Below are 57,671 nucleotides of genomic sequence, written 5' to 3'. Positions count from 1 at the left end.
GCTGCCATGTAATCTCTACCCAGCTGCTGAGTAGCCAGTAAACGCTGTTCAAATGTCAGGGAGGCACTTTCCATAAGAGATTGGTGAATACGGATGGCTCTTTCAACTTCACCACGGGAGCGGAACAGATTCCCCAGCGTTAAATGTGCTTCAAACGCGGAGCTGTCCTCTTTTAACATATCAAGAAACAGATCGACTGCCTTGTCCTGTTGATTCGAAAGTAAAAAATTAACCCCATCAACATATTCACGTGACAGACGGTCTGCCGATTGTTGTTTATCTTGTTGAGCACTTCTGCGTCCCATATACCAACCATACGCGGCAGCAATAGGAAGCAACAGAAACAACAGCTCTAACATGGAGTATTATTCCTTGTCCAGAATCACTGGGGCTTGAGAGACAGTTTTTGTCGATAGTTCAACGGGCTGTTCCAACTGAGTCTCCAAGCGCTTAATTTTACGTTTCGCGCGTCTTAGCGACATGCTGGTGCGCAGATAAAACCCGCCACAAATTCCCCATCCAAGAGCAAAACCGATAGCAAACAGAAACGCCAGCAAAGTAGATATCGAATAATCACCTTTGGCAATCAAATAATTGAAGGTTACCACTTGATTATTATTTGCTCCCAGTGTCACTGAGATAACAAAAACAACCAGTGCCAGTAATAAGATCAGAAAATATTTCACATTGTTTCCTGTTATCAATTGTTGCTGATTGATATGCCAAATAACAGACATAGTGGCTTGCTAAATTAGCATTTCTCATCTACGCAAAGGAAGTATTTTATTGCACTAAACCAATATTTCACCCTTTTTGTGACAATATTCTGCTTCGCAGCCTGTAATTCCATCACTGTTTTCCGTTAAACAAGCATATCCAAATAAAACAAGTAACTAGATGTATCATCTCTATATGGATTTTTACCGGCATCAAGACATTGGATATGTACAAAAATATGTTTACAGTTTAGCATGTTAATATTACTGCAAACTGCAATAGTCTCTTCTGTGTTTTATCCGAAAATCCGGCATATCTTTCTCTACGAACATAAGCATAATTTCTGTTATACTCGCGATGCGTACATGCGCTGTAATCAGAGAAAATTTTTGCGTAGTTTTAGCTGATTTCCAAACTGGTATTGTTCTGAGTATCACAATATTGTCATTGTAACGAGCTAAATCAACATATGAATACAAACATACAGCTAACACGAGTAGCTGAAGCCAAACTGCCGACTCCCTGGGGCGAATTTCTGATGATTGGGTTTGAAGAGATAGAAACAGGCCGCGATCATGTTGCCCTTGTGTATGGTGACATTTCCGGTGATGAGCCGGTTTTATCCCGTATCCATTCGGAGTGCCTGACCGGAGATGCTTTATTTAGCTTAAGGTGTGATTGTGGTTTTCAGCTCGAAGCTGCTCTGTCACAAATCAGTCAGGAAGGCCGGGGGATTCTGCTGTATCACCGCCAGGAAGGCCGCAATATTGGTCTGCTGAATAAAATCCGGGCCTATGCATTGCAGGATAAAGGTGTTGATACTGTCGAAGCGAACCATCAGTTAGGTTTCGCTGCCGATGAGCGAGATTTCACTCTGTGTTCAGACATGTATAAATTACTGGGTGTTCATGCTATCCGTCTTCTGACGAATAATCCGCAAAAAATGGAGATTATGGTCGGAGCAGGCATTAATATAGTCGAGCGAGTGCCACTGATTGTAGGGCGTAACCCTAATAATGCTTACTACCTTGATACAAAAGCACGCCTGATGGGGCATCTGCTGCCCAAATCCAGTTAATTTCTTTCTATAAATTCTTTCTACAAAAAAGAAAATAAAAACTGCGTCGGTGTGGGCGCAGTTTTTCATCTCAGCAATGCTTATTTTTAATCGTTTTTACTTCAACATATTGCGGATAACATAATGCAGTATGCCACCATGATAGAAATAGGCGAGTTCGGTATTGGTATCAATACGGCAATGAGCATTAACCTGAGTTTTATCCCCATTAGGATAAGTAATTTTTACAACAATAATCTGCCCGGGTTTGATATCACTCAATCCGCCAATATCAATGAATTCATCCCCAATCAAGTTAAGGGTTTTACGAGAGATGCCCTGTGGAAACTCCAGTGGTAATACCCCCATGCCAATCAGGTTAGAACGGTGAATTCGCTCAAAAGATTCAGCAATAACCACTCTGACCCCCAATAAGCGGGTTCCTTTCGCCGCCCAGTCACGACTGGAGCCCGAACCATATTCTTTACCAGCAATAATGGCCAACGGTTTTTTCTCTTCCTGATAACGCATCGCCGCATCGTAAATAGCCAGTTGGCTTTGTGACGGGATGTGACGCGTATATCCCCCTTCAATACCGGGCACCATTTCATTGCGAATACGAATATTAGCAAATGTCCCACGCATCATAACTTCGTGATTTCCGCGCCTCGAACCATACGAGTTAAAATCTTTCGGAGCTACTCCGTGTTCTTGTAAATATCGCCCTGCCGGACTGTCTGCTTTGATATTCCCTGCGGGAGAAATGTGGTCGGTTGTGACTGAATCACCCAGAATGGCCAGAATATTAGCCTGATGGATATCTGTTACCGGCTCAGGTTCGTGTGTCATATGGCTAAAGAAAGGTGGGAGACGAATATAGGTTGAATCCGGCTGCCAGGAATAAGTGGCTGAGCTTTCGACTTCCAGCGCCTGCCAGTTTTCATCACCGTCAAACACCGCACTATATTCTTTGTGGAACATATCAGTTCTGACTTTTTCCACCGCTTCAGCAACTTCCTTACTGCTCGGCCAGATATCTTTCAGATAGACATCACGCCCTTGCTGATCCTGCCCTATCGGCTCACTGGTCAGATCGCGCTTCATACTACCGGAAAGAGCATAGGCCACGACCAGTGGCGGAGAAGCCAGCCAGTTAGTTTTGACCAGTGGATGAATACGTCCTTCAAAATTTCGGTTACCGGAAAGTACAGCTCCGACTGTCAAGTCATATTGTTTAATCGCTGCCTCAATCTCATCCCGCAACGGCCCTGAGTTACCAATGCAGGTAGTACAGCCGTATCCCACTAAATTAAAACCTAACTTTTCAAGATAAGGCATAAATCCGGCCAGATTCAGATATTCTGTTACCACTTTAGAACCCGGTGCCAGTGACGTTTTAACCCACGGTTGCCGTTGTAACCCCTTCTCAACCGCTTTTTTCGCAAGTAAACCAGCTGTCATCAATACGCTGGGGTTGGAAGTATTAGTACAGGAAGTAATAGCTGCAATCACTACAGCCCCTTCCTGCAAAGAAAACGTCTGGTTATCTACTGTCACAGGGATAGATGATTGCAGCCCCTGTTTTCTGTTGATATCCAGATCCATTGCAGACTGGAAAGCGTGTGGAACATGACCTAATGCAACTCTGTCCTGAGGACGTTTTGGCCCCGCCAGACTGGCTTCTACCGTGGACATATCCAGCTCAAGACTGCTGGAAAAAATGGGCTCATCTCCTGCATGACGCCATAATCCCTGCTGTTTGCTATAAGCCTCAACCAGCGCAATTTCATCTTCACTGCGTCCGGTTAACCGCATATAACTCAGAGTAATATCATCAACAGGGAAAAAACCACAAGTCGCGCCATATTCCGGCGACATATTGGCAATCGTCGCCCGATCTGCCAATGGCAAATCAGCCAGACCATCGCCGTAAAATTCAACAAATTTGCCGACGACACCATGTTTACGCAACATCTGTGTAACAGTCAGCACCAAGTCAGTCGCGGTGATCCCTTCGCGTAATTTCCCTGTCAGCTTAAAACCCACCACATCCGGGATCAGCATAGAAATTGGCTGCCCTAGCATCGCAGCTTCGGCTTCAATGCCGCCGACCCCCCACCCAAGCACACCGAGACCGTTAATCATTGTGGTATGAGAATCGGTACCAACCAATGTATCTGGGTAGGCAAAATCCCTTCCGTCGCGGTTTTCATACCAAACCGCCTTGCCTAAATATTCAAGGTTAACCTGATGGCAAATACCTGTTCCGGGAGGAACAACCCGGAAGCGATTGAAGGCTTTTTGCCCCCAGCGTAAAAATAAATAGCGTTCATAGTTACGCTCCATCTCAATCTGAACGTTCTCTTCAAACGCCTGCTCAGTACCGAATTTATCCACCATGACAGAGTGGTCAATGACCAGATCAACCGGTGATAACGGATTCACTTGATCTACATTGCCACCAAGCCTTAAAACTGCCTCTCTCATTGCAGCAAGATCGACTACGGCAGGTACACCGGTAAAATCCTGCATTAATACACGGGCAGGACGATAAGCAATTTCACGCTCAGCATGACCGCTTTTTTGCCATGCCACCAGCGCTTTCAGATCATCTTCAACAACAGAATCACCATCAATATTACGCAGAAGGTTTTCAAGCAGAACTTTTAGGGATTTCGGAAGGCGGGATATTTCACCCAGTTGCTCAGATAGCAGAGGTAAACTGTAATAATGGTAGGTCTTACTGCCAGAAGCTTCACTACTAATGGAAAGTGTTGAGGCACAGCCCGTTTTCAATTTAGACGACATAACTCCTCCATTTTTATATTTATGACCAGCTATATCCTATGAATTTCAATTTGAAAAACGACGGATATATATGATTAAACATAACATACTAGTCGATAATTGTTATTCAGCTTTCACATATTTTGCCAACCCGCTGTAATTCCTCACTTATTGACAAACTTTAGTGATGACACCCACAAAATAGATATGTTCTATTGATGGCCGGAACTGATATTCAGTGCCCCGAAAATTATCATCGCCCATATTATTATTTATTAACTATCGGAAGGTGAATTATGGATAACGAAATTATTATTAAGCGTGAAAATTATCTAAATCAGATAAAACAGGCTGAACAATTTTTTTGTCATAATATCGAAGATCATTTCACTCTCTCTGACCATCGATTCAGCGATACTGACGGCTTAGTTCAATTTGTCATTGCATCACAACTCAATGATAAATCGAGTGTTATGAAGAAGATGGACGATATAAAAAAAACTCAGATAGCCCTTTCTTCTATTGCGACCGATTATATTATCAGATACTCGGATACCCGTGGCCGACAGTACAGAACAGATGTTCAGTTCTGGGGTGATATTATGGGAAAGCTGCCATTAATGAGTGTCAGAAATATTGAAAAGCAAACATATCAACATGTTATGAAGGGATTTTCTATCGCAACTAATTTATTACAGCTGATCATGGATATCGTTGTGAATACAAACTCTCCGGGTATGAAGAGTTTTTCACAATTTCTGCAAAAACAGGGAGATGCGATCAGGCTCGGGCTTAAAAAAAATGATGACCGTTATTCAACAATCACGCTGGCGAGCATCATTGAGGCAGTCGGGAACGACAATCAGGTCATATATATTCCAAAAATAAAGCTCTATAAACTGGATTTTGATAGAACAAATTCAGAAGTCACTTCAAATTGCGCTTCCAATGAAACAATCAATGTTGAATTTAATTATTCTTCCTGCGTGTCATTATTTGATTATCAAGCATTGGAAGATCCAGAAATAAAATCAGCGTTTGAGGGTTTTCTCCTTAAAAACAAACGAGCATCAATAGAAAAATCAGACAACTTTTTTAGCGGCGAGTTTTAAAGGCAGAAAATTATAAGATTTGGGTTAAATAATATATTTATATACGATTGTTATATTGTTATTTCAGCGTTATTCTGAAACCAGCTAAATTCATTGTTATCGGAGTGATAAACATGTATACACCTCACAAAATGAAAATGAAGGACAGAGAAGATATTGCTAAGTTTATTTCTAATTATAGCTTTGGATTGCTGGTTTCTCCCTCTTTGGCCGGAACACATCTTCCCTTAGTATTGAGTCCCGATGAAGGAGAATATGGTACGCTATACGGCCATATATCTAAGGCCAACCCGCACTGGAAAGAATTAGAGAATCAGCCTGTTCTAGCCGTTTTTACCGGCCCTCATGCCTATATATCACCTACGTGGTATGAATCTGAACACGCTGTACCCACCTGGAATTACACTGCTGTTCATTGTTACGGTGTCACAAAATTTTTAAATAGTAATGAAACTCAATCAACTTTAGAAGAGTTAGTGAATAAATATGAACCAGGGCTAATGAACAATACAGAGTTAATGCCAGAGGAATATCTCAATAAACAACGTCAGGCAATTGTCGGATTTAAAATCATCATCACTGAAATACATGCAAAAGAAAAATTAGGTCAGCATAAAAATCAGGGTGATCAAAGAGGCGTTTTTACCGCTTTGAAGGAAAGTAAAATGCCAGACAGTAAAGAACTTGCTAACTATATGAAAAAACGAAATATCGGCACAGGGGAATAGCCTACATTCTTCTATATAAAAAATAACCTGTTGATGATAGACGTCTCTCTTAAAATAATGTTTTGGAATAATAAATACATATATCATTATATTATATAATAAGCATCCATTAATATAAGCCTCTCTTATTTAATATATTGGTAACTATTGACAATGGTAATTACTTTGAGTATTTATACCTAAATAGTTTTTCAAAATGATAGGAGTATCCCTTACCCCGCGTGACACGTGAGGCAAGAGATACCGCATGCGGATACCCTCACTATTATAAAAAGGTATATAGTGGGTTTTGAGTTGTATCACTGAAGTAACGTATTGTCCTCCAGCCAATTAAAGAATGTGTGATTGAAATAAGTAAATGCAACTGACCTAAAAGACAAAAGGTTATGGAGAGATGCATGAGTTTATTAACCGAATACTTTCAATTTTTAAATAAAAATCAATTTATCAAAGAATATAACAGGTTTGAAAACAGGACAAAATCATTACAGATAACATATAGAAATATCAACCAACTATCTCCTCCCAACTTATCAATGTCAGAGGAGATGATTAATCAAATATTGACAAGCATGGGGTTCATACGTGATAGAAATAGATATATTTTATGGAAAAATCATCAATACGGTATAGACCTGACCTTATACATGACTGAGATTTTACCCAGTCTAGTATATGACCCAAATGATTATAACGAAGTTAGAGCACAAGAACATTTTCAATCGGTATACAAACAGGTTGTTATGCGGTTTTGTGCTTCCGCTTTTCCCCCTCCTACTACATCAATGTTAGATTATGAACAATATATGAGTGGAAACATTGCGGGACCGTCGAATTTACAGCAACCATCCGTTCCGCATCGGGTAGGAGCTGGAGGATCCAGCAGAAGCGTTTTTCCTTCATTTAGACCCACACATAGTCCTCCTCCCTATGATTCACTACCAGCCTACGATGCACCACCAGCCTATGAATCACCGCCTGGTTATAGCCCTGCGGAGCATTCTGTGCCTTCAAATACAGGAGGAAGGGGAAAAGGTAGCAAACATCGTAAGAGTCGGGGAAGAAAGTAAAGGATTCATTCTCTAAATACAAAAAGTAAAGGAAAATAGCAACTGCTATTTTCCTTTACTTTTCTCTTACTGCGTACTGAATTACTCTCAATTTTATATAATCGGTAATTCAATATCCTTGAACATTTCTTCAATTTCTTCATTAGATCGCAAGGCAATCGCTTGATCCACAACATTACGGGTTAAATGGGGAGCAAAGCGCCAGATGAAATCGTACATGTAACTACGCAAGAAACTGCTGCGCCGAAAACCAATCTTAGTTGTGCTGTAACTGAACTTATCACGCATGTCTATGCGAACCAGATCACTGTCCTGAACCGGCTCTACCGCCATACTAGCAATAACCCCGATTCCCAGCCCCAGACGAACATAGGTCTTAATCACATCTGCATCTGTCGCGGTGAACACAATTTTAGGTTTAAGCCCTGCACGATCAAAAGCAACATCCAGCTCAGAACGCCCGGTGAAACCAAAGGTGTAGGTCACAATCGGATATTCTGCCAGCTCTTCAATGGTTACATTCTGCCTTGCCGCCAATGGATGATCTTTGGTGACAACAACCGAACGGTTCCAGTGATAGCAAGGTAGCATGATGAGATCACTATAAAGGTGAAGCGCTTCAGTTGCGATTGCAAAATCACTGTTCCCTTTACAGACCTCTTCTGCAATTTGGGTTGGTGACCCCTGATGCATATGAAGGGAAACATTAGGATAACGTTCAATAAAACCTTTAATCACAGGCGGTAATGCATACCTTGCCTGTGTGTGTGTAGTCGCAATATATAAAGACCCTCGATCAGGGTAAGTGTGTTCACTGGCAACTGAGCGAATCGAATCAATTTTTGACAGAACTTCACGTGAAATACGGACGATTTCCTCACCAGCCGGTGTAACGTGTGTCAGATGTTTTCCACTGCGCGCAAATATTTGAATACCCAGCTCATCTTCAAGCATCCTTACCTGTTTGCTGATCCCGGGTTGAGAGGTATACAATCCTTCCGCCGTAGAAGAGACATTCAGGTTGTGATTAACCACTTCAACGATATAACGTAATTGCTGTAGTTTCATATCAGCACTGTCCCTAAATTGTAATTTATATACGAATGTTTTTTGTAGTTTATATCAGCTCTATATTGCTAACAGTTATTCACTTATAACCATATAGAATATATTTATATAGATATATAACCACTATAACACTTGCTGTATATATATATAACAAATAATTAGAGTCAATAACGATTATTAATTACGTATTATAAAAATATTATGTTTAAATTCTTCATAAAAACAAAAAAAAGCCAGTCCTGAGAACTGGCTTTACAGAAAAAAAAGTCATATTTTAAGTCAAAGATAAAATATCTGTCTGATTATATTTCAAGGGGTTGGTTGGCAACCCATTATAATAATCATCATTTTTCTTTGACCAACCATGTACCATCAACAAAAAATGCGGTCCACCCCGTCGCTTTGCCATTTTTCTCTGAAGAGACATATTGTTGTTTTGTCTTACGACTAAAACGCACAACCGTTTTATTCCCTTCAGGGTCTTCAACCGGAGCTTCTGCCAGATAACGCAATTTCTCAGGTAAACGGTCTTTAAACTGAGCAAGTTCTTCAACTAAAGGTGCACGTGTTTCCCGTGATTTCGGGAATGTGCTGGCAGCCAAAAATACACCGGCAGCACCATCACGCAGAACGAAATAAGCATCTGACTTTTCACACGGCAGCTCAGGCAATGGCACAGGATCTTCCTTCGGTGGTGCAACTTCCCCACTACGCAGGATCTTGCGGGTATTTTTACACCCTTCGTTTGTACATCCCATATATTTGCCGAAACGCCCCATTTTCAGGTGCATTTCCGAGCCACATTTATCACATTCTACGATAGGGCCGTCATAGCCTTTGATACGGAATTCGCCATTCTCTACTTCGTAGCCATCACAAGCAGGATTATTACCGCAGACATGCAATTTACGCTGGGTATCAATCAAATAACTGTCCATTGCTGTACCGCATTTAGAACAGCGACGACGGGCACGCAACGCATTTGTTTCCGCATCATCTCCTTCAAGAATGTTCAGTATTTCATTTTCCGGGATCAGGTTAATGGTTTGCTTGCAACGCTCTTTCGGAGACAATGCATAACCTGAACAACCTAAAAATACACCCGTCGTTGCCGTACGAATGCCCATCGGGCGGCTACAAGTCGGGCATTCAATAGAAGTAATGACCATCGGATTCGGGCGCATTCCGCCTTCTTCCGGATCTTTGTTGGCGGTATCCAATTGCTCACTGAAATTGACGAAAAATTCATCCAATACGCCTTTCCAGTTTGCTTCATTGTTTGCAACGTGATCGAGCTGATCTTCCATTCTTGCCGTAAAATCGTAGCTCATCAGCTCGTTAAAGTTTTCTTCTAAACGATCGTTGACAATTTCACCCATTTTTTCCGCATAGAAGCGACGATTCTCAACCCGCACATAACCACGATCCTGAATGGTGGAAATGATTGAAGCATAAGTCGATGGGCGGCCAATACCCCGTTTTTCCAGTTCCTTAACCAGTGACGCCTCACTAAAACGCGCCGGTGGCTTAGTAAAATGCTGGCTTGGGAGCAGTTTTTGTAAAGCAAGCCCCTTTCCTACTTCCACTACAGGCAAAGTACGGTCATCATCCCCTTTGCGTAAAGCAGGCATAACTTTTGTCCAGCCATCAAAACGCAAAGTACGGCCTTTTGCCCGCAGTTCAAAATCACCGGCCTGAACAGTCAGCGTGGTTGAATCGTATTTTGCCGGGGTCATCTGACAGGCAATAAACTGACGCCAGATAAGCTGATATAATTTCTGGGCATCAGCTTCCATATCCTTCAGTGCTTCAGCCATAATCTCAACATTAGACGGCCGGATAGCTTCATGAGCTTCCTGCGAATTATCTTTGCTGCTGTAAATATTGGCTGCTTTAGGCAGGTATTTATCACCAAAATTATCACTGATGTAACCGCGAACCATGTTCAAAGCATCCTGACTCAGATTGGTAGAGTCAGTACGCATATAAGTAATGTGGCCTGCTTCATATAATTTCTGCGCCATCATCATGGTTTTCTTGACGCCAAAGCCCAACCGGGTACTGGCAGCCTGTTGCAGCGTAGAAGTAATAAACGGCGCACTCGGTTTACTTGACGTTGGGCGATCTTCACGGTCGGTGATCTTATAATTGGCTTTTTCAAGTAAAGAGACAGCCGCCTGAGTTTGTTGAGCGTTAACTGGCTTAAATGGTTTTCCCTCTTTATGGGTAACTTCCATATGAAGCTCAACGCCCCCTTCAACCATGAGATCCGCATATATCTGCCAGTATTCTTCCGGAACGAATGCTTTAATTTCCCGTTCACGATCAACAACAAGACGAACAGCCACGGACTGAACACGGCCAGCAGACAACCCTCTGGCAACCTTTTTCCACAATAATGGTGAAACCATGTAACCAACCACGCGATCCATAAAACGACGCGCCTGTTGTGCATTAACACGGTCAAGGTTTAACTCACCCGGCTTATCAAAAGCCTGAGTAATAGCGTTTTTGGTAATTTCATTAAAAACAACGCGGCTGAAACGAGTATCGTCTCCGCCAATGACTTCCCGCAAATGCCAGGCAATGGCTTCCCCTTCGCGATCAAGGTCCGTTGCCAGATAAATATGCTGTGCTTTTTCAGCCAGTGTTTTCAGCTCTGCTACCACTTTTTCTTTGCCGGGCAAGATCTGATAATTCGCTTCCCAGCCATGGTAAGGGTCAACTCCCATTCGGTTAACCAGCGCTGTTTTCTCATCTTTTTTAGTTTTCTTTTTATTCTTATCGGTAGATGAGCTCGAACTCTTTTGACTCGTTGTACCACTGGTCGGCAAATCACGGATATGACCAACGCTGGATTTCACCACGTAGTCATTTCCCAGATATTTATTGATTGTTTTGGCTTTTGCCGGGGACTCCACTATAACAAGAGCTTTACCCATAGTTACCTTTACCTAATTATCTTCTTTTCAGATGGCGAAAATGACGAAGTTATGTTGCGGTATATAAAATAGATCTCTTTTTATATTGCGATAGATTCGCAAGATATCAACTAATTTTTATCCCAGACTTTCGCTCAAACACCAAACCCTTTGAAATATATGAGATATTTTATACATAAACGCATGCCATGCAATAACATGGCCTAACAGTTGTAAACAAAATCTTCCATCTGCATGACGAAAAGCCCACACTGTACCTGATAAAAAACGATGCGCAACAACTTATTTTTCTGGAAAGCAGAATAGGTGCAAACTAGAACATTTCTTGTCAAGCGACAATTGCTGCGACAAAAACCAAATGAAATGATTAGGAAAACTGTGATTTTTGTACAAGGTAAGCTATCGTTCAAGACAGTTCTGATAATATAAGGCAGGAAGAAACTTTCTTAATTTATGGAGCGGATAATATAACTGCCATTCTGACCGTGTCATACTATCCGCCTTAATGCAGCGATATCACCTTGTTTAATCTAGCGTTTACTGCATGTATCGTCAGATTTACTGTCAGAGCAGTGGCTTCTGACCTCTTTGCCACCAGCGCATCAGCAATTTGTCAGCACTTTCCATTGCACTTCCCATGAAACGTTCCACGACACGCTTACGGCGGGAATAGCCAACGCCAATCACTTCACGGTGTTCAATTTGTGAAATCAGAAAATCATCGCTGACACCAATTTCATCAATCAACCCAAGCTCTTTTGCCTGTGTGCCATACCAATACTCACCTGTCGCTACTTTATCGACTTCCAGTGCAGGACGATGATCATGAATGAACGATTTGAATAAGTTATGTGTTTCATTCAATTCTTCCCGGAATTTCTGTCGTCCCTGTTCGGTATTTTCGCCCAACATGGTCAGAGTACGTTTATATTCGCCTGCTGTATGCAATTCAATATCAACATCATTTTTCTTCAGTAACCGATGAATATTGGGTAATTGCGCGACGACACCAATTGAACCGATAATGGCAAAAGGTGCAGCAATAATACGATCAGCCACACATGCCATCATATAACCACCACTTGCCGCCACTTTATCGACCGCGATGGTCAGCCGGATGCCTTTGTTTTTCAGACGAGCCAGTTGAGATGCAGCAAGCCCATAACCATGCACTACGCCACCGGGGCTTTCCAGACGTACCAGAACTTCATCATTTTTATCAGCAACAGCCAGAACAGCGCTGATCTCTTCACGCAGAGAGTCCACTTCATGGGCATCCATACTGCCCTTAAAATCAAGAACATAAAGACTGGTTTTCGCTTCGCTCTTCAGGCCACTTTTTGCCTCAGCCTTTTTCTGCTTGGCTTCACTTTTTTGCTGTTTTTTCTGCTCCTTCTGCCAGATTTTCAGCTCTGCCTCGCTCATCCGAGCCTGCTGCATCTGACGTTGTTTTTCCTTATAAGTTTCACCAAGATTGGTCAGGCGCAATTCGCCTTTGTGCATGGTCTTACGCACACCAACGCCAATACAAAATACCACCAGAACGACGACTGCCAGGACGATAGTCACTACTTTTGCCAAGAACAGTCCGTATAGAGAAACATACTCCACAGATCCACCTTTCTTCATTTATGATGAACAATATATATTTCATTTTAACCAAAAACCTGAAACAGTGCTCTAACAGTTTATCTTGCTTCTGTTGCGTCAAATCTACTTCAGAAAAATTAATTAATATAATTTATCTATTTCCACCAAAAAGAAAGCAGATAAACTTTTGCCCATTTGACGAAAACACGAAGTTTTGTTCTGATAAGACGTTATGTACTACACCTATCTATCCGCCAGATTTAAAAACCGTTTATAGAAGAGAGTCAGATGTTAGATTACCAACCAAAGAATGACCTGCTGCAACAAAAAATCATTTTAGTCACTGGTGCCGGTGATGGTATTGGGCGTGAAGCTGCATTAACTTATGCCCGGCATGGTGCACAGGTTATTTTACTTGGACGCACAACAGCAAAACTGGAAGCGGTTAAACAGCAAATCGAAAATGAAGGCGGCTTACCTGCGGCTATTTATACGATGGATCTGTTAACTGTCACGGCTCATGAATGCCAGACTTTTGCTGACGAGCTGGCTCAGCATTATCCCCGTCTGGATGGCGTATTACATAACGCAGGTTTATTGGGGGTTGTCGCGCCCATCACAGAACAACCCGTCCAACTTTGGCATGATGTGATGCAGGTGAATGTTAATGCCACATTTATGCTGACTCAGGTACTGATCCCACTGCTACTGAAATCCCCCCGGGGCTCTTTGGTATTTACCAGTTCCAGTGTGGGTCGTGAAGGCAGAAGTGGCTGGGGAGTCTACGCTGTTTCCAAGTTCGCCACAGAAGGTCTGATGCAGGTTTTAGCACAGGAATATCAGGGAACGTCCCTGCGGGTTAATTGCATTAATCCGGGTGGAACCCGTACCAATATGCGCGCCAGTGCATTCCCTGATGAAAATTCCGCCAAATTAAAAACACCTGCCGATATTATGCCGGTTTATCTTTATTTGATGGGAGATGACAGCCAGCATGATTCAGGTATCAGTTTTGACGCACAACCGGGCCGCAAAGCGGGACCAGCCGAATAATGACAAGAGATAACAACCAGTACCAAAAAAGGCAGCAACGCCTGAAAGAAAAAGTCGATGCCCGCATTGCGGCCGCACAACAAGAACGCGGTATTGTTATGGTTTTCACTGGCAATGGGAAAGGGAAAACAACGGCTGCATTCGGGACTGTCACCCGTGCCGTTGGTCATGGTCAACGTGCTTGTGTCATCCAGTTCATCAAAGGGACATGGGAAAACGGAGAGAAAAATCTGCTGGAAAAAAACGGGGTTGAGTTTCATGTTATGGGAACCGGATTTACCTGGGAAACCCAAAACCGGGAAACAGATACTCACGCCTGCCAGTCAGTATGGCAACATGCTCTAAGATTGTTATCCGACCCTTCAATCCAGCTTATTGTGCTTGATGAACTCACATATATGGTCAGTTATGGATATTTGGAACTTACCGATGTTCTGACCGCACTGAAACAGCGTCCTGCCAGTCAATCAGTTATTATTACCGGACGAGGTTGTCACCGTGAGTTGCTTGAATATGCCGATACCGTGACAGAGATGCGGCCGGTCAAACATGCCTTTGATGCGGGAATCAAAGCCCAGAGAGGCATCGATTGGTAAACAATATAGCGGGTAAATATCATTGAGTAGTGAGAGCCGCTGTTTGAAAGCGCAGTAAGCACTAAACAGCGGCCTAAGAAGATTAACGGCCTTTAGATGTCGTTTTTCTTCCTGTGTTCTGGCGGGAACTGCTTGCAGAACGTTTTCCTGCCGGACGAGAAGCTACCTGAGCATGTCGCCTTACTGCACGGCGGATCTGGTTGGCTTTAAGACGGCGTTGGTCGCGTTCAACCGCGACTTTGGATACAGTCTCTTCATTCAGCTCAACCAGTTGGCGCAAATAGTTCGTCTGTTCCAGACCTAATTCAGTCCAGCCACCACGAGGTAAACCTTTTGGCAGGTCAATATCACCATAACGAACACGGATCAAACGGCTGACCTGCACACCAACGGCTTCCCATAAACGTCTGACTTCGCGGTTACGCCCTTCCGTCAGAGTGACGTTATACCATTGGTTAATACCTTCCCCACCTTTAAACGAAATCGTCTTAAATGAAGCCGGGCCGTCTTCCAACTGTACACCTTGTGTCAATTGGCGCAATTTTGCGTTATCTACTTCACCAAAAACACGAACCGCATATTCACGTTCAACTTCACGGCTTGGGTGCATCAGACGGTTTGCCAGTTCACCATCTGTTGTAAACAGTAACAGGCCACAAGTATTGATATCCAGACGCCCAACGGCAATCCAGCGCGCATCCTGCATTTTCGGCAAACGGTCAAAGACTGTCGGACGACCTTCCGGATCATGACGGGTACACAACTCACCTTCTGGTTTATAGTAAGCCAGAACACGGCAAACTGTTTTTTGTGACTCTTTGATATTTAAGATCCGACCGTCAAAGCGGATTTTTGTGCCGGGTTTGACTTCAATACGATCACCCAACGTTGCAATCTTGCCATCAATACTAATGCGCCCCTGTTGAATGTATCCTTCAATTTCACGGCGGGAGCCATGACCAGAACGCGCAAGAATTTTTTGTAACTTTTCTGTTTTATCGCTCATTGAGCAACCTCTGCTGTCGCCTTCACAGGCGTCGTATAATAAAAAATAATTAAATGGTTATCTTATAAAAAAGGCGTTGCATCGCCTTCGCCTTCACGAAGAACCACTGGTGAATCCTCGGTTAAATCCACGACCGTTGTCGGTTGCTGCCCAAGATAGCCACCGTGAATGATTAAATCAACCTGTTTACCCAGCGTATCTTTAATCTCTTCCGGATCAGATTCCGCAAAATCATTTCCGGGTAAAATCAGACTACATGACATCAAAGGCTCACGCATTGCCTCCAGCAACGCTAATGCTATAGGGTTCGATGGAACACGCAGCCCTATAGTCTTACGCTTCTCGTTCATTAAACGGCGTGGTACTTCTTTTGTTGCCTGTAAAATAAATGTGTAATTACCGGGCGTATTATTCTTAATTAGCCGGAATGCCTGATTACTTACATGGGCATAAGTCGCAATTTCTGATAAATCACGACATACCAGCGTAAAATTGTGCCGTCCATCCAGTTGACGAATACGGCATATACGGTTCATTGCTTCCTTGTTTTCGAGGCAGCAGCCAATGGCATAACCTGAATCAGTAGGATAGATAACAACTCCGCCCTTTTTTAATACTTCCACACTCTGGTCAATAAGACGCGTCTGTGGATTATCAGGATGGATATAAAAAAACTGGCTCATAACAATAACCTCTACTTCGATGCAGCCCCGTCCTGTGACCAATCGTGCCATATCGGTACAACATCACCGGGTAACCACAAATTACGACCGAGTTCTATCCATGAACAAGGCTGGTGAAAATCAGACCCTAATGATACTTTCAGCCCATATTCTCTTGCCAGTTGACCAAGTTGTTGCCTTTCATTAGGTGCTTGTTGGCATTGTGCAACTTCCATTGCATCACCACCATGTTGTTTAAACCAGATAATTAAGCGTTTCAGCCATTTCATTGACAAACCATATCTACCGGGATGAGCAATCACTGCCTGTCCTCCGGCCTGATGAATGGTTTCAACTGCCTGCTCGATTGTACACCATTGAGGCGGAACATAACCGATTTTTCCTTTCGCCAGATATTTTTTGAAAACCCGCTGAATTGTCGGCTCGATCCCCGCTTCAATCAAATAACGGGCGAAGTGCCCACGAGTGACCTGTCCACCATTAGCTAGCCGGGATGCACCTTCCCAAGCATCGGGAATGCCCGCTTTAGCTAACCGATGCCCGATTTCAATGCCTCGCTCTTTTCTTAAATGAACCTGATCAGACAGGAATGTTTTTAAGGCAACAGAGTTAATATCAACATTTAACCCGACAATATGAATTTCCATATTTTGCCATAACGTCGAAATTTCAACGCCGGAGATCAACGCCAGAGGCAGCTGATTCTGCCTAATATGGTTCAAAGCCGTTGGAATACCTGCCGTTGTATCGTGATCCGTCATTGCCAGTACATGAATGCCCATGGAAATCGCTCTGTCCACGAGCTGTTCAGGTGATAAAACGCCGTCTGAAGCAGTCGTATGACTATGTAGATCATAGCGTTTTGTCATTTCACTAATGGCTTCAGTCATTGTTCTTTACCTGTGTGTTGGATGAAAAGCAGGCGCACTGTCTATCAGCTATCAGGCGATATGACGTACAAAGCGGGAATGATAACACAGTGATGGCGGTTGCAGGGGCTAAATGCCGAATAGACTTCGTTATTTAGATGAAAAAGAGAAACCCTATCAAACGATGATAATCATATCAGGTTCGATAGGGTCAAAATAACATGGCTATCCATTGTTTCTATTTTTTATCGAATCGTAGTAATAAGTAGCAATAAGTAGCAATAAAAAGATAAGGCATTTATTTCATATATCGATGATAACAAAACTTACTTTCAGCCTGAATGGGTTTCCCACAAAATGTTCCCGAACTAGAAACTGTTAATTTGTACCAGCCGAAATGTTTAAGGTTTACATCAAAACTCCAGTACCCCTTATCATCAGCACTTGTGCTACCTGTACTAACATTTCCTGATATCATTGTCTCGCTAGCTCTATGACACATATGACTCTCTCCATAACTCAGGATATCATATGACACTTCCATTTTCGGTTGTGAATACCCCCCTATAGGCGTATCTATTGGAGCACTATATGCAGAAAGAATCCCCTCATTTACTGGTTGGGAGATATTCAAAATAGCCGCATTCACATCATCTACTTTCTTATTTTCATAGGTATGACCATTCACTGTAATAGTCTGCTTCGCTTTTACCTGATACATTCCCGGCGCTACATTCTCCAGAGTACAGCTCCATGATCCATCTGTTATTGAAACTTGTACAGGGCCGCATTTATGGGCATTTCCACCTACTGATAAAGAAATATCAGCACCTTTTGTTGCTGTACCTGTAATTGGAATAGAAATAGTTTCATTTGAGGCTGTACAGATAGGATCAGCCACAGGATTAATCGTAATATCGCGCATATAGATCACATCAAAATTGCGTATAACAGGCTTCCCTGATGCCACATTATCTACCCATTGCTGGGCCTTGAGCTTATATGTGCCCGGAATTGATTCCATTACCGGACAAGACCAATTCTGATATTCATCAACATAAACACTACAACTCAGCGTGTCTGCAACCAGTGTGTCTGAAATATGTACGGTGATAAGAGCACCAACTTGTCCTTTACCGGTGATGGTATAGGTTGGAGTTTTGATTTGCGCCCCTTCTTCGGGTGTCAGTATGCGCATTTGCAAATTATTCCCATAGCGCACTTTAAAACTCCGATTAACATGGGAGCCGATATCATCCACAACCGTCACATGATAATCTCCCGGCACAGAACTATAAGGCCCGCATGTCCATGTATAATTATGTTTATTGAGCTTCGCGGAGCACTCATCATGATCAGCGAATGCTTTGACTGTCACTGAGTTAACATTCTCCTGCATCGTGCCACTAAAAGTATATGAAGGGGTTTTTATCACTTCGTCTTCTTTAGGGAACTGTACTGTTAGTGCATCTTCTCCCACATAAAATGCTACTTTTGCGGTGGATTGCTTCGCCTTATCCAAAAAGGCGGTTGCTACCAATTTCTGTTCTCCCTTGGCGGAGGTATCTAAACCGCTGATTCCTTGCCAATGCCCTTTATCATCTACAGTGATGCCATTCTGACAAACCTGCGCCAATTCTTTTATATCCAGACATATTACCGTTCCCGGTACTCCGGTACCCGTTGGCAAGATATTTGCGCGATACTGATATAAGCCACCGTTATGTGGTTGCGTGATAGCCACTGATTGAGTGGTTTTAGTCTGGACTTCAAAAGAAACGGATGAATGTGAATTTTGTGTATCATCAATAAACTGCTCTGCGGATACGGTATATTTCCCCTCTTCCGGGTGATAAGGCCCACAAGACCATTTCCCTGATGCCTCAACAGTGGTAATACAATCTTTAGCATTACCAAACCCTTTGATGTATACGTTTGCATTTTCTTCCCCCGTGCCTTCAATTGTAAAAGGGAGAGTCGTTATTTTTGCGCCATGAGTAGGATAAGTAATATCTATTTTTGTTTTGGCGACGACATATCTGCGCGTAACCTGAGACGTTCTTTCATAATTCCCCCCAAATGCCGTCGATTCTGTTTCTTTATACTGAGCCGCATAAATATAAAACGTCCCTTCATTTAATGCCAATAATACAGGTTGATTAGGGCAGGCCCATTTCCCTTTTGAATCCACAGTAGCAGAACAGATTATTCCCTCATTAGATCTCGGGAGTGTCATATTTTTTGGCGGTAAAAATTCTTTTGCCCCTGTAACGATAATTAATTGATTAGGGCTTCCCTGACCTTCAATGGATATCCCATCATCTAGCCTATATTGAGCACCCTTGGCAGGAGAGGTAATACGTATAGGGACAGTAAAATGCCAAGTGATAGGATCTCCGACATGTGCTTTATTATGTGTTTCCTGTAATTTGATCGTATAAGTATCTCCACCTGAAATAGCATCAGGCTGAATAACCAAATTCCAAAAGTAACCAAGGCCAGTACTGAATAGAGAGTTAGCTAATGAAGAAACGCTGCCGAAAATCGCTCCAGATATTTCACTGAGAAAGCCACCAAAACCTCCTCCACCTCCACTGCCTCCTGAGCCACTTAATGAGCCAGAAATGCGAATGGGATTATCCGGATCAACCGTTGACTTATCTTTAGGATTCTCTACTTCAAATTTTTCCTTGTCCGGATCATCCGGGTCATCCGGATCATCATCTTCAATAGTCAGACGTGTAGTATCCTTGGCAACAACTTTACCTTTTTTCATTAATTCGGCAGTTATTTCATAAGTTCCCACAGGAAAAATGATTGGATCTTCACACTCCCAATTACCATTGTCACTGACAACCGCTCCGGTACAAATAGTCGTCTCTTTAGCCAGATTTTGGTTATTCTCCTCCGATTTAAATAAAGAATGATCTATTTTACGCCTTTTAACATCAACTTCATCGCCGGGAACATTAGAACTACCAGTTACATAACTTGGCGTTCCTTCAGTAATCGTCTCTCCTTTGGAAGGTGTTTTAGTCTCAATTTCAGGTGTTTTTATCAGAAAATAACTTCTGTCAAAAGGTGAACTTCCCCAATATTTTTTAAATTCCCTCAGTCCCAATGGATGATATTTATCCGCCACTTCGATATAGTAAAGCCCGTCTTTTAATTGAATATCTGGTAATTTAATCTTCCAAGTAGGAGGACTATTTTCTAGTGAAATAGGCAAAAAATCTTGAGTTCCATCTAATTTTATCGGAGAGAAAGTTTCTTTACCCTCATCTTTCATGTAGATAGAATATTCGGATGGTAAAATCACATCACCATTTGGTGAAGTATATGTGTTTTTATCACCTCCATGGCCTTCAAATTTTTTAATATTTTCATTTGACGGATTATTAATATCATTTTTTTTATCAAATCTTGGACTTAAATACCCTCCCACTCTTAATTTTTGGTTCCATAATACTGAGTCAAGCGGATCAACATTATCAATATTCTGTATTGCAAAGATATTTACCATCGAATCTTCGCTATTTTTCTCACTACGTAATTTATTAAGAATAAATTTTTTATCCTTATTATTATCATTACCACAATTCAAATCCACCTGATTAAAAAAACAAAAAAATATTGACCCATTATCTAAATTTAAGTTAAAAGATAACTCCTTGTTATATTTTTCATTACTAGTATTAATATTTGCAATCTCTGGTTTTTTATTTTTTTTTGGCTGAAAAAGTATATCAACTTGATCATAAACATTTAAATTATTACTCCTTTGAGCGGCTGTTATTTTATAATTCCATGGCCTTTCCTCACTCGGACTATCAATTTTTTTAATAACTGAATGATTTATAGTACACGACCAAAATCCATAGTCTGTTGTTTTTATTAGGTTATTATCTCTAATGCCTTTACATATTTTGTCTTGAGTGAATTCAACATCTTCTTCTATATTAGATTTCAGAACAAGTTCAACCATTGACTCAGGATCAGCATATCCACGTATTGTAAAATCTTCAGTAGACACAATTGATTTATTTGCTGGATAAACTATACCAAACTCATTCGAAATGGAGGGGATTTTTGCCTGTACAATGTCCTCTCTCCATAGTAACCCTCTACCGGATAATTCTCTTGCTTTAATAATTACATAATATTCATCTTCTTTATTTACATCTTCTGTAAAAACATCATTATGTGGAATAGAGCATTCCCATTTGCCATCAACACCAACAGGATTCTTACATTCTACTGTCTTGTCTTCCTTTTTATCAATAGAATAAATTAATTCAATTCTACTTCCTTTCTTACCCCATCCCTTAACAAGAATATCCTGACCTCGTTTTCTTAAATGAGCATTCCAATCTGGATTATCAATCCATATTTGTTTCATGATTTGAGAAAACCATTCACCCGGATAAATTTTTTTTACAAAACCAGTATCATTATGCTTCCCGGTGACATCTGATATTGCTGAAAAAGGATAATTACGTCTATTATCACTTTCCTGATTTACATTAAAAGCATCAAACCCAAAGGAAGAAACACCAATAATTGTATCGTTCCATATAATAGGACCTCCAGAATCACCTTGTTGAATTATTCCTGGTTTTAGTCCCTCTTTTTGATTTGCTTTTATAATCAATCCATTTTTATTCTGTGTATCACGAGCTGGAGAAATAATAACAACATCAGCACGGTATTGTGAGTTATCACTATTAAGTTGCTGCTTTCCGGTTGTTTTATCAATTCCTCTAACACCATATCCATAGACAGAAGCTTGATAATAAGTGCTATTTAATTTTTCATAAGCTGCATCATAATTGAAAAACCGACGAACACGACCATATTTTTCATCTAATTTCAATGGGTTATTCAACTCTAGAATCGCGAAATCATGTTTATCATCTATAGCAACGCCTATATGAAAATTAGTGGCGGATGCAGAAACTTTTTTTGCTTTATCATATGCACTAACCACATAATAACTTTTGGCTTTTTCTTGTTTACAATGTGCTGCGGTTAAAACATAGTTTGGTGCAATCAATGACCCAGTACATAAAGGATGTTCTTTATTATTATTATCAATGTAATAAATATTCACAACCCAAGATTTGCATTTATCACTACCAGTATCCTTACAACTTTCCTCTCCTCCTGCAATAGCTTTCAAGGGGGGGGATTTTAATTCACTTTCGGCAAGTGAATGACCAAGTGAATGACTAAAATGTAAAAAATACAATAATAATATAAATAGAGTTCTAACAATAATCATTCCAATCTCCTTAAATATTAAGGCGATGATTAATTTTGAGTAACGCAAATCATTCCACGATCGCTACCTGTACATTTAAGAGTTTTTTTACCTCTACCTTCATAATTATCATCACTAGACATTTCGTCAAAGGTAAATGTATATTGCCCTCTACTTGCATAATTTTTATATTCATATTTCCAATTACCGTTTTTATCAGATTTAGCTTCTTCTAACAGACCAAATCCATCAAGTGATATTTCAACTTCAGCATTTATAAATTTTTCTTCATCGTCAATAGTTGGTAAAGATGTTCCATAAAATTCTGTATAAACACTGTCGTTTTGATGTGATACAGAAAAATTTTTAGAGCTCAGTATTACCACTTTATCATTCTCATTGGTAAGGAGATTACCAGATGAGTCTTTTCCAACAGCGCTAATGGTGATAAAACCCATTGGTACTTCCTGAGCTTCATAGCTCCAATCACCATTAGCAAAACTGGCAGGCGATTGTGAGGACTCTGAAGCACCAGTATCGTATGATACATAGACGAAGATCCCGTCATTTACCGTACCTTTAATTGGAATATTTTGTGTATCTTGAGTATATTGAATGTCTGAAGAAACAAGTTCCTCGTTTTCCGGCTGAGTTATCTTTACAGAACAGGCTTGCGTAGAATAACTTATTTCTTTTTTACCGGGCATTCCTCCGGGTAAGAGAGATTGATGAGTGGCCTGTAATTCTGATGAAGGGTCGGAGACCAGTGCTTTATAATTAATGGAACAAACGGCCTCTATATCTTCTAGATTCCATTCGCCTGTATCCGTATCAACATTCGGCGTATAACTCTTGGTTGGTGAATAAATCGACCCATCATGGTTATAACCCGTAATTTGAACCTGCATATGTTTTTCATCATCAGCTGTATCGCTATTTATCCGACCCGATAGACTGTATTTTCCGGGAGTAATAATTTGCCCATCCTGCATTGAAGTAATCGTTTCTCCACATAGGGGACCATTAAACGTGACACCGGAGTTTCCCATATCAGCAATACTCACTGTGCCGGTAATACCGCACGGCATCCAGAGATGTGCAGTCCAATTATCGCCATCACCTGTAGGCTGAGTTGAATAACTGTTGCTATCGAAACTGGTAACAAGCTCAGGCCAAGCAGGCCAACCTTTATCATCTTCAGTATGGCCTTTCCCTGAAACGGTAATATAGTTATTGTCAACAGTGGAATTAGGTTTCGGGCTGGTTATATTTGCCGGGCAACTTTGTGCAGAATAATTGACTTCTGATAGACCGGGCATCCTTGATACCATACCAGTATCTGAGGACGCAGATGAAGAAGCTTTATATTGAATGGAGCAAACAGCCTCTAGGCCTTCCAGATTCCATTTACTTGTCTCCGTATCAACAGTCGGCGTATAACTCTTTGTTGGTGAGTAAATCGTCCCATTGCGGTTATAACCCGTAATTTTAACCTGCATACGTTTTGCTTCATCAATCGTACCGCTATTAACCAGACCAGATAAACTGTATTTTCCGGCAGGGATAGTTTGCCCATCTTTCATTGAAGTAATCGTTGTACCACACCAGGGACCATATAACATTACACCAGCATTAACTACGTCTTTAATTACAATGAAACTTTGGATTTCACAAGGCCACCAAATTTGTCCCTTCCAATTATCTGCATCACCTGTAGGCCGAGTAGGATAATAAATATTGTTCCCAGAATAATCAAAATCGCTGGAAAGCTCAGGCCAACTTCCATCCTTATTACGTCCTTTTCCTAAAATTGTTGTATAGTTATTTTGTGACCTTGCATCCCAGTCAGGATAAGTAATTTTCGGCGGATCCCAACTTGGCTTTGGCGGCTTCGGATCATTATCATCTTTTATAGTAATAGTAATGTTATAATCGTTTGCAATAGGCGTACCATCATTATTTAAACAATTATTACCACCACAATCTGCGGAAACTTCTAGTCCACATCCCCGCCCTGTATCAACATGGTAAAACCAACCCATCCCTGGGCCGAGGAGCGGGAACGGATTATAAGAAAAAGTCAAATCAACATAGCAACTTTTATATTCTTTATTATTAAAATAAGTTGTTGCTGTCCAACTAATGCTTTTTGCTACTTGAGAACATACAGGAAAAGAAAAAACGCTGTTTCTAATTTCAATTTGTTCTGTTTTTTTGTCCCCTGCCTGCAAATCAATATTTTTTTCTCCTGAATTATACATACAATGGTCATCATTTCTATAAAGATTTAATTTATCATATTTACTCCCATTCTTAATCGTCACATTATAATAATAAGAAGGAGGCACTAAAAATAGTTTTCCCGGCGGATTATCTTGGTTATTTATCTTATAGGGAACAATAACATTTTTATCTAAATCAATTGCACTAGAGTTATGAAAAAAAGTTGTAATAATAAAAAACAACATGGCATATAAGTTTATTTTTTTCATAAGATAATAGCTCATTAAAAAATAATGCCGTTGATGAAAAACAACAGAAGTAATTCACAATAAATTCATAAAGAATAAAATTCAACCAATTGCATTTATAAAAAATGAGCCATCTGTTATAGATTTAAACTACTGATCGATATAACCCATTCAATATACACAGAAGAAAAATACATCAAAAAACGGTTGACAAGCAAACGAAGAACTAGTTTACTAGTACGTAAGATTTGCTTGTTGAACACATATTACTAACACTCTACTTTAACAAGGCACTTACGATGCTCACACTTATGAAAGCAGCTCAAAACATGCGTTGGTGGCTCGGCTTCCCATTCAGGGCGGTTGAGTAGCACACATAAGTTGAGATCTAAAGTGCCAATAACCCGCTCTGAAAAGCGGGTTTTTTTATACCAATTTTCTGCAGAAAAAGATAACAAAAGAGGTGGGTATGATGGGAAAGGAATTTAATATTTCGATAAATCAACGAGAGTCAGTCTACCAGTCTGATCCAACGTTGCTTTTCAATGAATTATGCAATAATCGGCCAGCCACATTATTGTTAGAGTCAGCGGAAGTTAACAGTAAAAATGCGATCAAAAGCATACTGATTATTGATAGTGCTATGCGTATTACTGCTAATTCTCGACAAGTGGATTTTGCGGCGTTGACTGAAAATGGCAGAAATCTGCTGCCTACCTTAGCCAACCTGCTATCCGAAAAAGCCCAGATCACTCTCGGAACACATACTCTTCAGGCTCAATTTCCTGTTATTAACGAAAATTTAGATGAAGACAGCCGTTTAAAAGCCGATTCTGTTTTTGATGCATTACGTGCTCTGACTCAATTATCGACCCTAGCTGAAGATTCTGATGCCATTTTTGCAGGCGGATTATTTTCCTATGATTTAGTCGCAGAATTTGAACAACTTCCCATACTCAAAACCTCTCAACGTTGCCCTGATTTCTGTTTTTATCTGGCAGAAACCATGATGGTGATCGACCATCAACATCAGCACACACTGTTGCAAACGACATTATTCGGTGAATCAAAAGCAGAGGAACAGCGCCTTGACGAACGTTTATCTGCACTGGAAAACATCATTTCTCAGCCTCGTCAACCCTTAACGCCCGTAACATTACCTGATATACAAATTTCCTGTAACCGGAGTGATGAGCAATATGCCGACATCGTTCAGCAATTACAGGGGTTTATCCGGCGTGGTGATATATTTCAGGTCGTTCCATCCCGGCGTTTTACACTACCCTGCCCAGCCCCACTGAATGCTTATCACACTCTGAAAAAACTAAACCCAAGCCCGTATATGTTTTTCATGCAGGATCAGGATTTTTGTCTGTTTGGCGCTTCTCCCGAAAGTGCCCTTAAATATGATGCCGACAGCCAGCAAATTGAAATTTATCCAATCGCAGGCACACGTCCCCGTGGACGCAATACCAGTGGTGAATTAAACGCCGATCTGGATAGCCGGCTTGAACTGGAAATGCGTACCGATGCTAAAGAATTATCCGAACATGTCATGCTAGTTGATTTAGCCCGTAATGACATAGCCCGTATTTGTGAACCGGGTAGCCGCTACGTTGCTGATTTAATGAAAGTTGACCGCTATTCATTTGTTATGCATCTTGTTTCCCGGGTAGTCGGGAAACTACGCCATGATCTGGATATTTTCCATGCCTATCAGGCTTGCATGAATATGGGAACACTGACAGGTGCGCCTAAGGTTCGGGCGATGCAACTTATCGCACAATATGAGAATGAACGTCGGGGCAGCTATGCTGGTGCAGTGGGTTATTTCACTGGCATAGGGGATTTTGACACATGCATTGTGATTCGCTCTGCCTATGTAGAAAACGGAGAAGCGACCGTTCAGGTCGGCGCCGGTATCGTTCTGGATTCCGTCCCACAATCCGAAGTTCAGGAAACCCAGAGCAAATCCAGAGCTGTCATTCACGCTATCGCTCAGGCTCATAACACGGAGGTAACATTCTGATGGCAAATATTCTTCTGATCGATAATGTTGACTCTTTTACCTACAATCTTGTGGATCAACTCCGCTGTGGGGGTCATCAGGTTATTATCTACCGTAATACGGTATCCACCGAGATAATCATGGCTCAACTGGAAAGTATGGTATCACCATTACTAATGCTGTCTCCGGGCCCCGGAAAACCCTCAGAAGCCGGGTGTATGCCACAATTACTTCAACTGGTTATCGGAAAAATCCCCGTGATCGGTATCTGCCTCGGGCATCAGGCCATTATCGAAGCCTATGGTGGCACTATCTCAGCCGCCAGTGAAATTCTGCACGGTAAATCAACATTAGCGACTCATGATGGGCTGGCTATGTTTTCCGGTTTACCTAACCCGCTTCCCGTTGCCCGTTATCACTCACTGGTGGGTGTAAACATTCCGGCAACACTGGTTGTTTCCGCTTATTGTCACGATACAGTAATGGCGGTTCGTCATGACGGTCACCGCGTTTGTGGATTTCAGTTTCACCCTGAATCCATCCTGACAACACAAGGAACCCACTTGCTTGAGCAAACACTGGCATGGGCGCTAAATTCGCCGGAATCGGAGCAATAAAAGGGAGGATGGGAAAATGCAATTAATTTTAGAAAAACTGTTTAGTGCACAAGCACTGACCCAGCAAGAAAGCCAAAAACTTTTTACGGCTATTATTTGCGGTGAACTGAGCGATCCTCAACTCGCGGCCGTATTAGTCAGTATGAAACTCCGCGGTGAACAGCCTCAGGAAATTGCCGGGGCTGCACAGGCACTATTAGCCAATGCATCTCCATTTCCACGTCCTGACTACCCTTTCTGTGACATCGTCGGAACCGGTGGTGATGGAACAAACAGCATCAACATTTCAACAACCAGCGCTTTTGTTGCAGCCGCCTGCGGCCTTAAAGTGGCAAAACATGGCAATCGCAGCATTTCCAGCAGCTCAGGATCATCTGATTTACTGGCTGAATTTGGTATCGCACTCAATGCCAGTGCTGAAGAATCCCGCCGGGCACTGGATGAAATTAGTATCTGCTTTCTGTTTGCCCCACAGTATCACAGCGGATTTCGCCATGCAGTTAACGTTCGCCAACAACTGAAAACCCGTACTTTGTTCAATGTACTCGGTCCGTTAATTAATCCTGCCCGCCCGCCTCTTGCCCTGATAGGTGTTTACAGCCCGGAATTAGTGAATCCTATTGCCCAAACATTACAGGTATTGGGCTATCAGCGGGCTGCCGTCGTACATAGCGGGGGCATGGATGAAGTTGCTTTACACGCTCCGATTCAAATTGCTGAACTTAACCGAGGTGAAATTATCCAATATCAGTTAACAGCAGAAGACTTTGGGCTGCAAAATCACCCGATGTCATCACTCAGTGGGGGAACGCCACAAGAAAATCGCCATATGACGAGCTTATTATTACAAGGGCAAGGTAAAAAAGCGCATGTCGATGCGGTGGCTGCCAATGTTGCGCTTTTAATGAAAATACATGGTCAGGAAGATTTACGGCAAAATACGCAACAGGCATTGGATGCGATTTACAGCGGCCGGGCCTATGAAAAAGTGATCGCACTAGCAGCAGGGATTTAATCATGAAAAGTAATGTATTACAGAGAATCGTTGAGGATAAGGCGTTATATCTTATCACCCGTAAGGCTGAACAGCCGCTGGAGAGTTTTCTGGATTCTGTTGTACCGAGCCATCGCCGGTTTTATCAGGCGCTGACACACAAACAGACCGTTTTTATTTTAGAGTGTAAAAAGGCGTCCCCTTCAAAAGGTTTAATTCGGTCTGATTTTGATCCGGTACGCATTGCTAAAACTTACCAGCCTTATGCGGCTGCGATCTCAGTACTGACCGACGAAAAATATTTTCAGGGCAGTTATGATTTTCTCCGTATGGTCAGTGGAGCCGTACACCAGCCTGTTTTGTGTAAAGACTTCATCATTGATCCCTATCAGGTTTATCTGGCTCGTTATTATCAGGCAGATGCCATCCTGCTGATGCTTTCCGTACTTGACGATGACGCCTACCGCGAACTCGCCGCTCTGGCGCATAGCCTTAATATGGGCGTATTAACGGAAGTCAGTAATGAGGCTGAACGCAGCCGGGCAATTGCTCTGGGAGCAAAAGTCATTGGCATCAATAACCGTGACCTGCGCGATCTGTCCATCGATTTACAACGTACCCGCAAGCTGGCAGCCGGTTTGCCAAAAGAGACTATCGTTATTAGCGAATCAGGCATTCACAGCCACCAGCAGGTACGCGATTTAAGCGAATGTGCGCACGGTTTTCTGATTGGCAGTGCTTTAATGGCTCAGTCCGATTTGGATCTTGCATTACGGCGCTTAATTCTGGGTGACAATAAAATTTGTGGTTTGACCCGTCCACAGGATGCAAAAGCGGCATTACAGGCGGGAGCTGTGTATGGCGGCCTGATTTTTGCTGAAAAATCACCACGCAGAATTAGCCAGCAACAAGCACAAGAAATTATTAATGAAGTTCCTTTATTATATGTTGGCGTATTCCAGAATCAGCCCGTTAATTTTGTCTGCCAGACTGCCCGGGCGCTTTCACTGACGGCGGTTCAATTACATGGTAATGAAGATCAGAACTACATTGATGCGCTTCGTTCTTTACTGCCGGAACACTGTGAAATCTGGAAATCCGTTGATATGTCGAAAATTGAAGTATTTTCCAGCCTCTCCAATATTGATCACTTATTACTGGATAATGGTTTCGGCGGTACAGGAAAGACATTTGACTGGAAGTTAATTGATAAACGTTTCCAACATAACAGTGTTCTCGCCGGTGGTTTAAATGCTGAAAACTGTCGGCAGGCCGCCGCATTAGGGTGTTACGGACTGGATTTTAATTCCGGTGTCGAACTCCAACCCGGGATTAAAAGCAGTCAGAAAATAAAACAAGTCTTCCAACAATTACGCTGCTACCCGTAATATTTCAGACAACTCTACTCGCTAAACTTCAAGTTCCAGCAGGTAATATGAGGCGAGTCCTGATATCTCCCCGCGTCGCGGGAAGATATCACACGCACCTTGAAGTTGAATGGGAATAATATTCAGACAGAAAGTGGAAAACGAAAATAATGAGTAAATTAAATCCGTATTTTGGTGATTTTGGCGGGCAATTCGTCCCCCAAATTCTCGTCCCTGCCCTTGATCAATTAGAAGACGCATTTATCGAGGCAAAAAATGATCCTGAATTTCAGCAGGAATTTCATCACTTACTGAAAAATTATGCGGGTCGCCCGACAGCTTTGACACTATGCCAGAATTTAACCAAAGGCACGAAAACCCGTTTATATCTGAAACGTGAAGATTTACTTCATGGCGGAGCACACAAAACCAATCAGGTATTAGGGCAGGCATTACTGGCAAAACGAATGGGAAAAGAAGAAATCATTGCCGAAACAGGTGCCGGTCAGCATGGGGTTGCAACCGCACTGGCATGCGCCCTTCTTGGTTTAAAATGCCGTATCTATATGGGGGAAAAAGACATTGAACGCCAGTCTCCCAACGTATTCCGTATGCGTCTTATGGGGGCAGAAGTCATTCCCGTTCACAGTGGGTCTTCAACACTGAAAGATGCCTGTAACGAAGCCATGCGTGACTGGTCCGGCAGCTATGATAAAGCGCATTATTTGCTTGGCACTGCTGCTGGCCCGCATCCTTATCCAACAATGGTGCGTGAATTCCAGCGCATGATTGGCGAAGAAGCCAAAGCTCAGATCCTGGAAAAGGAAGGACGCCTGCCCGATGCGGTTATTGCCTGTATTGGTGGTGGCTCAAATGCTATCGGCTTATTTGCAGAATTTATTCCGGAAACTCATGTACGCCTGATAGGCGTTGAACCTGCGGGGCATGGCATCGAAACCGGTGAACATGGCGCACCATTAAAACACGGGAAACTGGGCATCTACTTTGGCATGAAATCACCAATTATGCAGACAGAAGATGGGCAAATAGAAGAGTCGTATTCCATTTCTGCCGGATTAGACTTTCCTTCCGTCGGTCCCCAACATGCCTACCTGAACAGCATCGGGAGAGCAGATTATGTTTCCATCACAGATGATGAAGCACTGGATGCATTCAAAGCTCTGTGTCTCAACGAGGGAATTATCCCGGCTTTAGAATCTTCACATGCCCTCGCCTATGCCTTGAAAATGATCCGGCAAGAACCGGATAAAGAACAATTACTCATCGTCAATTTATCCGGTCGCGGCGACAAAGATATCTTTACTGTTCACGATATTTTGAAATCCAGGGGGGAAATCTGATGGAACGTTATGAATTGCTATTCAAGAAATTAGAGAAACAAAATCAGGGGGCTTTTGTTCCTTTTGTGACTCTCGGTGACCCTAATCCTGAATTATCCTTAGATATCATTGATGCTCTCATTGCTGGCGGCGCTGACGCACTGGAGATTGGTATTCCCTTTTCCGACCCTCTGGCAGACGGGCCGACTATCCAGAATGCTAACCTGCGTGCTCTGTCTTCTCATGTTACGCCAACACGTTGTTTTGAATTACTGGCACAGATTCGGGCAAAATATCCAGAGATCCCCATCGGTCTGCTCATGTATGCAAATCTGGTATTTCACAGTGGAATCGATGAATTTTACGCTCGCTGTAAACATGCCGGGGTTGATTCTGTGTTGATTGCAGATGTGCCATTATCTGAATCACGTCCTTTTTACTCGGCAGCCATAAAATATGATATTGCCCCTATTTTTATCTGCCCACCCAATGCAGATGATAATTTGTTGCGCGAGATTGCTTCATTCGGACGCGGTTACACTTATCTGTTATCCAGAGCAGGTACTACCGGTATACAAAATAGAATGAAAAATCCATTGACGGAGCTGGTCAACAAACTCAAAGAATACCGTGCTGCTCCGGCTATACAGGGATTTGGTATTTCCGAACCCGCCCAAGTGACATCTGTCATTAACAGTGGTGCGGCCGGGGCTATTTCAGGATCAGCGGTGGTTAATATCATTGAGCATAATTTACATCAACCTCAGATTATGTTAGAAAAGCTCAGAATATTTGTTCATTCAATGAAATCAGCCACCCTGCGATAATGCCGTTTTCCCCCATAAGCCAATTCGTGGGGGAAATGATCCAAAACATAAATCCAATTTATTTGTAAGTTCCCTTATCTTCAACAATACTTTTTAATTACTGCTATCACATTATTCCCCGGTAAAAAGCCCTTGTCACATTAATGTGTTAAAAATCAATACCAGAGAACAATATATACAATGGATTTCAAGATGCGTCGCGGCGGCAAGAGAGTAAATCCCCGGGAGCATAGATAACTATGTGACAGGGGTGAGCGAGCGCAGCCAACAAAGAGGCGACTTGAAAGACGAAGTGTATAAACGCATTTCGCAAAATTATGCCTGACATCAACGGAGAACCATGATGAAAAAATTACAGTCCATTTCCGCATTCCTTATCGCAACTGTTATTGCCGCCATGCTATCAGCATGTGCTCCAACGGCAACGACTGAAAGTACAGGAAACTATATTGATGACGCAGTAATCAGCACGAAAATAAAAACGGCTCTGTTTGAAGAGAAAAATCTTAATTCCAATGATATTAATGTAGAAACTTATAAAGGACGTGTTCAATTGAGTGGTTTTGCACGTTCTCCTGAAGAGGTCAGGCAGGCTATTCAGATCGCAAGAAGTGTTCCGGGGGTTAAAACGGTTATTAACTCGATAAAACTCCGCTGATCAAACGGATATATTGTAGAAAATTCATTGAAAAAAGAGGGGCACATAATGCCCCACTGGTTCTCATATCAAACACACAGGTTAACTGTATCAAATCATCAAAATTTATAACCAACACCAAACATAAATACCCAAGGATCAAGACGAGTTTTATATTTGTGTTCTTCATCACCTACTTTAAATTTCACATCGGTTTCGATATTCATCCACCAGAGTGAAGTATTTAACATCCAATTTTTATCAAGTTGATAATCCAGACCAACCTGCCCTGCAACACCCCAGGAATCTTTTAAATCCAGACTATTTAAATTGGCGGATTTTACCGTAGTATTATTATTAAATTTCTCATCAAAAAATGTAGTGTAATTGATCCCTACACCAACATAAGGACGTAATGCATTTTCTGTCTCACCAAAATAATATTGAGCCATTAATGTTGGCGGCAATTGTTTAACTCTCGCAATCTCACCGGCACCCGGTAAACTGACATTATGCTGAAATGGCGTTGCTGCCAGTAATTCAGCACCAATATTATCGGTGATCATATAACCGAAAGTTAAACCCAATTGCGTATTATTATTTACATCAAACGAACCTAAACTTAATACATTCTCAGAGCCGGTATGCGGTCTTACCGTCGCAGTACCTGCACGGAACAGAAAATCACCGGCTTCATGGGCAAAAGTCAATGATGGGGCCAGCGTTGCCGCAGCCAAGACAAGCGCAGAAATCTTTTTCATTATCGATCCCATTTATTTAGTTTTAGTGGTTACAAATTTATTATTTCACCTATGGGATATTTTGAATTGATCCAAGTCAAAGTTAACTGAATATATCGCTATCAGAGCTTGACCAGCTACCACCGGATTAATACAGCTCTCATATAAATAGACACACGCCCAAAACGTTTTTGCCCGCGCCCCAATTTTGATAAATAAAATTGTACAATAGTTATCAGCTTTATCTTTTCGCTATCCAATAATCCGTTGAACGAGGTACAATTGAATATCATTATTGTTTTATCTGATAGGAGCCATTTACATGCCCATCACGGCAAATACCCTGTATCGTGACAGCCTCAACTTTTTTAAACACCAATTGTTGAACATTGTCATACTCTCTGTTTTAGCCGCGTTGGTGACTACACTGCTCAATTACCTTCTTATTCCTGATGGTGAGCAACTTAAGTTATTGACTGATATGCAAGATACTCTGAGGGAGTCAGGGAATTCAGGGATTAAAAACGTTATTGAACAATTAACCCCAGAAGCACAACTGATGCTTATGCGCACCGCTGGCGGGATCTTATTTTCCAATATCTTTGGTGATACTCTGCTGACTGCCAGTGTATTAATACTTATCAGTGCTATTTCAAACGGGCATCAGGCTAATGCACTACAGGCCTGTCAACTGTCGTTGACTCAACTCCCTAAGATGTTTTTACTGGTACTTATTTGTACCCTGTTAGTTCAGGTGGGTTACGCTTTGATGTTCGTCCCGGGGGTTCTGTTTTCTATCGGGTTTGCATTTGCTCCGATTTTGTTACTTGAGAAAGGCAAAGGCGTATTTGCATCCATGCAGGAAAGCTGGAGATTAGCATTCGATAATTTCCGCCTGTTAATTCCTGCCGTCTTACTATTTCTTGCGATGAAGCTGATTGTTGTATTCGGCTTATCGAAAATGCCGGAAATCGCCTTATTAACCGTAAATAATCTGCTGTCTTCCATCTTGCTGATTTATCTATTCCGTTTGTATATGCTGGCTAGACCACAAAACTAATCCACAAAACTAATAAATATTAAACCAACAGCCTCGCACTATTCAGCGAGGCTTTCTTCCGCTTGTTTTTTACTCTGAATTAAACGAATAGCAAAATAAAGATCGGGAACAATAATTAAATCCTCATCACTACGCCTGAGTTTGTTCTGTTTTATCCAGTTCTTCAATTCAGTGCTACGACCGGCAAGCACTAACGTTATCCGTTTTCTTTTCAGTTCAGTAATCAACTCATCCAGTACAGCAAACACACTGACATCATCGTGGGTAAAGCTGACTGTTGCATCCACCACCAACCACTCCGGACGCCTGAAGGCACTATTTACATGTTGTAAAACCCGTTTTTTAAAATAGCCAGCATTGAAATAAGTCAGAGGTGAGTTAAAACGATACATAACGATGCCATCGACCGGCTCGATATTGTTACCCTGATTGATAGAGCGGATCATTCCCTGTTCATTTATCCCCAACAACTGATCAGAAGGACGAAAAATAATGCGCAGAAATTGTAATAACCCCAATAATACCGCAAAACCAATCCCATCAATCACACCAACTAATAAAACAGCAACAAGGGTAAAAATGGATAATATAAAAGCCTGACGATTACGTTTCCGATATGACCAGATATTTCTTAATCCGAGTAGTGACCATGTAGAAAATATCAGCACAATGCCCAATGACGATAATGGAATATATGACAGAAATTCCGTCATAAAAAGTAATACCAGCAATATCGCGATTGCAGAAATTATCGATACCATCTGTGTTTTGCCACCGACTGCATCATTGACTGCGGTACGACTGCTGGCCGCGCTGACAGCAAATCCCTGTGATAATGATGAAGCAATATTGGCAATACCCAATGCCCGTAGTTCTGAATCGGCATCTACCTGATAACCGTTTTTACTGGCAAAACTACGCGCTGTTATCATAAAACTGACAAAACTGATAACAGCAAGGTTAATAGAAGGTACGACTAAATCACGGAGACTACCGAACTCGAATTCAGGCATTGGCACAATCGGCAAGCCATCTTTCATGTAGCCCACAATCTGAATATCATACTGATTTAACTGAAATTGCCAGCTTACATAGGTAGATATTATCATCGCCAACAGTGGAGCCGGCCATCCCGGACGCAGGAAGCGAACACTTAGCAGGACAAATAAGGTCATTGCAGACATGCCGATTGTCGGCCAATGAGATTCCAGTAACTTATGCGGCAATGCAATCAACTGCTCAATCAGTTCCGAAGGCAAACCAGAAATCCCGAATACTTTAGTAATCTGACCCGCCATAATGGTAATGGCAACCCCATTGATAAAACCTTTTAAGATGGGGCGCGACAGAAAATCTGCAAATGTTCCCAGTCGAAAATGGCTTGCCAGTATGCACCAGACGCCTGTCATTAATGTCATTATAATGGCAAGCTGCCAGCGAACATCGGCATTTCCAAAAGCCAGAGGAGTGACCGCAGCGGCAATAACAGCACACGTTGCCGCATCGGGGCCGATGATCAACTGGCGGGATGTCCCGAACAGCGCATAAACAAACATTGGTAAAATACAGGCATACAGACCAATGATGGCACTTATGCCCATTAATTCAGCATAAGCAATGGCAACAGGTAAAGCGACTGCGGTAACCGATAAGCCTGCTCGTATATCATGGCTAAAATACTCTTTCCGATAATTACAAAGACTCTCCAAGCCCGGCATCCAGCGATATAACCTTTTCCCCAGCATAGTTTTCCTCAACATGGCCTTACGCAACGGTTTACACGATTCATCACCAAGCAATCAATGAGTTATATAATCAGTCATCTTATACAATCTAGAAATACAGACCTCTCATAAACGAGATACAGTATAATGCTAGGTCAAATCAAAGCCCACAACGCTTCCCTTTCCTTGACAATCTTTTTCTTTAAACCATTTTATTAAGATCTGATACACTCTGGCATAAATTCAGAAACCTGCCATCATGTGTATTACAGTGAGCTAATTTTATGAAACAACTTCTCGATTTTTTACCATTAGTCGTTTTTTTTGTCGTCTACAAGATGTATGACATTTTCTATGCTTCAGGCGCATTGATCGCTGCTACAGGATTAGCTGTTGTTATCACCTATGTGATGTATCGCAAAGTTGAAAAATCATCTTTAATTACATTTGCAATAACCGCTGTCTTCGGCACACTGACTTTAACCTTCCATAGCGATTTATTCATTAAATGGAAAGTAACCGTCATTTATGCCATTTTTGCACTGGCTCTGCTTGTCAGTCAGTGGGTGATGAAAAAACCATTAATCCAAAAAATGTTAGGTAAAGAACTGGAGTTACCTGATGCAATCTGGAACAAACTGAATACCGCTTGGGCAGTTTTCTTTATCCTTTGCGCATTAGCAAATATTTATGTCGCTTTCTGGCTCTCAATGGATGTCTGGATGAATTTTAAAGTATTCGGGCTAACGGCATTAACACTGGTCTTTACCGTATTGAGTGTGATATATATCTACCGCCATCTGCCCCGCGAACAAGAATAATAACAATGATTTTCATATGGATACCTGCCGGATTATTGGCAGGTATTGTTGTCTTCACCAAATAAAGCAAGTTTTTCTAATGACACAACAACAATGCTTACCAAACGGAGAATTGGTTCTCCGTACACTGGCTATGCCAGCTGACACTAACGCCAACGGGGATATCTTCGGCGGCTGGCTAATGTCCCAAATGGATATTGGCGGCGCCATTCTGGCAAAAGAAATTGCAATGGGACGCGTAGTCACTGTCAGCGTTAATGGCATCAGTTTTCTAAAACCGGTCGCGGTAGGTGACGTCGTTTGCTGTTATGCCCGTTGTCTGAAAACGGGGAATTCATCCATTACCATTCATATTGAAGTCTGGGTGAAAAAAGTCGCTTCTGAACCCGTCGGGCAACGTTATCGAGCCACTGATGCTGTTTTCACTTATGTCGCCGTTAATGAAAATAATACTTCCCGCCCGTTACCGGAAGGAAAAAGAAATTTCAAGCTGGAAAGCAGTAACAGCAACTAAAAGTCGCTACGCATTGGAAATGTGAACCACAATGAATTAAAGGAGTGCATTAAATGCGCTCCTTTTTATTGACCAATATATAGATTAAAGATCGCAGAATATAACATCCTACACACTTCGTTTTTCAAGTTGCCTCTTTGTTAGCCGTGCTCACTCACTACAGTCACCGTTTTTATAAATATGCGGTTATCTATGCTTCCGGGGATTTTTTCTTTTTACGCTGTAACTCCTCTTTAGATAATGCCTGTATTGTTATTCTTTTATCAGGAGATATAACGCCTAAACCAATTACTTTTTTTACACTATTTTGGATAGTAAGGTATGTGTCTCTTTTTATAGGTGAGCTACTTTCTGCAGAAGGAGGTGCTTTCTCCCCTTTTGGAATTACACGCATCTTTAATTCAAGGCATTTCCCGACATAATGCCATTTATTCATTTTATTTTTCCACAGATCATTATATTTATCTGAGCGACAAACAATATTTGCCCAAGGGTCACACACCCATAAATCTATCGGTAATTCATGATATAACCTCCCTAACATAGGTTTAAACATATTGTTATCAAAACTACCTATTGTCATAAATACATGGTCATATATTCCTTCAGTACAAACAATTTGAATATAAACATGTTTATTATTGATCAACCCTGTGCTAAAAAATTTAAGGATATCATCAACACGCTGATGCATTAGATAATGAAAAGCATTATTACTGTAGTCAGGGCAAGTCCCAGTAATTAAATGCCTTTTACTTTCACGCACTTCATAGTTATATAATTTTTCATAAGCACTCGTTGTCATCTCTGATTTTTCATCATTAAATAATTTTTCATATAATGCTTTTTCATAAAATTTATTCCTAATATCATTTCTTTGTTTTGTACTCTTCTCATCTATCTTCCCACCATACATAATGGCTTGATAGAAATCTTTATAAACAGAGTTACACTCCTTAATCTTACCTTTAAGATAATTAATTTCTTCCTTACTATCTTCTATTGAATCATCTACAAGTTTTCGAGAATATTCATACCGATCATGTACTCCTTGTTTTATTTCAGGATTATATAAACTTAACTTAACACTTCCTTTTTCTTTCACAAGATCCATATCAAAATAGTATTTATTACCTGCTTTTGCATTTATTATCTCCCTAGAATACTTTACTGCATCATTTAAAATAGATTCAATCATAGTAAGCCACCATTAATAAATTAAATATAACCAATATAATAAATAATTTAATTTTAATAATTTAAATTATATTTTCCACTTCACCATTATTGTGTATGGCTGATAATCTATAAACTTGTTTAGTACTACATTGGATGGTGTTAAAAGTATACTTTTTTAAAGGAGAAAAGCTTTCTGAAGAAGGTGATTCCGGTGTTTTTTTTAACATTAAACACATACCCTGATGATTCCATTCCATCATCTTATTCTTCCACTTATCATTATAATTTTCTGCCAGACAAACAATATCTGCCCATGGATCGCAAACCCATGTTCCCTCAGGCAATTCATTATATTTAGTACCAATTTTTGGTCGATGCACAATAGAATCCGAATGATCCAGTAATAAAAAAACATGGTCATACACCCCTAATGTAGCAATTAACTGAATATAAATAGGATAAGTCAATTTAGATGAATCATAACTCCAATTTATGTTATATAAATCCCAAATATCTTTTGCTCGTTTTTGTATTAAATAAAGATATACAGCCCAACTAAGTTCAACACAATTACCAACTAATTCATTATGTTCATTATCTTGTAAATACTTTATCTTCTGTTCATTACTACTAATATTAAAAAACTCTGGACGTGTTATTCTATGTCTTTTCATTCTTTCTAAAACCTGATCTTTTTTATACATAGCTTGTTTAGATTCTGGTAATACACTGAGATCAGGATAAATTTTATTACTTGTTCTATCGCCATAAAACCTTTTAGCATATCTTATTGCATCATATAAAATACATTCAATCATACAATTAACCTAATTATTAAACTCGACTTGATTTTATTAAAGGGAATTTATATGTTCAGTTATGTGAAATATGGTATTAATTCCCTTCTGAAATTAATATCAGTAAAACAAAGTAGGACATAAAAATCCAGCATTTTTATATGTTATGCACTTCGGAATACGCGGAAGATAAAAATAAGCTCTGCAAAAATAATTCACTATTTAGTTTACGCAGATGCATAAACCAACAGTACTACAATTTGAAAAACAGCTTCTATAAACACTGGATTTCAAGGTGTGTCGCGACGGTAAGGGAGTTTATCCCCAGGAGCATAGATAATTGTGTGATTGGAGTGAACGAGTGCAGTCAACAAAGAGACGAAGTGTATATATACAATAACAGGGGGAGAACTCAACGTATCTCCCCCTGTTATTAGCAAGCAATATCATAGTGACAGATAAAAACTACGATACTGAAACACCCGTCAGTTTAAACTCGATGGTAGTCACATATCCTGTGGCTGGTTTTTTTTCATACCGCCATTTTCTCATCGCGTTTCTCACTTCACGGTCAAAAAGGTTTTTAGGCTCAGCCGAAAGAATTTCAATATTTTTAACCCGACCATTTTCATCAATATCGTATTTTACCTGTACACTCCCTTCTATACCTAGTTGCCTTGCCCTATCTGAATATACAGGATCTATTCTGCTCAGTGCTTTTGGCCCACGCTGAACTTCAGATTTTTCACTGGTAACAGGATCAGTGGACTTTTTCCCATCCACATTATTTGCCAGCAAAGATTCCTGATCAGTGATAGGTTTTACTGCCTCTTCCGACATTTTCTCTGTCTTGATTTCTTTAGGCTTAAGCTCCTTTTTAGCAATTTTCTTCTCTTCCCGTTTCTTTTCTACCGGTTTTTTTTCAGGTTTAGGCTCTGGCAGAGCTATTTTCGCAATAGATTCAGGTTCTGGCTCTGGGGCGGGTGGTTCGGGTTCAGGCTCGGAAATAGATGCAGGCATAGCGGGTTCAGAAACCGGAGCAGGCTCCGCTGCCAACTGGATCATCGCAACAGACATCGGGGGCGATTCTGGCGGATTGCCGGATTTCAGCGTATGAAATAGCGCCGCAGCAATGGAAATATGTAAACAAACAGAAAGTAGTACTGGCCAATGTATCCAACGCATAAGAGAATTCTTGAGTAGCAGCATGATTGTCAATTTTAGGATAGACATTAGTTTAAATGCAAATGACTATCATATTCAATAAAGATTGAAAAACATCTGTATCATGCCACACGTCATGTTAAAGCGATTCTGCGTTTTGAATGAACAAGATCGACCGGCGATGCTTGTAAGTCCCCATCTTACGTAGCGCATAAATTCGCGAATATCGGCGAGACTGACTTTCCAACCAACGACGACGACGTTGGATACTTTGGCGAAGGAGACGCCACCTTCCTACTTCATTTCTGCTTCTTTTCATAAAATACCCTGATAAATGTTTTCAAAACAAAATTTTTCTCACTATAAGTGAGTAATGTTATTCTTAATCGTCACTGCCGGAGATGTCAACCAATTACAGGTGTACCTTAATATTCCTTTCCAGCATGTTTCAGCAGACGTAAATAAATAAACCCAATAAATAACACCAACCTGAACTGAATCTACTCATCACATTTAGTTGGACATGGATAATATTTAGATTATTTTCTGCCAAATGGACGGTATTCCCTTGATAGTTTCTTAAAATTTACAGAAACTTGCACTAACTACGGTATCAAAATACTTAAACAGGATTGATTGCCACTTATGACAACCATTTATTCTGTACTTTACTGGCTGGCTATTTTCTTATACTGGCTGATTATTGCTGGTATTACTATCCGGGTCCTGATGAAGCGCCGACCAGTGACATCAGCAATGACCTGGTTGCTTATTATATATATTCTCCCTTTGGTCGGAATTGTGGCTTATCTGTCATTTGGTGAGCTGCATCTGGGTAAGCGCAGGGTTGAACAGGCAAAACAAATGCGCTCTTCTGTGGCTGACTGGCTTTCCGATCTAAAGAAATCACAACACATTTTTGCCAATAAAAACAGTGAAGTCGCTGAGCCTTTGTTCCAGTTATGTGAACGCCGACAGCAAATCAAAGGTGTCAGAGGCAATCAGATGCAGCTGATAACATCGTATGAACAGTCACTAAAGTCTCTTATTAACGATATAGAAACGGCCGAACATAGTATTGAAATGGTGTTTTATATATGGCAGGCGGGTGGATTGGTTGATCAGGTGACCGATGCTTTAATGAGGGCAGCAAAACGTGGGGTCAGGTGTCGTATCATGGTGGATTCAGCAGGAAGCTGGCAATTTTTCCGTAGTCCCTACCCTGATATGATGCGCAAAACCGGTATTGAGTTTGTAGAATCGCTGAAAGTTAATATCTTCCGTCTTTTTTTACGTCGCATGGATTTACGCCAGCATAGAAAAATTATTCTTATTGATAACTATATTTCATACACCGGCAGTATGAATATGGTCGATCCCCGTTTTTTCAAACAAAATGCCGGTGTCGGCCAATGGATTGACATCATGGTCAGAATGGAAGGCCCTGTCACGACGACATTGGGCATTATCTATGCCTTCGACTGGGAAATGGAAACAGGCCAGCGCCAGCTTCCCCCTCCTCCTGACAGTAATATTATGCCCTTTGAGCAGGCATCAGGGCACACGGCTCAGGTGATTGCCTCTGGCCCCGGATTTCCTGATGAGCTTATCCAGCAATCACTGATGACAGCCATTTTCGCCGCCAGAGAACAACTCATCCTTACCACTCCCTACTTTGTTCCCAGTGATGATTTAATGCATGCCATCTGCACCGCCGCCATGCGAGGTGTTGATGTCAGCATTGTTGTACCGAGCCAGAACAATTCATTCCTTGTGCGCTGGGCAAGCCGGGCATTTTTTACCGAATTACTGGAGGCAGGTGTCAAAATCTATCAATTTGAGGGCGGGCTGTTGCATACAAAAAGTGTTTTGGTGGATGGGCAACTCAGTATGGTCGGCTCTGTTAATCTGGATATGCGTAGCTTATGGCTCAATTTTGAAATTACCGTTGTGATCGATGATGAACTCTTTGGCAGTGATTTAATGCTTGTCCAGCAGGATTATATTACTCGTTCAGTATTACTTGACAGTGGAGAGTGGCAAAAACGTCCTGTCCGGCAACGAGTACTTGAGCGACTGTGTTATTTTTTCAGTCCACTTTTGTGATTTTCGGCACAAAAAAATAGCAAAATATAAAGATCTGACTATTTTTCATAGCCTCGTCACTACCAACGGGGCTATGATTACAGCTTGATAGTATTCAATCACTACCATCCATGTTTTAATTCCCTTCTGTTACCAGTTTCGGACACTACCATTATGGAAAATCAACCAACATATCCACATTCACTTCATTTGGATCTCAATAACCGAATGACCGAAGACGAAGCGCTGGAACAAGCCTACGATATCTTTCTGGAACAAGCGGTTGAGAATCTCGATCCTGCGGATAGCTTACTGTTTAACCTACAATTTGAAGAGCGCGGTGGCGCAGAGTTATCAGAACCTTCAGAAATATGGCTTAAACATGTTGATTTTGAGCTAGATCCTAATTTCTTTTCAGAAGTGATTATTGGATTGGCTGAATCTGATGAAGCCGAAATTGATGATATTTTTGCACGTATACTGATTTGCCGGGAAAGATCGCATCCGACTTGCCGGATATTGTGGAAAGAGTAATGTTAATTAAATAGAAATATATAGCGATATGTCTTTTTACAAGATAATCATGTGATTATTTCTTATAGCGGCTGCATAGATAGTGAAGTGCAGCCAACCAATAAGTTAAAATTTATTAAATTTAAGAGAGAAGTTTTATCAATGGGGAATTGTAACAAATTAACAAACACCATATGTATACAGCCAATGAGAACAAAGCGTAGCAGACAGCTCTGGCAATTAATATCCAACCAATGCCGATAATGACTATTTTGATAATTCCAATATGCCATTTCCCTTTTATTGCTCTAAAATAGCGCATCCCATAGATAACCAAGCCCACTCCTATACTGAAAAATACAAAATGAAGAAGTGCAGATTGCGATGTTAGTTCATACATATATTGATGTCGTCCAAATATAGCCTTAAAAAATTAATGAGTTACTGATGAAGAATTTCTACTTTGCTTAATTAACGCATACCGATTGAGTAACTGGATAAAATGCATATCTGTCTGTTGGATCAGTGCTGGCGATAATTCTTCTTTTACTGCGGTTTCTTCAAGCAGTCTTAGTTTCTCTTCCAATGGCGGATTTTTATTGAATGTTTGAGTCAGAGAAAATACAACGGATTTCAATTCAGAGCCGGTTATATAACGTCCGCGTTTTTCATCTAACCAATTTAATCGGCGAGTGAGTTCTGCTAATTGGTCCATACCGGAATGCCAATACCCTAAACTATCAATCGGAGCGGCATTCATGGTGATCTGTTTGTTCCATTGCGCTGATAACTCGGCACTCAATGGAGACTGTGGCCACAATATCTTAGACTGATGAACCAAAGCAAAACCATAATCCTGCTGCCAGACAGGTGATAAAGACTCCAACATTTTTAACTGTCGCTTTGTCTTATCCAATATCACACTATTTTCTTCATGTTCTTTATCCGACTGAGCACCCAAAGAAAAAAGAACATCCTCTGTTAATACTTCTGGTAATGAAGCCACTGTAGCCTGTAGCCGAGGAGCAACTTTATCCTGCGTAGCATACTGCCATATACCAATCCCGCCTCCGCTAAACACCAACGCGATTAAGATCCCTAACACAAAACCCTTCCATTGAAACCCCGGCTTTTCTGGTGGTGGCATCACAATATCAGGTTGAGGTTCTTCTTCTGGTTTTGCGACATATATCCATGTTTGCTGAGCAGTATTAGGTGAAGGTATCGGTGACTGTTCCAATTCCATCGCTGCCTGAGATAGCTGTTCTAAAGAAGTATCAATATTTGCACCTTCCAGAGTCTCCAGACGAACCGCCGCATTGTGAAGAAATGTTCCTAGCCTTTCCAGCTGACTGACATGTTTCAGCTCCAACAGCTGTAATGTCTGGCAGAGTTGAGAAATATATTGCTCTGCCTGATAGAGTTGAGGTAGATCAGCATAGACAAAAGTCTGGATACGTAATGAATTAATCGAACGCTGGCTCAAACCTGCCAGAATTTCTATCCGGGCATGCACTTGCTGGGGCCAGATAGCCTGCCATTGATGCGTAACTAAACCGTGAATAATCGCCAGCCCTTCATTTAATCCCGCTAACCCTGCACGAATTGTGCGTATCAGCGTATACCATGCAGCAGTCTGCAATTCGACACCATTTTGACTAAATAACGATAAACAAAGGCGCTCTGCCAGCTCCCAGTTCACATCAGGGCGGGCTGGATGATGCAATTTATTCAATTCATCCCGCAATGCGGTAAAATCTGGCAAAGTACGGGGGTCCTCCCCTGTTTTCAGATATTTTTCTGACGTTGTATTCATGGTATTCCTTTATCATGTTTTGAAGCGATTATGATTGATATTTCGATTCCAGAAAATTTTGTTTCTTCAAGTGCCTGATCAACACTCTACCTCCGGGAATAAATTCAGTACCGTAACGAACTAAACCCACTTCATGTAGTTCCGCTTCTAACGCATAGCGGAGCGTTCCAAACTCATGTTCCGGTAACAAGGTCAGCGAGAGACGTTTAATTCGTGGTTCATATTTCAGGAGCGTCGAGGAAAGAATATTGATCAAGCTGTGGGCTGTTCCCGGTAATCCTTGCATGATTTTGCTCATATCCGGCAATCCATAATCCGGTAAATGCGCGAGAGTTCCGGCACGTGTATTGATAATCCTCTGGATATTATCCAGAACAGAAAGGATAACCTGATTTTCCTCAGAAACCTGATGCACATCCAATCCCCCTGAGAAATTTCCTGTCAACATTTCATAAAGTGAAGGTTGTGACATTGCCTCAGTCCTTTTTCTGGGGTAATAAGTAAATCGCCTGATTTTTCAACTCAACTTGGCGGGCTTTATCCGGCTCCAATGCCGTTTTAGGAATAACAATCTGCCAGTTATTCTTTGTCAGATCAGGTGAGTGAAACATCGCAACCACTGCGACATATTGAGCACCTTTCTCTAACGGCATATCAAGGGAATAACTTTCTCCCGGACGAAGCTGTAAATCCTTTTCACTTAATACATCTGACTGGATAGTATTCATGTCATCTGTAAATATGTTTTGATATTCAATTAAATCAAAGGCTCTGCGATCTTTTAACTGATAGAGACGAACCATTGTAGACAATGCAATACCATTATCATTCAGATTTGAACCCTCCCGAACCTGAAAATCCAGATGAACTTCTTTGATTTTTTTATAAAAAATTGACCTAGTTACTTCGGCTGAACCATCACCGATAGTCTGAGTTAACCCGCACCCCGTTACACACAGTGCAGCAAACAGTATGAATGCCATAGCACCTTTTTTTGGGTTGTTACTTTTATTGCTGCGGGCTACGCATTCAGTGGAGCCATGTTTAGAATCGATAGTTGCCATATTCATGAGCCTCTTTTCGGAAAAGCTGTTCGGGGGCAGCCTGATAGCGTCCCAAACCAATAGTGATTTCATTGACCTTTTTATTTGTACTTGTTCTATTAATGACTGCGTTATTGCTCGCCGTTTTACCTGTATTTGTTTTATCGATTATCACATTACCTACAATTACCCTATGAGTTATTGTTTGATTAATAACCGCATCGTTAACTGTAATAGGCGACCGCCTTCTCATCACCGCCGTTTGCCCCAGTTTCACTCCCTGCCCGGTTGTGACATTCAATTGCGCTTCTGGCAGTAACTCACGAGGTATACGCAGTTGTAAACGGGCATGAACTCTTGATCCCAGATATGCATGAAGCAGAGTCATCAAATCAGCATGTAACTGACCATCAGGAGGTAACCATTGCCTGACCTCTTCGGGATCCTGAGTCTTCAACACCAGCAGCACCTGACTATTTACATCAATACTACTTCGGCCCAATACGGGCTTATGAGATAGACTGACAGGTGAACGGCAACTCATTCTGACTGGATTATCTATTGCTATCCGACGTCGATCATGGCGGATAACCTCCACTTCAGTATTAGGAGCCAACAGTTTAATCAAAGAGGAAATACCTTCTGATGTCCGGGTAGGTAAACGCATCGTCCCCAGCAAAGCCAAAAAACGAGAGACCGGTGTACCAATATGTTTGGCACATCCCGGGATACCTAACCCAATTAAACCAAGCAGATATTGCGAAGTTTCATCACTTCCACCAGCCTTAAAAGTTGCGGGATACGAATACTTACGCCAGATACGATAAAACTGTGTTGTCAGGCGATGATTGAATAGATCGAGAAAATCAGTGACAGCATCCGTTCCTTCTCGCTGCTGGGCGATATCGTCGATATAAACAGGTGGTAACGGTGATTCAACCCCATATAATCCTAAAAAAGTGGTTCTTACACTGGGTGTGTTGCCATGAGATTCATGCCCAGTCTCTACCTTTTTCAGTTCGCTGACAGGAAACCCCATTCCCGGATGAGGACGGAAGCGCACAGGATCGTCATCAGGATTAGTTGTACTACCCAAACCCGGTTTCTCAGGTTGCAGGTTCTCAATCAACTGACAAAAACGATAAAAATTGACCAATGGCAGCTTATCTTCAAGCTGAGTAATCAGCGCGGTAAGTTCTGGTTGTGATTCTCGGTCCATCGGATACATTTCCCACTTGGTTGAATAATCAAAGTCAGTTGGTTAAACAAATGAATATCAGCGTATAAAGAGAAAAACCGATTGAGCATTTCACCAAACAGATGAATATCGCCTTCCCCTGTGAAGCCGTTACTATCCAGTGTGACTTCAATATCGATCCCTCGTAATAAAAACCCTTTTTCAAATCGTTGTAGATGCTCATGACGGACAGCCACAATCGCATCCAATTTACGATTATTCATTTCATCTTCTTGCCAGTTGTATAACGCCAGCGTCCCACGTAAGACTTCTGCACTTGCCATCATGTTGAGAAAACTCGAACCTAAATGACTCAGAACCCGCCAATGAAAACGGTCCTCTACCGGAGGGTAAGCAGGTAAAGTTGGTTTGCATAGATTCTGTACCTTGACAGGAAGCTGCAACGTTTGCTCACAGCGGTTCAGTAACGTACTTTGGAGAGCTTTACGCGGTAACTGACCGTTTGTACCCGTAATCTGTAAAGAGAGTGTTTCCGATATGATGCTCCGGTTGTTTTCCCAAACCTGTCCACCCAGTATCAGCCATGTATCATGTAAACCCGTAACACCTCGTCTGACACGAGTATGGTAATAACGCTCTGGTGCAGTACGGCGTAACATTCCTCCTCGGTGGCGAAAACTGGTAAATGGCACATAAGCACCTTCTTCCGAATGTCGGGAGCTATTGACACCATCGACGGAATAAATTTCTGTATGCCCATCCTGCAAACGGCGTGGGCGCAGTAGGTATTCATTTTCCAGTCCATTGACGGTTAAAGGATCAGCCTCCAGAGTGAATAAATTAATCACAGAGACACAGTGCAACCGAATATGTTCTGTCTTCACTAAGAAATCAGAATCCCAAAGCTCACTCAAAACAATATCCAATTCAAACCATTGGGTTTTGTCAGGAAACCGGACACCCTCCAAGCCATTCAATTCAACGAACATAAACTTTTCCCGGAAAGTGAAATACTCCAGTAAAAGCTGATAACCACTGAAGGAGGTATCTCCTTTCGGCCACAACCGATCGTTATCAGTAAAACTTCCCGGAGAAAAATAGCCATCAAAGCGGATCCGATCCATAACTTCAGGCAAACGTAAATAAATGGCTGATTGACGCTTAGTCAGTGCCAAATGCAGGGCTGCACTGATTTGAGCATCACCACTAAGATAAAAACGTAACCGGGCCAGATCCACCTGAGACCACTCAGCCTGTTCCCCACAATTAAAGCGAATCCGCAGAACAGAGCGGCCATCCGGCTCTGTCGAAACGTGTACATTGGAGACAGTAAAAGGATGTAAATGAAGTTGTTGGGTTGTTCGATAGCGACAAACTGCCTGTTTGGGACCAATGGGCTGGGATAAGACTTCAAATCCTTCCGGTACAACTTCCTCCATTTTCATCTGGCTGATATCAGGAGAAATTTCGACGACAGACAAAGAGGGTATCGTGCGTAAATAGTGTGGCCACAATAAACTTATCAAACCTTCCGTCAATTCAGGCAGATCATCATCTATTTTCTGACGTAATCGCCCCATAGAAAAAGCAAAACCTTCAAACAAGCGTTCTACAAAAGGATCTGGTGTACCAGCTTTATCCAAATCCAGCAAAGCTGCGCGATCCGGATGAGCCTGTGCAAATTCGCGAGCGGATTCTCGCAAATAACGCATTTCAGCATCAAAATAACGGAGTGTTAAATCATCCATTAAACGGAATCCTTACCATAAGTAAAAAATGATTATCCATAGAGCACCACAGAACGAACTGGATCTAACCTGACCAGTTCAGCCAATAATTCATCCAGTTGCTGGAGCATTACGGTTTTATCTGTACTATTACGTTGAGACTTTGCTCGCAACAATTGCAAGCGACGCGCCTTGATCTCAAACGCCAGTTCAGGCTCCCACTCTACGAGGGTAAGTGTTCCGGCAGTTGTATCCAGCTCACTCAGCAGGTGCAACGCCAGATCGTTCCGACCAAACTGCTCTGCCACACGTGACATCAGCAAACGCATCATCCAGCGCTGACGAGCTGTTGTTACCGCCGGACGAGATTGTAGCCATGCCATCGCTTTCTCCAGCCCATCACTATCTGCCTGTGCAATTGCCTCTGCTTCAAGAGACAAAATATCATCCTCTTCAACAACTACACCGGGGCTGATTGAGGGATCTGACCACCCTTTTCCTTCATCCAACACTTTCTGCATGATCCAACTGGCAGTCACATCATCAGCAAATGGCGTACCATCATTCCACGCTAATTTTTCTAATCCGGGCAACCGTTGTAAAAGTAATTTCAGATCCTGTTTGATTATGTCCGCCCAACCATCCCAGGGAGTTCCTGATTTACTTAATGCCTGATAGAGATACCATTGCACATCCAACCAAAAATGGTTTACACCTTCAGCAAAAAGCCTGTCTGCCTGCTCCAGCAATTCTCCCCAGCTTTGCTGCATATAAAGTCGCTTAAGCTGGGCACGAGCATCAGTTCTAGGTGGAGATAATCGCGTACATCCCTGAATATCCTGTGGTGGACTTTGGTGAATGGTATCCCAGCGTACACTTTTCATTAATCGATGAGCAGAAAGCCAGCCTTGAGGCTGGTTACGCAAATAATGAGCCAGAGATTTAGCCTGATCCAACAATTCACGACCGGACTGGATTGGCTGAATCGCAATAGATGGCCCGGATTTACCCCCAGTTACCAACCCCATATCATGTGAAGGAGAAGCACTGATATTCTGAGGAACAACTGCATTCCATCCTCCCGATTGCATTAACCGGCTTTCCAGAGCGCTATATAATTTACCAAATAGAGGGCGGTTATTTTCATCCCATGTGTCTAGCTGCTTAGTCATAAACCGCAGCAAAGCGATGATGCGTTCAAATTCAGGCTTACCCACTTCTGGATATAAAGAAAGGCTATCCAGAACGCGGTTGCCGGATAACCATTCGAAAGCAGCTTTCCGGCTATTAGGTCGTGCAGGTAACAAACCATCCCCGAACTGCATTAATAATCCGGCTAATAGCCCTAAACCATCCGCAAACCCTTCTTCACCTTCACGATGCAAACGTGCCCAAAGGTAATAAGTTGCCACACGGACATCTTTACAGACCGTCGTTAATAATTTTTCTGCTAATTGGCAAATTAGCTCTGTATCTGCGCCTGAGAGTTTATTAACTTCTTCACGCATCCGTTCAAAATCATCATCGTAACCCGGATCACTGCCAACAGGTTGCTCAGCAGTAATCGGGATAAGCCATTTTTCCCAGATGGCAATCTGTTTTTGTACCAGCTCATCGGCTTTGGTGTGATCATCACCAAAACAGGACTGACATAAGGTATCCAGCAAACTCATTACACGTAATCCCTGTTCCTAAAATTGAACCGTGAAATAGCAAAATAAAGCATAAAAATAAAAAAGTAGATTATTCATCTAACCAGAAAGATAAAATCATCATATCTGCTCATACTGAAATGATTACAATTCTTAGATACATTTTATTTCACTTAAATTATATTCTTATTTTTTTGAATCATTACGTGCAAATAAACAATATTTTGGCGTTTATTCATCGGTATACGATATAAATGGATATCATTTACTCTTATAATCAAGGATTAGAAAAAACAAAGAAACATGGTAAAATAAACAGAGTCAACCTCATCACCTTTACTCTAACTCCAGTAAGATATTTTGGTTAGAGCACAACTGTATCAAAGTAACGAAAAGACATAGATAATATCAAATTAGTCAATTCAGTCAGAATCAAGCTGTTGGAATTCCCATATGAAAAATGAAAGAAACCATATATTGAATATTGCATATAAAACAATGGAATTAATCGGATTTATATTTTCTATTCATATAGTTACCTCTACGCTGGATATTGTTAGCGTAGAAAGAATAGAAGAAACAGACACTGGCCTATTTAATTCTTTTTCTTCTTTTCTTGTAAATATACTGGGGCCGCTTAGCATTATATTTTTATACATCAGAATTTATCTACAAAAAACATCCATCAATAACCAACTGAACAAAATCATTGCAGATAGTAAATTAAAATCCTTTAAACCATCCATTCAATTATTAAAAGTAAAAACACAAAAAAATCCTTTGAAATTTAAAATCGAAGATAATATAAAAATAACCACCAAAGAATTGGAAGTCCGTTTTCAAAAGCACTTACTATCTCATGGTAAAGGCGATGAGTATAAAAAACAAAGAAAAACTCAAGATAAAATCAACTTCATCATGGAGTTTGCAAAAAACAATCAATTAATGCTAATTATAGATCGCAATATAGAAAATGAAATAACAAGTTCCATAACAAATATATTGGAAGAAGAAAACCATAACCTTATTAGCTATTGTAAAACGCTTATAAACACCTATATAGGTCAGGATAACTTTTTTTGGATATTAATTGCAATATGCAATAAAAATCAATATTTCGAAAAAAATTAAAAAACAGTAAATTTACCTATATTTCATCTCATATTGATGTCAATAATAGTGACGTAGATTGTGATAGTAGTGACTCTGGCTATGAGGATTGTGGAGGCGGTGATGGTGGCGGATGTGATTGAGGGAATTTATTCCCTCAATCACACTCAGCTATTTTTAATGAGGAAATCAGTCAAATATTCTGTCTGGCAGAACAAAACCTCGCAGTTTCAGCAGTACCAGTGGGCCTTCGCCTGCCTCCGTTCGCAGCGTATAGTTTAGTACCTGTCCATTCGGTGTCTTCCAGCTCACCTGATAGCTACTGCTTAAACCTGACCACGGTGTGACTTTCGCTTTTTCCAGCAACCGGATAAAACCCCATGTTCCCGGTTGCTCTGCATAAATGCGCATTCTCGATCTTGTCCCCGACCAGCTTAAGGTCGCTCCTTGTGCTGTGGTATCTGCCGGCCAAATAAATTTCTTCCAGTCCGGGCGTTGATTCATGTAAACCAATTTCTGGTTGTCTATCACCAGATTGGTCTGCATTACCCCACCTGCCGTTCCCGGCCGTACTTCAAACGCCAGCCGCGCTTCGCCACTGGTAAATACGATATCTGATAGAGAATTCAGCGTATTCAGCGCGGACAGAAATTCCGGGTTAAATTTCAATCCCTGAGCATTAATACTATCAGGCACCCAGTGATTACCTTCACGGCGTAAGACTCCATTTAACCTACTTTCCAGAAAACGGCTAATCCGCCCGCTATCTGCACGTAAGTATTGTGCTAGCAACGGTAGGGAAACTTCACTTCCTCCGGATTTGAATGGATAACGCCCGCCAAAAGCCAGATTCCAGTCATCCACTATTGCCCGTTTCCATTGCGCGTTCAGGCTTTCAGCAGTTGGCGCCAACAATTGCTGCCACGACTGCTCCATTGGCAGCACAAATACTGTCTGACCAAACCCGCTCCATTCTTGGCCCAAACTGGCTGCTACCAAGTTGCCATAATCACGGGTATCAGATAAGTCTACCGCTTTACCCTGAAAAATCGTCTGCGCCATTGTCTGAGCCATCGCCTGCGGATCTGCTGAACTTGTCACCTGTTGCAGCTTCAATCGCACACGTGTTACTCGTGTCAGAAAGCTATACAGACTAAGGTGTTGCCCATCCTGTGCCCCGGCTTTAGGTTCAATCAGTTCCAGCAGTGGGCCAAAAGTTGGTTCCAAAGGCCCGGTAAAACCGACTTTTTGACTGATCGCTGGCTGTTTATCCTTATTAAAAATTGACTTAGCAGATTGAGCAAATGTGTCTGACACTTCCTGACGCCCCGTTTTACCCTGATACGCCAAAGTATTCATCAAACCAATTAGTGGTGACTGGCGAACATCCGCCATCAAAGTCAATTGATCAATCGTATCGGATAACGTATCCGAACGTCTCCAGTGCAGACCATTCAGGAAATTCAGCCAAGCGCCTGAGAAATCAGCAAAGTAACGATCTGTCAGTTTTACCTTGAGCACTTCCGGAGAAAGCTCATCACTGGCATTTTGCTGACCGTCACTCAACACCCAGTCAATCTCCGTCCGTCGTTCATTCACCAACCGTTCGATCGCAGGCTCAACTGATTCTTCCCACGCCTTGCGGGTAAACATACCCGGCACAAAACTATCTGCTGTGAAAAGAAGCTCAGCATCTGTATCACCTGTCATATCAGAGAGAGACATGTCCGCATAATGAGTAGATACCTGTTGCAACAACTTCTGATATAGCGAGGATTCGCCATTACGGTGACCAATCTCCCGTACCAATGCCGTTCGTGATTGTCGAACTAATTCTTCATCAGGTTTCATCGTCCAATCTGGATTGTCGGACAAGTTCTTCGCATAGAAAGAGAGTAATTCTGGTGCTTTCACCTGCCAAGCTGCCACTGGTATACCTGCTGGAACTACCCAGTTCGCCATAACCGCCTCACGGAACACACCTTCATTAATATTTTCCGGTTGCCCCATCATCAGATAGGCTTTGAGTGGGCCATAAGCTTCCTTTGCAGCAACCGAGCGAGCGGCGCTGTTTGGCGGCAGACTCACCAGCATATTCAGATTTTTCTCCATTTGCTCAGCAACTGAATTTCGCAGCCAAGGCATAACATATTGCGTATAAGCCGGCCAAAGTGCCTGTAACACCGTATCATTCTGGCTCAATCCCAAACGGGCATAAAACGGAGTGCCATGCATTTCGCGGTATTGCAGCATCGATAACATATCCTGTAATTCCAGCCATGCCTGAATACGCTCAGCCAGCGGAGCCTGATCATTTTTCGCCAATTCAAGCTGCTTCTCTCCTTGCTGCACTAAATGGCGATTACTGGCATAGGAAACCAACATGCCAGCTCCAGCCATCACCATCAGGACAGCCAGTAATCGGTTTCCCGCTTTCCGCCATTGCCAGCCCAGTTTTGTTGCTCTCAGCTTCGGCGACAACTGGTGAACCGAACTCAGCAGATTGTCCCAACGGCTATCCCTACTCCAGTGGTGTATATCCACACGTTTGCCTGCAGCAGATGACAAGCTAAACACTATTCCTACCAGTGGTAATGATTGGTGTGAATTGAAAAACACCGCCAATGAAGCACTAATTTTTTCACTGCCTCCCTGACGCAAAAAATTCGCCAAAGTCAGTAAAAAATCATGACGGGGATTATGAATAAGCTGTTGAGTCCCCTGCTCCGTTATCATTGGGACAAGCTGATTCAGGCTGGTATGCAGACTTTCCTGTGTACAGGAGGAAGACAGGAAACAACCCGGAGCTGAAACTTGTTCATGAGCGTTATCCCAGTTCGTTTGATGCAGAGACCAGGCATAAACTGGCACGCGCCAGCCTAATGACTGATAGCGCTGGGTTAAATGACGGCTTAGTGTCTCGAATACATGGCCAGAAACGAGACGTGAATGAACCGCTGCTTCCGGCGAGGCTTGATGTTGGTATTGATCTGTAACCCAGATAAATGCATCCAGTGGTCGGGTACGACGTAACTGACGCAGAGACTGATCGATAGTATCATCAACATTGGCGGTAATATTACCGCCCCAAATTAACAAAGTACCGTCAGATTCCAGCCATTGTTCTTCCACCAAACCGGGAATAAGTTGTTCAACATGATCAGGAGAACCAATAACCATCAGGATTTGAGTTTTCTTTTTCCATGAAGAGCCATAGCGGAGTTTTAATGTTTGTTTTAAATCCAGATATAGTTCTGGTGATCCTTTCCTTTTTTTCTCTCTTTGTGTTTTTGATCTACCGGATAATAAGGTAAAACTCACCTCAGCGTGTTTACTCCACCCCAATAAAAAAAAGGGAAAAAGCAGGAATAAGGCACCGAAAATGGAACCTGCGTAAATCAATAATTTTTTTATTGGCAGCTCTGGATTAATACTGAAATGATATATAACTACTCCAATAAATATAACCAGTAATATTGCTAAAGTGTAAGCCACCGCGAGAAAAATAACTGATCTTCCTGATTTAGATTCAGACTCAGGCATAATAACCATTCACTCCGACATGCATTATTGTTAAAATTAAAAACATTCATCTGACTCGATATATTCCAAGATGCAGAGTAATAATTATTTAACCACCATAAACCAGGGTTTATTTAAATCCTGAGATATTGCACTCATTATTAATTGTGGGTTTTGATTTTTTTGCGCTGATTCCAATGAGATGGCTATTGCTAACCAAGGTGAAGCAGCTCCTGCATAGCCAATTTTTCCATCAATATCAATTTGATTTTCAGGCTGTGTTAAATGGGGATATTCTTCACCCAATGGCGCAGCAGCTATCTGCGCTTTATTGTCACATCCCATTCCTGATATCCAAAGATATTGAATATCTTCACCACAACTTTTTCCCCATAATAACGCCTGAGACAGTGCATAATTAATTTCATTTTGACCTGAATTTTCAGGGCGGCATAATCGAGTGCTACCAATTTCACTTATTACTTTAGAAGAGGATGATGTTACTAGCAGGGCAACCGCAGCATCACCATGCCCATCATCATCACTCTTAGATAAATGAACAGAAATGATCAATAAAGGTTCATGAGAAGAATAAGAATCAATCCATTGATCCAGAGTTTCAACACCTTTCCCATGAAGATAACTGATTGGGAGTGTAACATGACTATTTTTACAAACTTTTTCCCATATTTTTTGATATTGAGAAGATGATAAATTTGCATCCAGATCCAGACAAACCTGAATATTAGTTTTCTTGAGAAGATCTCCTAAGGCAAAAGAAAGTTCATTATCAGCCAATAACATGCATATCCTTTCATATAACAAATCTTCCGTTTGTTCTGCTTTTGACCAAAATGATTTTCTACGAATAATTTTCCCGGAGGATGCATCTACAATTTTAGGCATTTCTATAATGGAGTGTGCCAACTGTTCAGACAACGTACCCTGCATAAATGAATCTGGAATATGAATAACAGAGTTAAGATGATAAAGATGCTTCTGACCACGATTTATTTCATGTTCAATAAGTTTTTCTCGTTTTCTATCCCAGTTATCTGACCAAAGCTGATTGAGATCGAAATATAATCTCCTGATAAGAAAAATAAGTGACCAGATAGAAAAAGGATAAACAAATGAAAATAAAATAAAAGCAAGAGATTTAACCGATTTTTCTTCTGGCCAAAAGAACGCAGTGATAATGCTGGCTCCACCAATAAAAACAGAGAGTATGTATAACCATTTTTTTAGCTGTGGTGGCCTTTTCCTATTTGCTTTATCCGGAATATTTAGGAGATCAATAGCCATAATCAACTCGACGTTGCATTACCCAATGAGGAAATTAATGTGCAGCCACATCCACATTTATGACCATGAAAGGCAACAGATATACCATTATCTTTGAAAGTCGGGTGACCTTCTATAATTTGAGTTATACCATGTCCTATAATAGGACAGGATACTTTATCACCGAGGCGGGCAACACCAATTCCTGAAAATTTCATTACACCAGATCCTTCCTGTACAGCTCCACCGTGAGTGGTTTTATCCCCAATTCTGATTATGCCTTTCATGTTAATCCCATATGAAAATCATTCCATTCCTACATCGATTATATTCTTATTTATTTTTTTCATTAGTAACAAAAAACCATGATTTTATGCTTTATTTGTAGAAATAATGCATTAATACAAAGCTAAAATTCTCACCTATAAGGTTATAGAAGAATGGAGGTTATTTTATCAAGAGCAAAAATAACAACCTCACGTCACTGAACGATATTGACTATCTTTTATTTTACAGAGGGATTATGACCATAGTTGATTTTCATATCTATGCATTTTCCTCTTTTATTAATCCAAGCAGAAACAGCATATCTACCAGATTCCCACATAACGACATGTTTTTTTCGATTGCTTGGTTTACCAATTTCACGAATAATGTAATCTAATTTTTTACCTATAAAACATTCTCTACTCCGATATACACAACAAAGAAAACGTTCACCTTCAGTTTCTTCTACTGATAAATTAACCGACAAATATAATTCTTTAATAATTGAAACCACAGCAATGACCATTTCTATGACAGCACTGAAAAACTCAACAACCACCGACTAAAGTCGGTGGGTTAGTGATTAACGGACTGAAAGTCCGGATACGCATCGGCTAAACGATGCGTCAATTATCCAGCCTGAAGTGATCATTTGG

General features: G+C 41.4%; 46 protein-coding genes and 1 other annotated feature (1 of these 47 running past the window's edge). Of the genes, 19 read left to right on the top strand and 27 right to left on the bottom strand.

Annotated features, from left to right (window positions below; translation table 11 throughout):
* Positions 1 to 359, bottom strand: the 5' end (the start) of a protein-coding gene (gene lapB / locus AAC855_RS18500; protein ID WP_340611515.1) for a lipopolysaccharide assembly protein LapB. 811 nt of this gene lie to the left of the window's left edge; the window shows 359 of its 1,170 coding nt (coding positions 1–359); its start codon is at positions 357 to 359; its stop codon lies off the left edge, out of view.
* Between the two features lie 6 nt (positions 360 to 365).
* Positions 366 to 686, bottom strand: coding sequence for a LapA family protein (locus AAC855_RS18495; RefSeq protein ID WP_340611532.1), 321 nt, complete (start codon positions 684 to 686; stop codon positions 366 to 368).
* 512 nt (positions 687 to 1,198) lie between these two features.
* Here AAC855_RS18495 and ribA point away from each other — a divergent pair.
* Complete coding sequence (ribA, locus tag AAC855_RS18490; protein ID WP_340611531.1) at positions 1,199 to 1,795, top strand: GTP cyclohydrolase II; 597 nt, start codon at positions 1,199 to 1,201, stop codon at positions 1,793 to 1,795.
* A gap of 96 nt (positions 1,796 to 1,891) precedes the next feature.
* On the opposite strand, the gene acnA is transcribed toward ribA, so the two are convergent.
* Positions 1,892 to 4,582: an aconitate hydratase AcnA gene (acnA, locus tag AAC855_RS18485; protein ID WP_340611514.1), complete on the bottom strand. Its 2,691-nt coding sequence runs from the start codon at positions 4,580 to 4,582 to the stop codon at positions 1,892 to 1,894.
* A gap of 275 nt (positions 4,583 to 4,857) precedes the next feature.
* Here acnA and AAC855_RS18480 point away from each other — a divergent pair, with 275 nt between their 5' ends.
* From AAC855_RS18480 to AAC855_RS18470, 3 genes are all read left to right on the top strand, one after another.
* Positions 4,858 to 5,673, top strand: a complete 816-nt coding sequence (locus tag AAC855_RS18480) for a hypothetical protein (RefSeq protein WP_340611513.1) — start codon at positions 4,858 to 4,860, stop codon at positions 5,671 to 5,673.
* Positions 5,674 to 5,786: 113 nt separating this feature from the next.
* Complete coding sequence (locus AAC855_RS18475; protein ID WP_340611512.1) at positions 5,787 to 6,401, top strand: FMN-binding negative transcriptional regulator; 615 nt, start codon at positions 5,787 to 5,789, stop codon at positions 6,399 to 6,401.
* A gap of 398 nt (positions 6,402 to 6,799) precedes the next feature.
* The gene (locus AAC855_RS18470; RefSeq protein WP_340611511.1) at positions 6,800 to 7,471 is read left to right on the top strand and encodes a hypothetical protein; all 672 of its coding nucleotides are present in this window, start codon (positions 6,800 to 6,802) and stop codon (positions 7,469 to 7,471) included.
* Between the two features lie 93 nt (positions 7,472 to 7,564).
* On the opposite strand, the gene cysB is transcribed toward AAC855_RS18470, so the two are convergent.
* The 3 genes from cysB to sohB all read right to left on the bottom strand — a co-directional run bounded on the left by cysB (position 7,565) and on the right by sohB (position 13,092).
* Complete coding sequence (gene cysB / locus AAC855_RS18465) at positions 7,565 to 8,539, bottom strand: HTH-type transcriptional regulator CysB (protein WP_340611510.1); 975 nt, start codon at positions 8,537 to 8,539, stop codon at positions 7,565 to 7,567.
* 344 nt (positions 8,540 to 8,883) lie between these two features.
* Positions 8,884 to 11,481 (bottom strand): type I DNA topoisomerase, encoded by a 2,598-nt coding sequence (gene topA / locus AAC855_RS18460; RefSeq protein WP_340611508.1) that lies wholly within the window; start codon positions 11,479 to 11,481, stop codon positions 8,884 to 8,886.
* Positions 11,482 to 12,045: 564 nt separating this feature from the next.
* Positions 12,046 to 13,092 carry a protease SohB gene (gene sohB, locus AAC855_RS18455; RefSeq protein WP_340611506.1) on the bottom strand — a complete coding sequence of 349 codons (1,047 nt, stop codon included), beginning with the start codon at positions 13,090 to 13,092 and terminating at the stop codon, positions 12,046 to 12,048.
* A gap of 267 nt (positions 13,093 to 13,359) precedes the next feature.
* Here sohB and AAC855_RS18450 point away from each other — a divergent pair, with 267 nt between their 5' ends.
* Positions 13,360 to 14,124, top strand: coding sequence for a YciK family oxidoreductase (locus tag AAC855_RS18450; protein ID WP_340611505.1), 765 nt, complete (start codon positions 13,360 to 13,362; stop codon positions 14,122 to 14,124).
* Complete coding sequence (gene cobO / locus AAC855_RS18445; protein ID WP_340611504.1) at positions 14,124 to 14,720, top strand: cob(I)yrinic acid a,c-diamide adenosyltransferase; 597 nt, start codon at positions 14,124 to 14,126, stop codon at positions 14,718 to 14,720. The genes AAC855_RS18450 and cobO overlap by 1 nt, the downstream gene beginning before the upstream one ends.
* Before the next feature lie 82 nt (positions 14,721 to 14,802).
* On the opposite strand, the gene rluB is transcribed toward cobO, so the two are convergent.
* From rluB to AAC855_RS18420, 5 genes are all read right to left on the bottom strand, one after another.
* Positions 14,803 to 15,726, bottom strand: coding sequence for a 23S rRNA pseudouridine(2605) synthase RluB (rluB, locus tag AAC855_RS18440; protein WP_340611503.1), 924 nt, complete (start codon positions 15,724 to 15,726; stop codon positions 14,803 to 14,805).
* 62 nt (positions 15,727 to 15,788) lie between these two features.
* On the bottom strand, positions 15,789 to 16,409 hold the full coding sequence (locus AAC855_RS18435) for an L-threonylcarbamoyladenylate synthase (RefSeq protein WP_340611502.1): 621 nt from the start codon (positions 16,407 to 16,409) through the stop codon (positions 15,789 to 15,791).
* A gap of 11 nt (positions 16,410 to 16,420) precedes the next feature.
* The gene (gene rnm, locus AAC855_RS18430; RefSeq protein WP_340611501.1) at positions 16,421 to 17,299 is read right to left on the bottom strand and encodes an RNase RNM; all 879 of its coding nucleotides are present in this window, start codon (positions 17,297 to 17,299) and stop codon (positions 16,421 to 16,423) included.
* 277 nt (positions 17,300 to 17,576) lie between these two features.
* Complete coding sequence (locus AAC855_RS18425; RefSeq protein WP_340611500.1) at positions 17,577 to 22,559, bottom strand: trypsin-like serine protease; 4,983 nt, start codon at positions 22,557 to 22,559, stop codon at positions 17,577 to 17,579.
* Between the two features lie 29 nt (positions 22,560 to 22,588).
* Positions 22,589 to 25,030: a hypothetical protein gene (locus tag AAC855_RS18420; protein WP_340611498.1), complete on the bottom strand. Its 2,442-nt coding sequence runs from the start codon at positions 25,028 to 25,030 to the stop codon at positions 22,589 to 22,591.
* Positions 25,031 to 25,338: 308 nt separating this feature from the next.
* Positions 25,339 to 25,439 (top strand) — a sequence feature (Trp leader region).
* A 39-nt stretch (positions 25,440 to 25,478) separates the two neighbouring features.
* Here AAC855_RS18420 and AAC855_RS18415 point away from each other — a divergent pair.
* From AAC855_RS18415 to AAC855_RS18385, 7 genes are all read left to right on the top strand, one after another.
* Positions 25,479 to 27,038, top strand: coding sequence for an anthranilate synthase component 1 (locus AAC855_RS18415; RefSeq protein WP_340611497.1), 1,560 nt, complete (start codon positions 25,479 to 25,481; stop codon positions 27,036 to 27,038).
* Positions 27,038 to 27,634 (top strand): glutamine amidotransferase-related protein, encoded by a 597-nt coding sequence (locus AAC855_RS18410; RefSeq protein WP_340611495.1) that lies wholly within the window; start codon positions 27,038 to 27,040, stop codon positions 27,632 to 27,634. The genes AAC855_RS18415 and AAC855_RS18410 overlap by 1 nt, the downstream gene beginning before the upstream one ends.
* A 16-nt stretch (positions 27,635 to 27,650) precedes the next feature.
* Positions 27,651 to 28,649 (top strand): anthranilate phosphoribosyltransferase, encoded by a 999-nt coding sequence (trpD, locus tag AAC855_RS18405; RefSeq protein WP_340611494.1) that lies wholly within the window; start codon positions 27,651 to 27,653, stop codon positions 28,647 to 28,649.
* A gap of 2 nt (positions 28,650 to 28,651) precedes the next feature.
* On the top strand, positions 28,652 to 30,016 hold the full coding sequence (gene trpCF / locus AAC855_RS18400) for a bifunctional indole-3-glycerol-phosphate synthase TrpC/phosphoribosylanthranilate isomerase TrpF (RefSeq protein ID WP_340611493.1): 1,365 nt from the start codon (positions 28,652 to 28,654) through the stop codon (positions 30,014 to 30,016).
* A gap of 146 nt (positions 30,017 to 30,162) precedes the next feature.
* Positions 30,163 to 31,356 (top strand): tryptophan synthase subunit beta, encoded by a 1,194-nt coding sequence (gene trpB / locus AAC855_RS18395; RefSeq protein WP_340611529.1) that lies wholly within the window; start codon positions 30,163 to 30,165, stop codon positions 31,354 to 31,356.
* Complete coding sequence (gene trpA, locus AAC855_RS18390) at positions 31,356 to 32,162, top strand: tryptophan synthase subunit alpha (RefSeq protein WP_340611492.1); 807 nt, start codon at positions 31,356 to 31,358, stop codon at positions 32,160 to 32,162. The genes trpB and trpA overlap by 1 nt, the downstream gene beginning before the upstream one ends.
* A 343-nt stretch (positions 32,163 to 32,505) precedes the next feature.
* Entirely contained in the window at positions 32,506 to 32,820 is a 315-nt protein-coding gene (locus AAC855_RS18385) for a BON domain-containing protein (protein WP_340611528.1), read from the top strand.
* A 98-nt stretch (positions 32,821 to 32,918) separates the two neighbouring features.
* Here the strand turns inward: AAC855_RS18385 and ompW are convergent, their stop codons facing one another.
* Entirely contained in the window at positions 32,919 to 33,560 is a 642-nt protein-coding gene (gene ompW, locus AAC855_RS18380) for an outer membrane protein OmpW (RefSeq protein ID WP_340611491.1), read from the bottom strand.
* A gap of 301 nt (positions 33,561 to 33,861) precedes the next feature.
* Here ompW and AAC855_RS18375 point away from each other — a divergent pair, with 301 nt between their 5' ends.
* Positions 33,862 to 34,599 (top strand): YciC family protein, encoded by a 738-nt coding sequence (locus AAC855_RS18375; RefSeq protein WP_340611490.1) that lies wholly within the window; start codon positions 33,862 to 33,864, stop codon positions 34,597 to 34,599.
* A gap of 38 nt (positions 34,600 to 34,637) precedes the next feature.
* On the opposite strand, the gene AAC855_RS18370 is transcribed toward AAC855_RS18375, so the two are convergent.
* Positions 34,638 to 36,344: a SulP family inorganic anion transporter gene (locus AAC855_RS18370; protein WP_340611488.1), complete on the bottom strand. Its 1,707-nt coding sequence runs from the start codon at positions 36,342 to 36,344 to the stop codon at positions 34,638 to 34,640.
* Positions 36,345 to 36,607: 263 nt separating this feature from the next.
* Between AAC855_RS18370 and AAC855_RS18365 the strand changes: the two genes are divergently transcribed.
* The gene (locus tag AAC855_RS18365) at positions 36,608 to 37,144 is read left to right on the top strand and encodes a septation protein A (RefSeq protein ID WP_340611487.1); all 537 of its coding nucleotides are present in this window, start codon (positions 36,608 to 36,610) and stop codon (positions 37,142 to 37,144) included.
* Positions 37,145 to 37,223: 79 nt separating this feature from the next.
* Positions 37,224 to 37,658: an acyl-CoA thioester hydrolase YciA gene (gene yciA, locus AAC855_RS18360; RefSeq protein ID WP_340611486.1), complete on the top strand. Its 435-nt coding sequence runs from the start codon at positions 37,224 to 37,226 to the stop codon at positions 37,656 to 37,658.
* Positions 37,659 to 37,848: 190 nt separating this feature from the next.
* Here the strand turns inward: yciA and AAC855_RS18355 are convergent, their stop codons facing one another.
* The 4 genes from AAC855_RS18355 to AAC855_RS18340 form a co-directional block, all read right to left on the bottom strand.
* Positions 37,849 to 38,856 carry a hypothetical protein gene (locus tag AAC855_RS18355; RefSeq protein WP_340611485.1) on the bottom strand — a complete coding sequence of 336 codons (1,008 nt, stop codon included), beginning with the start codon at positions 38,854 to 38,856 and terminating at the stop codon, positions 37,849 to 37,851.
* Positions 38,857 to 38,917: 61 nt separating this feature from the next.
* Positions 38,918 to 39,655 carry a hypothetical protein gene (locus AAC855_RS18350; protein ID WP_340611483.1) on the bottom strand — a complete coding sequence of 246 codons (738 nt, stop codon included), beginning with the start codon at positions 39,653 to 39,655 and terminating at the stop codon, positions 38,918 to 38,920.
* A 444-nt stretch (positions 39,656 to 40,099) separates the two neighbouring features.
* Positions 40,100 to 40,819, bottom strand: a complete 720-nt coding sequence (tonB, locus tag AAC855_RS18345; protein ID WP_422824404.1) for a TonB system transport protein TonB — start codon at positions 40,817 to 40,819, stop codon at positions 40,100 to 40,102.
* A gap of 118 nt (positions 40,820 to 40,937) precedes the next feature.
* On the bottom strand, positions 40,938 to 41,117 hold the full coding sequence (locus AAC855_RS18340; protein ID WP_099111766.1) for a YciY family protein: 180 nt from the start codon (positions 41,115 to 41,117) through the stop codon (positions 40,938 to 40,940).
* Positions 41,118 to 41,443: 326 nt separating this feature from the next.
* On the opposite strand from AAC855_RS18340, the gene cls reads away from it, so the two are divergent.
* Positions 41,444 to 42,904: a cardiolipin synthase gene (gene cls / locus AAC855_RS18335; RefSeq protein WP_340611481.1), complete on the top strand. Its 1,461-nt coding sequence runs from the start codon at positions 41,444 to 41,446 to the stop codon at positions 42,902 to 42,904.
* Between the two features lie 189 nt (positions 42,905 to 43,093).
* Positions 43,094 to 43,417 (top strand): HI1450 family dsDNA-mimic protein, encoded by a 324-nt coding sequence (locus AAC855_RS18330; RefSeq protein ID WP_340611524.1) that lies wholly within the window; start codon positions 43,094 to 43,096, stop codon positions 43,415 to 43,417.
* A gap of 412 nt (positions 43,418 to 43,829) precedes the next feature.
* Here the strand turns inward: AAC855_RS18330 and AAC855_RS18325 are convergent, their stop codons facing one another.
* From AAC855_RS18325 to tssA, 6 genes are read right to left on the bottom strand one after another with little or no spacing between them, the layout of a single operon-like run.
* A complete protein-coding gene (locus AAC855_RS18325; protein WP_340611480.1) occupies positions 43,830 to 45,212 on the bottom strand; it encodes a VasL domain-containing protein in 1,383 nt (460 codons plus the stop codon).
* A 28-nt stretch (positions 45,213 to 45,240) separates the two neighbouring features.
* Positions 45,241 to 45,684: a type VI secretion system baseplate subunit TssE gene (gene tssE / locus AAC855_RS18320; RefSeq protein WP_228863141.1), complete on the bottom strand. Its 444-nt coding sequence runs from the start codon at positions 45,682 to 45,684 to the stop codon at positions 45,241 to 45,243.
* A gap of 4 nt (positions 45,685 to 45,688) precedes the next feature.
* Positions 45,689 to 46,276, bottom strand: a complete 588-nt coding sequence (tssJ, locus tag AAC855_RS18315) for a type VI secretion system lipoprotein TssJ (protein WP_340611479.1) — start codon at positions 46,274 to 46,276, stop codon at positions 45,689 to 45,691.
* Positions 46,257 to 47,474 carry a type VI secretion system baseplate subunit TssG gene (gene tssG, locus AAC855_RS18310; protein WP_340611478.1) on the bottom strand — a complete coding sequence of 406 codons (1,218 nt, stop codon included), beginning with the start codon at positions 47,472 to 47,474 and terminating at the stop codon, positions 46,257 to 46,259. The genes tssJ and tssG overlap by 20 nt, the downstream gene beginning before the upstream one ends.
* Positions 47,438 to 49,201 carry a type VI secretion system baseplate subunit TssF gene (gene tssF / locus AAC855_RS18305; protein ID WP_340611477.1) on the bottom strand — a complete coding sequence of 588 codons (1,764 nt, stop codon included), beginning with the start codon at positions 49,199 to 49,201 and terminating at the stop codon, positions 47,438 to 47,440. Before tssF ends, tssG begins: the two co-directional genes overlap by 37 nt.
* Positions 49,202 to 49,233: 32 nt before the next feature.
* Positions 49,234 to 50,853 (bottom strand): type VI secretion system protein TssA, encoded by a 1,620-nt coding sequence (gene tssA / locus AAC855_RS18300; protein WP_340611475.1) that lies wholly within the window; start codon positions 50,851 to 50,853, stop codon positions 49,234 to 49,236.
* A gap of 432 nt (positions 50,854 to 51,285) precedes the next feature.
* On the opposite strand from tssA, the gene AAC855_RS18295 reads away from it, so the two are divergent.
* Positions 51,286 to 51,963, top strand: a complete 678-nt coding sequence (locus AAC855_RS18295; protein WP_340611473.1) for a hypothetical protein — start codon at positions 51,286 to 51,288, stop codon at positions 51,961 to 51,963.
* Positions 51,964 to 52,131: 168 nt separating this feature from the next.
* Here the strand turns inward: AAC855_RS18295 and AAC855_RS18290 are convergent, their stop codons facing one another.
* The 4 genes from AAC855_RS18290 to AAC855_RS18275 all read right to left on the bottom strand — a co-directional run bounded on the left by AAC855_RS18290 (position 52,132) and on the right by AAC855_RS18275 (position 57,574).
* A complete protein-coding gene (locus tag AAC855_RS18290) occupies positions 52,132 to 55,263 on the bottom strand; it encodes an ImcF-related family protein (protein ID WP_340611471.1) in 3,132 nt (1,043 codons plus the stop codon).
* Between the two features lie 306 nt (positions 55,264 to 55,569).
* Positions 55,570 to 56,769 (bottom strand): hypothetical protein, encoded by a 1,200-nt coding sequence (locus tag AAC855_RS18285; protein ID WP_340611469.1) that lies wholly within the window; start codon positions 56,767 to 56,769, stop codon positions 55,570 to 55,572.
* A 2-nt stretch (positions 56,770 to 56,771) separates the two neighbouring features.
* Positions 56,772 to 57,035, bottom strand: a complete 264-nt coding sequence (locus tag AAC855_RS18280; protein WP_228865781.1) for a PAAR domain-containing protein — start codon at positions 57,033 to 57,035, stop codon at positions 56,772 to 56,774.
* Between the two features lie 218 nt (positions 57,036 to 57,253).
* Positions 57,254 to 57,574: a hypothetical protein gene (locus tag AAC855_RS18275; RefSeq protein ID WP_340611467.1), complete on the bottom strand. Its 321-nt coding sequence runs from the start codon at positions 57,572 to 57,574 to the stop codon at positions 57,254 to 57,256.
* Positions 57,575 to 57,671 lie beyond the last annotated feature (97 nt).

The sequence above is a fragment of the Xenorhabdus bharatensis genome (genome assembly GCF_037996705.1).
In the GTDB taxonomy this organism is placed as follows: Bacteria; Pseudomonadota; Gammaproteobacteria; order Enterobacterales; family Enterobacteriaceae; genus Xenorhabdus; species Xenorhabdus bharatensis.
This window is presented reverse-complemented; position numbering and strand designations above follow the sequence as displayed.

Bases quoted from the DNA above. Each gene is read 5' to 3' on its own strand.
- AAC855_RS18280 (WP_228865781.1), bottom strand. From the start codon at position 57,035: ATGAAAGGCATAATCAGAATTGGGGATAAAACCACTCACGGTGGAGCT.
- trpD (WP_340611494.1), top strand. From the start codon at position 27,651: ATGCAATTAATTTTAGAAAAACTGTTTAGTGCACAAGCACTGACCCAG.
- tssF (WP_340611477.1), bottom strand. From the start codon at position 49,201: ATGGATGATTTAACACTCCGTTATTTTGATGCTGAAATGCGTTATTTG.
- AAC855_RS18385 (WP_340611528.1), top strand. From the start codon at position 32,506: ATGAAAAAATTACAGTCCATTTCCGCATTCCTTATCGCAACTGTTATT.
- AAC855_RS18375 (WP_340611490.1), top strand. From the start codon at position 33,862: ATGCCCATCACGGCAAATACCCTGTATCGTGACAGCCTCAACTTTTTT.
- trpA (WP_340611492.1), top strand. From the start codon at position 31,356: ATGGAACGTTATGAATTGCTATTCAAGAAATTAGAGAAACAAAATCAG.
- ompW (WP_340611491.1), bottom strand. From the start codon at position 33,560: ATGAAAAAGATTTCTGCGCTTGTCTTGGCTGCGGCAACGCTGGCCCCA.
- topA (WP_340611508.1), bottom strand. From the start codon at position 11,481: ATGGGTAAAGCTCTTGTTATAGTGGAGTCCCCGGCAAAAGCCAAAACA.
- trpCF (WP_340611493.1), top strand. From the start codon at position 28,652: ATGAAAAGTAATGTATTACAGAGAATCGTTGAGGATAAGGCGTTATAT.
- yciA (WP_340611486.1), top strand. From the start codon at position 37,224: ATGACACAACAACAATGCTTACCAAACGGAGAATTGGTTCTCCGTACA.
- rluB (WP_340611503.1), bottom strand. From the start codon at position 15,726: ATGAGCGATAAAACAGAAAAGTTACAAAAAATTCTTGCGCGTTCTGGT.
- AAC855_RS18365 (WP_340611487.1), top strand. From the start codon at position 36,608: ATGAAACAACTTCTCGATTTTTTACCATTAGTCGTTTTTTTTGTCGTC.
- AAC855_RS18415 (WP_340611497.1), top strand. From the start codon at position 25,479: ATGATGGGAAAGGAATTTAATATTTCGATAAATCAACGAGAGTCAGTC.
- tonB (WP_422824404.1), bottom strand. From the start codon at position 40,819: ATGCGTTGGATACATTGGCCAGTACTACTTTCTGTTTGTTTACATATT.
- AAC855_RS18325 (WP_340611480.1), bottom strand. From the start codon at position 45,212: ATGAATACAACGTCAGAAAAATATCTGAAAACAGGGGAGGACCCCCGT.
- AAC855_RS18425 (WP_340611500.1), bottom strand. From the start codon at position 22,559: ATGATTATTGTTAGAACTCTATTTATATTATTATTGTATTTTTTACAT.
- acnA (WP_340611514.1), bottom strand. From the start codon at position 4,582: ATGTCGTCTAAATTGAAAACGGGCTGTGCCTCAACACTTTCCATTAGT.
- tssE (WP_228863141.1), bottom strand. From the start codon at position 45,684: ATGTCACAACCTTCACTTTATGAAATGTTGACAGGAAATTTCTCAGGG.
- AAC855_RS18355 (WP_340611485.1), bottom strand. From the start codon at position 38,856: ATGATTGAATCTATTTTAAATGATGCAGTAAAGTATTCTAGGGAGATA.
- AAC855_RS18475 (WP_340611512.1), top strand. From the start codon at position 5,787: ATGTATACACCTCACAAAATGAAAATGAAGGACAGAGAAGATATTGCT.
- AAC855_RS18350 (WP_340611483.1), bottom strand. From the start codon at position 39,655: ATGATTGAATGTATTTTATATGATGCAATAAGATATGCTAAAAGGTTT.
- AAC855_RS18470 (WP_340611511.1), top strand. From the start codon at position 6,800: ATGAGTTTATTAACCGAATACTTTCAATTTTTAAATAAAAATCAATTT.
- tssA (WP_340611475.1), bottom strand. From the start codon at position 50,853: ATGAGTTTGCTGGATACCTTATGTCAGTCCTGTTTTGGTGATGATCAC.
- cobO (WP_340611504.1), top strand. From the start codon at position 14,124: ATGACAAGAGATAACAACCAGTACCAAAAAAGGCAGCAACGCCTGAAA.
- tssG (WP_340611478.1), bottom strand. From the start codon at position 47,474: ATGGACCGAGAATCACAACCAGAACTTACCGCGCTGATTACTCAGCTT.
- tssJ (WP_340611479.1), bottom strand. From the start codon at position 46,276: ATGGCAACTATCGATTCTAAACATGGCTCCACTGAATGCGTAGCCCGC.
- AAC855_RS18410 (WP_340611495.1), top strand. From the start codon at position 27,038: ATGGCAAATATTCTTCTGATCGATAATGTTGACTCTTTTACCTACAAT.
- cysB (WP_340611510.1), bottom strand. From the start codon at position 8,539: ATGAAACTACAGCAATTACGTTATATCGTTGAAGTGGTTAATCACAAC.
- AAC855_RS18295 (WP_340611473.1), top strand. From the start codon at position 51,286: ATGAAAAATGAAAGAAACCATATATTGAATATTGCATATAAAACAATG.
- rnm (WP_340611501.1), bottom strand. From the start codon at position 17,299: ATGACTGAAGCCATTAGTGAAATGACAAAACGCTATGATCTACATAGT.
- AAC855_RS18340 (WP_099111766.1), bottom strand. From the start codon at position 41,117: ATGAAAAGAAGCAGAAATGAAGTAGGAAGGTGGCGTCTCCTTCGCCAA.
- cls (WP_340611481.1), top strand. From the start codon at position 41,444: ATGACAACCATTTATTCTGTACTTTACTGGCTGGCTATTTTCTTATAC.
- AAC855_RS18435 (WP_340611502.1), bottom strand. From the start codon at position 16,409: ATGAGCCAGTTTTTTTATATCCATCCTGATAATCCACAGACGCGTCTT.
- AAC855_RS18420 (WP_340611498.1), bottom strand. From the start codon at position 25,030: ATGAAAAAAATAAACTTATATGCCATGTTGTTTTTTATTATTACAACT.
- AAC855_RS18450 (WP_340611505.1), top strand. From the start codon at position 13,360: ATGTTAGATTACCAACCAAAGAATGACCTGCTGCAACAAAAAATCATT.
- AAC855_RS18285 (WP_340611469.1), bottom strand. From the start codon at position 56,769: ATGGCTATTGATCTCCTAAATATTCCGGATAAAGCAAATAGGAAAAGG.
- AAC855_RS18480 (WP_340611513.1), top strand. From the start codon at position 4,858: ATGGATAACGAAATTATTATTAAGCGTGAAAATTATCTAAATCAGATA.
- AAC855_RS18370 (WP_340611488.1), bottom strand. From the start codon at position 36,344: ATGCTGGGGAAAAGGTTATATCGCTGGATGCCGGGCTTGGAGAGTCTT.